42 protein-coding genes, 1 tRNA gene and 2 rRNA genes (2 of these 45 running past the window's edge) are annotated in these 45403 nt (G+C 70.0%); 22 read left to right on the forward strand and 23 right to left on the reverse strand.

Annotated features, from left to right (window positions below; translation table 11 throughout):
- Window positions 1-191, reverse strand: partial view of a pentapeptide repeat-containing protein gene (locus TSH58p_RS33910; protein WP_247895526.1) — the start only. The gene continues 2062 nt to the left of window position 1, outside the view; the window shows 191 of its 2253 coding nt (coding positions 1-191); it begins with the start codon at window positions 189-191; its stop codon lies off the left edge, out of view.
- Window positions 192-635: 444 nt separating this feature from the next.
- Between TSH58p_RS33910 and TSH58p_RS10105 the strand changes: the two genes are divergently transcribed.
- Together TSH58p_RS10105 and TSH58p_RS10110 are read left to right on the forward strand one after the other, a co-directional pair.
- Window positions 636-1742, forward strand: a complete 1107-nt coding sequence (locus TSH58p_RS10105) for a Do family serine endopeptidase (RefSeq protein WP_109072719.1) — start codon at window positions 636-638, stop codon at window positions 1740-1742.
- A gap of 34 nt (window positions 1743-1776) precedes the next feature.
- Window positions 1777-2514, forward strand: coding sequence for a hypothetical protein (locus tag TSH58p_RS10110; protein WP_247874307.1), 738 nt, complete (start codon window positions 1777-1779; stop codon window positions 2512-2514).
- A gap of 34 nt (window positions 2515-2548) precedes the next feature.
- On the opposite strand, the gene TSH58p_RS10115 is transcribed toward TSH58p_RS10110, so the two are convergent.
- Window positions 2549-2818: a DUF2934 domain-containing protein gene (locus tag TSH58p_RS10115; protein ID WP_109072721.1), complete on the reverse strand. Its 270-nt coding sequence runs from the start codon at window positions 2816-2818 to the stop codon at window positions 2549-2551.
- A gap of 77 nt (window positions 2819-2895) precedes the next feature.
- Window positions 2896-3561, reverse strand: coding sequence for an NnrU family protein (locus tag TSH58p_RS10120; RefSeq protein ID WP_109072722.1), 666 nt, complete (start codon window positions 3559-3561; stop codon window positions 2896-2898).
- 219 nt (window positions 3562-3780) lie between these two features.
- Between TSH58p_RS10120 and TSH58p_RS10125 the strand changes: the two genes are divergently transcribed.
- The 4 genes from TSH58p_RS10125 to TSH58p_RS33075 all read left to right on the forward strand — a co-directional run bounded on the left by TSH58p_RS10125 (window position 3781) and on the right by TSH58p_RS33075 (window position 7359).
- The gene (locus TSH58p_RS10125; protein ID WP_109469218.1) at window positions 3781-4317 is read left to right on the forward strand and encodes a hypothetical protein; all 537 of its coding nucleotides are present in this window, start codon (window positions 3781-3783) and stop codon (window positions 4315-4317) included.
- A gap of 189 nt (window positions 4318-4506) precedes the next feature.
- Window positions 4507-5007: a DUF4398 domain-containing protein gene (locus TSH58p_RS10130; RefSeq protein WP_247874256.1), complete on the forward strand. Its 501-nt coding sequence runs from the start codon at window positions 4507-4509 to the stop codon at window positions 5005-5007.
- Complete coding sequence (locus tag TSH58p_RS10135; RefSeq protein ID WP_109072151.1) at window positions 5007-5777, forward strand: OmpA family protein; 771 nt, start codon at window positions 5007-5009, stop codon at window positions 5775-5777. The genes TSH58p_RS10130 and TSH58p_RS10135 overlap by 1 nt, the downstream gene beginning before the upstream one ends.
- A gap of 304 nt (window positions 5778-6081) precedes the next feature.
- Window positions 6082-7359, forward strand: coding sequence for a methyl-accepting chemotaxis protein (locus tag TSH58p_RS33075; protein WP_247874257.1), 1278 nt, complete (start codon window positions 6082-6084; stop codon window positions 7357-7359).
- 21 nt (window positions 7360-7380) lie between these two features.
- On the opposite strand, the gene TSH58p_RS10145 is transcribed toward TSH58p_RS33075, so the two are convergent.
- Complete coding sequence (locus tag TSH58p_RS10145) at window positions 7381-8964, reverse strand: phospholipase D-like domain-containing protein (RefSeq protein ID WP_109072153.1); 1584 nt, start codon at window positions 8962-8964, stop codon at window positions 7381-7383.
- Between the two features lie 328 nt (window positions 8965-9292).
- Between TSH58p_RS10145 and TSH58p_RS10150 the strand changes: the two genes are divergently transcribed.
- A complete protein-coding gene (locus tag TSH58p_RS10150; protein WP_146205943.1) occupies window positions 9293-9730 on the forward strand; it encodes a hypothetical protein in 438 nt (145 codons plus the stop codon).
- A 73-nt stretch (window positions 9731-9803) separates the two neighbouring features.
- Here TSH58p_RS10150 and TSH58p_RS10155 read toward each other — a convergent pair whose 3' ends face one another.
- The 4 genes from TSH58p_RS10155 to TSH58p_RS10170 form a co-directional block, all read right to left on the reverse strand.
- Window positions 9804-12122 carry a sensor histidine kinase gene (locus tag TSH58p_RS10155; RefSeq protein ID WP_109072155.1) on the reverse strand — a complete coding sequence of 773 codons (2319 nt, stop codon included), beginning with the start codon at window positions 12120-12122 and terminating at the stop codon, window positions 9804-9806.
- Between the two features lie 133 nt (window positions 12123-12255).
- Window positions 12256-12969 (reverse strand): gamma-glutamyl-gamma-aminobutyrate hydrolase family protein, encoded by a 714-nt coding sequence (locus tag TSH58p_RS10160; RefSeq protein WP_109072156.1) that lies wholly within the window; start codon window positions 12967-12969, stop codon window positions 12256-12258.
- A 10-nt stretch (window positions 12970-12979) separates the two neighbouring features.
- On the reverse strand, window positions 12980-14002 hold the full coding sequence (locus TSH58p_RS10165; protein ID WP_109072157.1) for an amidoligase family protein: 1023 nt from the start codon (window positions 14000-14002) through the stop codon (window positions 12980-12982).
- Window positions 14003-14062: 60 nt separating this feature from the next.
- Window positions 14063-15739: an ATP-binding protein gene (locus TSH58p_RS10170; RefSeq protein ID WP_146205944.1), complete on the reverse strand. Its 1677-nt coding sequence runs from the start codon at window positions 15737-15739 to the stop codon at window positions 14063-14065.
- A gap of 285 nt (window positions 15740-16024) precedes the next feature.
- On the opposite strand from TSH58p_RS10170, the gene TSH58p_RS33080 reads away from it, so the two are divergent.
- Window positions 16025-16681 (forward strand): hypothetical protein, encoded by a 657-nt coding sequence (locus TSH58p_RS33080; protein WP_158282649.1) that lies wholly within the window; start codon window positions 16025-16027, stop codon window positions 16679-16681.
- Window positions 16682-17007: 326 nt separating this feature from the next.
- The gene (locus TSH58p_RS10185; protein WP_109072161.1) at window positions 17008-19980 is read left to right on the forward strand and encodes a PAS domain-containing protein; all 2973 of its coding nucleotides are present in this window, start codon (window positions 17008-17010) and stop codon (window positions 19978-19980) included.
- Between the two features lie 22 nt (window positions 19981-20002).
- On the opposite strand, the gene TSH58p_RS10190 is transcribed toward TSH58p_RS10185, so the two are convergent.
- Window positions 20003-20224, reverse strand: a complete 222-nt coding sequence (locus TSH58p_RS10190; protein ID WP_146205945.1) for a hypothetical protein — start codon at window positions 20222-20224, stop codon at window positions 20003-20005.
- Between the two features lie 289 nt (window positions 20225-20513).
- Here TSH58p_RS10190 and TSH58p_RS10195 point away from each other — a divergent pair, with 289 nt between their 5' ends.
- The 3 genes from TSH58p_RS10195 (at window position 20514) to TSH58p_RS10205 (ending at window position 23198) form a co-directional block, all read left to right on the forward strand.
- Entirely contained in the window at window positions 20514-21464 is a 951-nt protein-coding gene (locus TSH58p_RS10195; protein ID WP_109072163.1) for an ABC transporter substrate-binding protein, read from the forward strand.
- 147 nt (window positions 21465-21611) lie between these two features.
- Window positions 21612-22400, forward strand: a complete 789-nt coding sequence (locus tag TSH58p_RS10200) for an ABC transporter permease (protein ID WP_109072164.1) — start codon at window positions 21612-21614, stop codon at window positions 22398-22400.
- Window positions 22401-22409: 9 nt separating this feature from the next.
- Window positions 22410-23198, forward strand: coding sequence for an ABC transporter ATP-binding protein (locus TSH58p_RS10205; protein ID WP_109072165.1), 789 nt, complete (start codon window positions 22410-22412; stop codon window positions 23196-23198).
- A 106-nt stretch (window positions 23199-23304) separates the two neighbouring features.
- On the opposite strand, the gene TSH58p_RS10210 is transcribed toward TSH58p_RS10205, so the two are convergent.
- Window positions 23305-23706, reverse strand: a complete 402-nt coding sequence (locus TSH58p_RS10210) for a hypothetical protein (protein ID WP_109072166.1) — start codon at window positions 23704-23706, stop codon at window positions 23305-23307.
- 410 nt (window positions 23707-24116) lie between these two features.
- Between TSH58p_RS10210 and TSH58p_RS10215 the strand changes: the two genes are divergently transcribed.
- Window positions 24117-24344 carry a YMGG-like glycine zipper-containing protein gene (locus TSH58p_RS10215; protein ID WP_109072167.1) on the forward strand — a complete coding sequence of 76 codons (228 nt, stop codon included), beginning with the start codon at window positions 24117-24119 and terminating at the stop codon, window positions 24342-24344.
- A gap of 115 nt (window positions 24345-24459) precedes the next feature.
- Here TSH58p_RS10215 and TSH58p_RS10220 read toward each other — a convergent pair.
- Window positions 24460-24533: transfer RNA gene (locus TSH58p_RS10220), tRNA-Gly, on the reverse strand.
- A 35-nt stretch (window positions 24534-24568) separates the two neighbouring features.
- Window positions 24569-25228, reverse strand: coding sequence for a GNAT family N-acetyltransferase (locus TSH58p_RS10225; RefSeq protein WP_109072168.1), 660 nt, complete (start codon window positions 25226-25228; stop codon window positions 24569-24571).
- 418 nt (window positions 25229-25646) lie between these two features.
- Here TSH58p_RS10225 and apaG point away from each other — a divergent pair, with 418 nt between their 5' ends.
- Together apaG and folE are read left to right on the forward strand one after the other, a co-directional pair.
- The gene (gene apaG, locus TSH58p_RS10230) at window positions 25647-26039 is read left to right on the forward strand and encodes a Co2+/Mg2+ efflux protein ApaG (protein WP_014238636.1); all 393 of its coding nucleotides are present in this window, start codon (window positions 25647-25649) and stop codon (window positions 26037-26039) included.
- Between the two features lie 318 nt (window positions 26040-26357).
- Window positions 26358-26990, forward strand: a complete 633-nt coding sequence (gene folE / locus TSH58p_RS10235; protein ID WP_109072183.1) for a GTP cyclohydrolase I FolE — start codon at window positions 26358-26360, stop codon at window positions 26988-26990.
- A gap of 12 nt (window positions 26991-27002) precedes the next feature.
- Here folE and TSH58p_RS10240 read toward each other — a convergent pair whose 3' ends face one another.
- On the reverse strand, window positions 27003-27590 hold the full coding sequence (locus TSH58p_RS10240; RefSeq protein ID WP_109072169.1) for a response regulator: 588 nt from the start codon (window positions 27588-27590) through the stop codon (window positions 27003-27005).
- A gap of 236 nt (window positions 27591-27826) precedes the next feature.
- On the opposite strand from TSH58p_RS10240, the gene ybaK reads away from it, so the two are divergent.
- From ybaK to TSH58p_RS10255, 3 genes are all read left to right on the forward strand, one after another.
- Entirely contained in the window at window positions 27827-28309 is a 483-nt protein-coding gene (ybaK, locus tag TSH58p_RS10245) for a Cys-tRNA(Pro) deacylase (RefSeq protein WP_109072170.1), read from the forward strand.
- 136 nt (window positions 28310-28445) lie between these two features.
- Window positions 28446-29357 carry a DMT family transporter gene (locus TSH58p_RS10250; RefSeq protein ID WP_109072171.1) on the forward strand — a complete coding sequence of 304 codons (912 nt, stop codon included), beginning with the start codon at window positions 28446-28448 and terminating at the stop codon, window positions 29355-29357.
- 105 nt (window positions 29358-29462) lie between these two features.
- The gene (locus TSH58p_RS10255; protein WP_109072172.1) at window positions 29463-29978 is read left to right on the forward strand and encodes a MarR family winged helix-turn-helix transcriptional regulator; all 516 of its coding nucleotides are present in this window, start codon (window positions 29463-29465) and stop codon (window positions 29976-29978) included.
- Between the two features lie 38 nt (window positions 29979-30016).
- On the opposite strand, the gene TSH58p_RS10260 is transcribed toward TSH58p_RS10255, so the two are convergent.
- The 5 genes from TSH58p_RS10260 to TSH58p_RS10285 form a co-directional block, all read right to left on the reverse strand.
- Window positions 30017-30793, reverse strand: a complete 777-nt coding sequence (locus tag TSH58p_RS10260; protein ID WP_109072173.1) for an ABC transporter ATP-binding protein — start codon at window positions 30791-30793, stop codon at window positions 30017-30019.
- Window positions 30790-31686, reverse strand: a complete 897-nt coding sequence (locus TSH58p_RS10265; RefSeq protein ID WP_109072174.1) for an ABC transporter ATP-binding protein — start codon at window positions 31684-31686, stop codon at window positions 30790-30792. The genes TSH58p_RS10260 and TSH58p_RS10265 overlap by 4 nt, the downstream gene beginning before the upstream one ends.
- Window positions 31687-31697: 11 nt before the next feature.
- On the reverse strand, window positions 31698-32609 hold the full coding sequence (nikC, locus tag TSH58p_RS10270; RefSeq protein ID WP_199230221.1) for a nickel transporter permease: 912 nt from the start codon (window positions 32607-32609) through the stop codon (window positions 31698-31700).
- A gap of 8 nt (window positions 32610-32617) precedes the next feature.
- Window positions 32618-33637: an ABC transporter permease gene (locus TSH58p_RS10275; protein WP_109072176.1), complete on the reverse strand. Its 1020-nt coding sequence runs from the start codon at window positions 33635-33637 to the stop codon at window positions 32618-32620.
- Window positions 33638-33800: 163 nt separating this feature from the next.
- On the reverse strand, window positions 33801-35408 hold the full coding sequence (locus tag TSH58p_RS10285; protein ID WP_109072184.1) for an ABC transporter substrate-binding protein: 1608 nt from the start codon (window positions 35406-35408) through the stop codon (window positions 33801-33803).
- Window positions 35409-35636: 228 nt separating this feature from the next.
- On the opposite strand from TSH58p_RS10285, the gene TSH58p_RS33085 reads away from it, so the two are divergent.
- Window positions 35637-35795 (forward strand): hypothetical protein, encoded by a 159-nt coding sequence (locus TSH58p_RS33085; RefSeq protein WP_158282650.1) that lies wholly within the window; start codon window positions 35637-35639, stop codon window positions 35793-35795.
- A gap of 58 nt (window positions 35796-35853) precedes the next feature.
- A complete protein-coding gene (locus TSH58p_RS10290; protein WP_014239111.1) occupies window positions 35854-36075 on the forward strand; it encodes a hypothetical protein in 222 nt (73 codons plus the stop codon).
- A gap of 7 nt (window positions 36076-36082) precedes the next feature.
- Here TSH58p_RS10290 and TSH58p_RS10295 read toward each other — a convergent pair whose 3' ends face one another.
- Complete coding sequence (locus tag TSH58p_RS10295) at window positions 36083-37939, reverse strand: hypothetical protein (protein ID WP_162600032.1); 1857 nt, start codon at window positions 37937-37939, stop codon at window positions 36083-36085.
- A 45-nt stretch (window positions 37940-37984) separates the two neighbouring features.
- Between TSH58p_RS10295 and TSH58p_RS10300 the strand changes: the two genes are divergently transcribed.
- Complete coding sequence (locus TSH58p_RS10300) at window positions 37985-38392, forward strand: hypothetical protein (protein ID WP_109072179.1); 408 nt, start codon at window positions 37985-37987, stop codon at window positions 38390-38392.
- A gap of 67 nt (window positions 38393-38459) precedes the next feature.
- Here TSH58p_RS10300 and TSH58p_RS10305 read toward each other — a convergent pair whose 3' ends face one another.
- Together TSH58p_RS10305 and TSH58p_RS10310 are read right to left on the reverse strand one after the other, a co-directional pair.
- The gene (locus TSH58p_RS10305; protein ID WP_109072180.1) at window positions 38460-39299 is read right to left on the reverse strand and encodes an APH(6)-I family aminoglycoside O-phosphotransferase; all 840 of its coding nucleotides are present in this window, start codon (window positions 39297-39299) and stop codon (window positions 38460-38462) included.
- Window positions 39300-39323: 24 nt separating this feature from the next.
- A complete protein-coding gene (locus tag TSH58p_RS10310; protein WP_109072181.1) occupies window positions 39324-40886 on the reverse strand; it encodes an ATP-binding protein in 1563 nt (520 codons plus the stop codon).
- A gap of 219 nt (window positions 40887-41105) precedes the next feature.
- On the opposite strand from TSH58p_RS10310, the gene TSH58p_RS10315 reads away from it, so the two are divergent.
- Window positions 41106-42962, forward strand: coding sequence for a bifunctional diguanylate cyclase/phosphodiesterase (locus TSH58p_RS10315; protein ID WP_247895527.1), 1857 nt, complete (start codon window positions 41106-41108; stop codon window positions 42960-42962).
- A 152-nt stretch (window positions 42963-43114) separates the two neighbouring features.
- On the opposite strand, the gene rrf is transcribed toward TSH58p_RS10315, so the two are convergent.
- Window positions 43115-43230, reverse strand: a 5S ribosomal RNA gene (gene rrf / locus TSH58p_RS10320).
- A 130-nt stretch (window positions 43231-43360) separates the two neighbouring features.
- Window positions 43361-45403, reverse strand: a 23S ribosomal RNA gene (locus tag TSH58p_RS10325); it runs 717 nt beyond the window's last position.

A 45403-nucleotide genomic window follows, 5' to 3' on the forward strand; every position in this document is an offset into this window, starting at 1 on the left:
TCCACCCCGCGCAGCCGGTTGATCTGCTGCTCCAGCGCGCCGATCAGCCGGTGGAACTCGTCCACCGCGACCACGCGGGATCGTCGGTCGCGCATGCGCAGGAACGCGCGACCGCGCGCGGTCTGCGACAGCGCCTCCTCCATCTGGAGGTAATCATGCTCGGTCAGTTCCATCAGAGGAACGTCGCTCATCGTCGTCACCGTCGGCGGGCCGCTGTTGAGTATCCGCCATGGAGGAAAGCACGTCTTAGGAAAACTGAGGTTACACCAGACATGGCCTGGATTTCAGGCAAATCCCTTGCATTACGTCCTCGCAGATCCCGCTGAACAAAGTCTTAATGAAGTCATGGGCGATGCCGCGATGGCGCTCCCGTCGTCACGCAACCAGGCATGGAGGACACGCGTGGAGGCCAATCACAAGATGAGGGCGGAAACGCGGGCCATGCCGCGGCTTTGAGGATTCTCCCGTCACCGCCGCTGCCCTATACTCCGCAGCCCCGGGCGCGGCGCGCGGTGGGGCAAAGGGTGCGCAGGCTTGATCCGCCGGCGCCGTTCGCCCACATCAGCCCCGCCAGGCCCGGACGGGGCTGCCGCGGAAACGCGGATCGGAACAACAGGAACAGGGACAAGATGCCGATGAGGACGACGCTTCGGTTCGCGGCGCTTCGATTTGCGGGTGCGGCGTGCGTGGCCGGGCTTTTGGGGATCGGCGTTCCGGGCGCGGGTCTGGCTCCCGCCCCCGCGGCGGCGGCCCTGCCGGCCGGGGTCACCGGGGTGACGACCATCGCGCCGATGCTGGAGCAGGTGACCCCCGCCGTCGTCAACATCGCCGTCCTGTCGCGGGCCCCGCAGGCCGAGAACCCGCTGCTGCGCGACCCCTTCTTCCGCCGCTTCTTCAACGTCCCCGAGCAGCAGGCCCGCCCGCAGGTCAGCGCCGGGTCGGGCGTCATCGTGGACGCGCGGCGCGGTTACGTCATCACCAACGCCCATGTGGTGGAGAACGCGCAGGAAATCGCCGTCACCCTGAAGGACCGCCGCCGCCTGCGCGCCAAGCTGGTCGGGCGGGACGCGGCGACCGACATCGCGCTGCTGAAGATCGAGGCGGAGAAGCTGACCGCCCTGTCCTGGGGCGATTCGGACCAGCTGAAGGTCGGCGATTTCCTGGTCGCCATCGGCAACCCCTTCGGGCTGGGCCAGACGGTGACCTCCGGCATCGTCTCGGCGCTGGGGCGCAGCGGGCTGAAGATCGAGGGGTACGAGGACTTCATCCAGACCGACGCCTCCATCAACCCCGGCAACTCCGGCGGCGCGCTGGTGAACTTCAACGGGGAGCTGGTCGGCATCAACACCGCCATCATCGGCCCGGCCGGCGGGTCGGTCGGCATCGGCTTCGCCGTGCCGGTCAGCATCGTCCGCTCGGTGATGGAGCAGCTGGTCGAGTATGGCGAGGTGCGGCGCGGCCGGCTCGGCGTCGCCATCCAGGACCTGACGCCCGATCTGGCCGACAGCATGAACTTGGCCGGCGACGCCGGGGCGGTCATCGCCCAGGTCGAGCGCGGGTCGGCCGCCGAGCGCGCCGGCTTCCGCAGCGGCGACGTGGTGACCGCGGTGAACGGGCGCCCGGTGCGCAGCGCCACCGACTTCCGCAACCGCATGGGTCTGGTGCGGGCCGGCACGCCGCTTCAGGTCACCGTCCTGCGCGGCGGCAGCGAGCGGGTCCTCAACGTCCGCACGGGGAATTAGACCCGGCGAGCCAGACCATGATAACCAATCGCTGATGATCGGCCGCCCCTCCCCTCCCCGCCGGCAGGCTCCGCCCGCCCCCATGGTCAGCGCGGCCCAGCGCCAGCGCGAGGTCGCCCGCATGCTGATGCGGCTCGACGACATGCTGAAGAAATGCGCGGATCTGGCGGCGGCGGCGCGGGAGCGCGTGTCGGTCGGCGGGATGGGCCGCTACCGCAAATTCTCCCGGAAGGTGCGCGACTTCTTCTCGCTGGCGGCGGTGACCCAGGAACGGCTGGACGCCGCCCCGTCGGAGATGGAGGAGCTGATCGGCCCGATGACCACCGCGCTGGAGCGCCTGCACGCCCGCATGGTGATCCTGTTCGTGGAGGAGAGCCTCGGCTTCTTCAACACCTTCGCGCGGGTCAAGGCGCTGCCCATCGGCACGCACGAGACGGTGGGGGTGGAGTTCCGCGCGCTGATGGAGATCCGCAAGTTCCTCGACGACCCGCTCTATGACGGGGAGCGCGGGCAGGGCCTGCGCAAGCAGACCGACCGCGTCGCCGTCCTGATGCGCGCGGTGATGGACCGCTGCCCGCCCCTGCCCGACTTCGGCGACGAGCCGAGCATCGGGCCGCGGGGCACGGTGAACAAGCCGCTGCGTCCGCCGCGCGCCGCGCCGCCAACCGCCGCGGGCCGGGGGGCGGAGCCGCGCCCGCTGCCCCAGCCCAATTCCCAGCAGCCCGATCCCCGGCTGGAAGTCCGCCAGCTGTCGCTGGACGACGAGGACTGACGGTCAGCCGTCCACCCGATCAGCCTCCCCCCAATCAGCCTTCCGCCGGCGACGACTGGCGCTGGCGGCTGTGCGCGTCCACGCCGCGCAGATGCTCGGCGGCCTCGTGCAGGGCGCGCTCGCTGGCGCTGTCGGGCGTCTGCAACCCGGATTCCGGGCCGGGGACGGCGTCCTCCTCGGCGATCTCGCGGGCGGCCTGCTGCCAATGCTCGATGTGGCGCCCCTCGGGACGGCCCTCCCGTTCCCAGATGGCGTGGGCGCGCTCGCGGACGCGGGGGTCGTCGGGGCCGGTGTGATGCTCCATGGCGCTGTCCTTCCTGTGCGGTCTGTCCTCATGACCGTCAACAGGCGGAGCGGCACGGCGTGCCGCACACCTTCCCGCTACAGCCAATAGAGCGGGCTGACCCCGAACAGCCAGGGATGCACCGCGATCATCGCGGCGTAGGCGGCGAGCGCGCCCAGGACACGCCCCCAGCCGATCTCTCCGGGACGGACGCTCTGGCGCCCGGTCAGGATGGCGGCGAAGGGCAGCGCGGAGGTCTCCGCCCGGTAGGACCGCCCGGCAGCGCCGCGGCGCAGCAGCCAGTCGTTCTTGACCATGGCGAACAGGGCGATGGCCGCCATCGCGACGAACAGCACAACCCGCCGCCCGTCCCCGGTGGCTTGCAGATGCAGCAGCGCCCACAGCAGCAGCCCCATGGAGCCGGGGAAGCGGGTGATCCGGTAGATGCCCCGCGGCGGGTTGGGGGCGTCGGGCTCGCCGGCCTTGCTGGTGACGCGGGCGGCGATCAGCAGGAAGGACAGCGGCATCAGCGCGACGACCAGCGGCGCCGCCCAGCCGGCGGGAACGAACAGCGGCTCCCCACTCCCGGCCTCGCGGTAGGCCCAGACGAACAGGCCGAGCGCCAGCAGCGAGCCCAGCGAATGCAGGGCGACGAACCCGCCCCGCCCCAGCCGGGCGATCAGCCACGGCCGCACCCCCGGCCAGGACGGCACGGCGTGGGTGGCGAACAGGAACAGGGCGGCGAGGAGAAGGTCGGTGGTCATGGGGGCAGAGAAGACACCGCTTTGCCCGCCAGAGTCTTGATGAACGTCAAACATGAAGCGCCGACAGCAAACCGCGTCCGGGTGTGGCGCAGGCCACAGCGGGGATGGGCGGCGGGGCGTAGGGTCTGGTCATCGGACAGGCCGGGGCCAGACGCAGACGGAACCGGCAGCCAAATCCCCCAGAAGCCAACTCCCCCAGACACCGGAAGGAACCACACCATGCGCCGCACCACCCTGATCGCCGCCGCCGCCGTCCTGCTCTGCTCCACCGCCTCCTTTGGCCCGGCCTTCGCCGGCGACCTGATGACCGGCGGCATCCCGCTCGGCAACGCCAGCAACTTGGGGGTCATCTCCAACACCGCCGCGGGCATCCAGAACAAGGCGCAGCAACAGGTGATGGGTGTGCAGGCGGGCGGCGGGCTGGCCGGTCCCTTCGGCACCGCCTCCAACCTGGGCAACGTCTCCAACCTCGCCGCCGGCGTCGGCAACAAGGCCAAGCAGCAGGTTGTTGGCGTGCAGGCCGGCGGGATGGGCGGTGGTGTGAAGACGCCCTTCGCGCTGGGCGGCTTCAACAGCAACGCCGGCACCGTCAGCAACAGCGCGGTCGGCATCGGCAACACCGCGCAGCAGCAGGTCAAGGCCATGCAGTTCGGCGCGCCGGGCGCCCTGTTCAACCAGAACCTCGGCACCGTCTCCAACCTCTCCGCCGGCATCGGCAACAAGGCCCAGCAGCAGGTCATCGGCATCCAGAAGTAAACCCCTCCCCCTTCCCCTCCCATCCAGGCAGACCTTGCGGCCGGGGCACTCCCCCGGCCGTCTTTTTGCGCGCAAGCGGAGCGTTTCCCGGTGCGGATGTGCTGACAAGGAACCTTCCACCCGGCGGCGCGTTGGAGCGGCGATCACTCTCCCGCGGCCGTGCGCCGCGGTCATTCGGGAAGCCGCAGCATGAACCGCAACAGCATTTCGACCCTGGGATGGCCCAAGCTGAATTGGAGGGGCGCGGCCATCCTGTCGGCGTCGCTCGGGCTGGCCGCCTGCGCCGGCAGCGTGCCGCCGCCGACCGCCCAGCTCGGCGCGTCGGCGCAGGCCATCCAGCAGGCCGAACGGGCCGGCGCCCTCCAGCACGCCCCCGCGGAGTTCCAGTCCGCCCGCGAGAAGCTGGCCGCCGCCGACGCCGCCATGCGCGAGGACGAGCGGACCAGCGCCCGCCGCCTCGCCGAGCAGGCGCAGGCCGACGCCGAACTCGCCACCGTGCGCTCGCAGCGGGCGACGGCGCAGCAGGCCGCCAGCGCGGTCCGCACGCTCGCCAACCCCAACGCTGGTATTCCCGGCGCTTCGGTTCCGGGCCGGGCGCCCGCCACCTCCGCCGCCGCTCCCCTGGCCCCGCTGGCCATGAGCGGAACCTCGACCTGGAGCGCCCCGCGCACGCTGGAGGGCACGCCGTGATGCACACCACACACAAGAAGACCCGCAAGACGGGGAAAAGCCTGGCCCTGGCGTCGCTGGGCGTCGTCGCCCTGTCGCTCGGCGCCTGCGCCACCCCGGACGACACGCCGGCCCTGGCCCAGGCGCGCCAGTCCTACTCCAGCGCCGCCGCCAACCCGCAGCTGGCCAGCAACGCCACGCTTGAGCTGCGCCGCGCCGAAGAGGCGCTGCAGCGCGGCGAGCGGGCGCGCAGCGACGGCAACACCGCGGAGATGGACCATCAGGCCTATCTCGCCAACCGGCAGCTCCAGATCGCCCAGGACGTGGCGGCGATGAAGGGCGCGCAGCAGGTCGTCGCCAACGCCGAGACCTACCGCCTCCAGGACCAGATCCGCGCCCTCCAGGCGGAGCGGACGGAGCGCGGGCTGGTGATGTCGCTGGGCGACGTGCTGTTCGCCACCGGCAGCGCCCGGCTGACCTCCGGCGCCGACGCGCGGCTGGGGGAACTCGCCAACTTCCTCCAGCGCAACCCGGAACGGACCGTGCGGATCGAGGGCTACACCGACACCACCGGCTCGTCGGCCACGAACCTGCGCCTGTCCGAGGAGCGGGCCATGGCGGTGCGCGACGCGCTGACCGCGCGCGGCGTCAACCCCAGCCGCATCGCCGCCCAGGGCCTGGGGTCGGCCCAGCCGGTCGCCTCCAACAGCACGGAGTCGGGGCGCCAGCAGAACCGGCGGGTGGACATCGTGATCTCCGAGCCGGGCTCGGTGGCGGAGACGCGCTCCTGACGAGCCGTGCTGCGATTTGACGCAGAGCGCGCGTGACCAAGAACGGGCGGGCCGGAAACGGCTCGCCCGCTTCGATTCCGGCCCGATTTCCGGCCTGTTTTCCCGCTCCGACTTGCCCGTGCCGCACCGTCATTGCGCCCGGATCGCGCCTCTCCGGAAAAATTGTCGCGAATGCACGGCAAACTCGATGTTTCTTTACCTTGCACGGTGTGTGGTTTTACCATGCGCGAACAGGAAGGGCCGATGCGTCCTTTTGATTGCGTGGGGATTTTGCATGACCACTGAACAAGGTGAAGAGGGAGCGATGCTCAGCAGGGGTTTCTTGAAGGCGCAGGCTCTGCTTCTCCTCATCATCGGCCTTCCGGTGATCGTGGTGGTGGTTCTCCTCAACCCGCTGTGGAACGCCACGCTGCACCGGTTCGGCGTGCCGGAGGGGCCGGCGGCGGCGCTCGGCATGATCGTCACCATCATGGTGGTGATGGTCGTCCAGTATTGGGTGCTGGAAACACGGCGGACCATGGTCACGTCGCTGTTCAACTTCATCCCGCACGAACATCTGACCTTCGATGGCGAGACGCTGACGACGGACGAGGCCAACCGCCTGTTCGTCACCCTGCACCGGGATTCGGAGGAGTGGCGGCGCCTGCTGCGCGACAACGGCATGGACGGCCCGCTGGACGAGTTCGGCAGCCTGTGCGCCGCCCGGCTGGCCTTCGCGCGCCGCCCCCAGGGCATCCCGCCGGAGGCGGAGCGCGCCATCGCCGAGGTGCCGCAGGCGGTCGAGCTGGCCAAGGCCCGCGTCGGCGCGGCGCTCGATCAGGCCGAGCGGGAGGCGCAGGCCCTGCGCGCCCGCCTGTCCGACACGCAGGACGCGGTCGCCGCCCTGGTCGGCTTCATCCGCGACAGCGGGGTGCAGATCGCCGGCCGCCACGACGACGCCCAGCGCTGCGCCACGGAGAACCGCGCGCTTCTCACCAGCCTCCAGGAGCATCTGGACCGCCGCCGGGCGGAAGCGAACTCCGACCTGACGCGGTTCGAGCAGATCGTCGCGGAATCCCGCGCGCTGGAGGATTCGGTCAACGCCATCACCCGCATCATGTCCGCCACCAACATGCTGGCGCTGAACGCCGCCATCGAGGCGACGCGGGCCGGGGAATACGGCCACGGCTTCCGCGTGGTGGCGAACGAGGTGCGCGATCTGGCCCGCCAGTCGAACGAGGCCATCCAGGTCATCCAGAAGGGCATCGACCGCATGCAGCAGGCGATCGCCCAGCAGATCGCCGGACAGGACGCCCAGGCGAAGGTGGCCGCCGAGCACGCGCTGCTGTCCGATCTGGCCGACCGCCTGCAAAGCCTCAGCGCCGGCCAGCAGGACCTCGCCGGTCACGAGCGACGCTTGATGGGCGAGCTGGACCGGCTGGGCGATTCCCTGGCCGACACGCTCTCCGGTTTCGCCGGCGACCTGCGCGTGCCCGAGGGGCTGCGGCGGGAGCTGGACGCGATCAGCGGCGGGCTGGCGCGGCTGAACGGGCTGGAGGATGATCTGCGCGGTCTGTCCGGCATCCGCAAGCGCGCCGCCTGACAACCGGTTGCGGCAAGCCGCTCAGCGGTCGCCGCGCTCGGCTTCGACCATCGCCCGCGCGACCGCGTAGACCCCGGCGATCGCCCCGGCGGTGAACAGGGCCGCTCCCACCGCGCGGGTCAGGGAACGGGCCGGCGCCGGGGCCGGGGGCATGCGTTTCCACACGGCCCAGGCTTCCTCCGGACGGTCGGGATCGGCGATGCGCAGGGCGGCGAAGGCCTGCTCGGTCAGGCCGGGGTCGGTGTCGGGCAGCGGCGCCAGGCGGCGTCCGGACGGCTTGTTCAGCCGGTCGATGGCGGCCACCAGGCGGCCGGTGGCCCGGACGGCGGCGGTCATCTCCGACGGGTCCACGCCCATATGCTCGGCCAGCAGGCGGTTGCGGACGGCGCCGATGGCGTTGGCGGTGCTGCGGTCGCCCGGCTGGGCCTCCACCGCCAGATCGCATTCGGTGTCGTAACCCATGGAGCGGTTGTTCAGGTTGCTCGACCCGATGCGCAGCAGCCGGTCGTCGACCACCATCAGCTTGGAATGCACGACGATGCCGTTGCCGCCCTCGGTCAGCGGGGTCATGGCGCGCAGGCGTCCATAACGGTCGGCGGCGCGCAGTTCCTGAAGCACCACGCCGCGCGGCGTGTCCATGGCCATGCGGTCGAACCAGCTCGGGCTTTCCATGGGGACGACGACCACCACCTCCGGCCCGTCCGGCTCGCGCAGCCGCCGGGCCAGCGCCTCGGCCACCCGGAAGGAGGCGAAATACTGGTTCTCCAGATAGATGCTGTGACGCGCCTCGGCGATGGCGGCGAAGGTCAGCGCCTCGTTCTCGCGGACCGGGCGGCCGACGAGGCAGTCGGGAAGCGTGCGGGCGATGCCCACCGCCGCGTCGGTGATCAGCGGGTGCAGCCCCTCCGGCCAGGGATCGGCGCCAGCCGCGAGAAAACCCTCCGGCGGCGGGGGCGGCAGGGCTTGCCCCGTGGCATGGCTCCAGCGCTCGCGCGCCATCAGCCCCAGCGCGCGGGCGGCGGGTCCGTCCACCGCCATCATCACGTCGTGGCGCGGCGCGTGAAGCTCCCCGGTCGGCCAGCGGCGGCGCGGGTCGTTGTCCAGATGCTCCGGCGTGTCCCAGCGGTCGCCGGCCAGATCGATGCCGCCGCAGAAGGCCAGCGCGTCGTCGACCACCACCAGCTTCTGGTGCTGCGCCGCCCCCACCGGCAGGGCGTCGTCCAGTTCCAGCGTCAGCCGCGGGCCGGTGCGCCGGTTCAGCCGCTCCAGCGGCCCGTGCGGGTGCTCCAGCGAGATGGGGAACGGCATGTCCCACTTCAGCGCGTGGATCTGCAGCGACGGGCGATGGCGGATCAGGCGGGCGAGGAAGTCGCCCAGCGTTTCCGGGTCGTCAGGGTCGAGGCGCATCCGCGGATCGATGTCCCAACCGAGCAGGATCACCGACCGCCGCGCCCGCAGCAGGGCGGCGCGCACCGCCGCGAAGAAGGCGGCGCCGTCGACCAGCACGGCCACCCGGTCCGCCCGCTCGGTCCGCCAGCAGGTGGCGCCGGGGCGCAGGATGGGCCGCGCCCCGGCAAGGTCCGCCGCATCCCGATGATCGCTCATTCCTGCCTCGACGTGCCGTAACGGTGCTTGCGTCAACTCTTCTGGCGGCGGGCTGTTCCGCGGGGCGCCGGACTGCTCCGGAATCGCCCGGCATCCGCATCTGGATGGGGGCGGACGGAAAGCCCGGACGGTGGGCGGCTCGCCAAAAGATCGAAATGATCCATCCGGTTTTGTCGCAACGATGCGCCGGGCCTTCTGTTGGGGATGGACGAATGGGGGACGGGCGCGCCGCAGGGCGCCAGACAGAGCGCCAGACTGAATCCCCGCCCGAACCCCCGCCAGGAGGGCGCCCGGCCAAAGGGCGCCACCACCAGATGGAGAGATGAGGATGCGTACCCTTTTGATCGCCGCCGCGTCGGCCCTCGCCCTGATGGCCGGCTCCGCCGTCGCCCAGTCGGGCGGCACCGCCGTGAGCCCGACCGTTCCCAGCACCACCACGTCGCCGTCCACCGGCCTGAGCACCTCCGGTCCGGGCTCCACGCCGGGCAGCGTCACCTCGCCGGGCACCGCCGGCTCGTCCGGCACCATGAACACCATGCCGGGGACCCCCATGCCGGGCAGCGGCATGCCCGGCTCGTCGGGCAGCACCATGGGCAACGGAACCATGGGCAGCGGCTCGTCGGGTGGAACTTGGCAGGGCCAGACCACCGCGCCGTCGGGCCTGGGCAGCGCCACCAGCAGCAACCCGGCCCGCGACAACCAGACCGCGACCGGCACCCACTGCCCGCCGGGCACCCCGAACTGCGGCCCGGACGGCAGCCAGTAAGGACGGGCGGACTTGACGGGAAGGGGCGCGCCGGAACCTCCGGCGCGCCCGTTTCCGTTTCAAATCGGCCGTTTCAGGCGACCGGCTCCGGCCGGACCGCCGCCGGCCCGCCGGAGTCCACCGCGGGCGGGGCCTCGACGGGGAAGCGCAGGACGAAGCAGGTGCCCCCGGCCCCCTGGCCGCCCTCCCGGCTGTCCACCCGGATGCTGCCGCGCAGGCGGGTGGTCACGATGTTGTAGACGATGTGCAGGCCGAGCCCGCTGCCCCCCTCGCCGCGCCGCGTCGTGAAGAAGGGGTCGAAGACGCGTCCGAGATGGGCGGCGGGAATGCCGCAGCCGTCGTCGGAGAAGCGCAGCTCGACCTCCTGCGGGCCGGGGCGGGTCACGGCGACGGTCAGCGTGCCGGCCCGCCCGTCCGGATAGGCGTGGACCACCGCGTTCATCGTCAGGTTGGTCAGGACCTGGAACAGCGCGCCGGGATAGCTGTCCACCCACAGGCCCGCCGGGCAGTCCACCACGACGCGGTGGGGGGTCTGCTTCAGCCGCGGGCGCAGGCTGGTCAGCACGTCGTCCAGATAGGCGGCCAGATCGACGCGGCGCCGCTCCTCGCTGGTCTGGTCCACGGCGGTCTGCTTGAAGCTCTGGATCAGTTCGGCGGCGCGGTTCAGGTTGCTCTCGATCAGCCGGCAGGCCTCCCCCGCGGTGGCGAGATAGCCGGTGAAGTCGGCGCGGCGCAGCGTGTTGGCCTCGACTCCGCGGGCCACCTTGCGGGTCTGGTCGGCGAGGTGGGTGATGCCGGTCAGGGCGATGCCCACCGGCGTGTTCACCTCGTGCGCCACCCCCGCCACCATCCCGCCGAGCGAGGCCATCTTCTCCGCCTGGATCAGATGGGCCTGGGTGTCGCGCAGGTCGGCCAGGGCGCCCTCGGCGCGCTGCTTGGCGGCCTCCGTCTCCTCCTCCGACCGCTTGCGCAGGGTGATGTCGTTGACGGCGATGAGGATGGCCGGCTCGTCCACGTCGTGGATCCCCACCGCGGAGATCATCGCCCAGAAGGGCCGCCCCCCGGCGGTGCGCATCTCCATCTCCAGGTCGCTCGCCGCCCCCTGCTCGGCCACCAGACGGGACAGCCGGGCGGCGTCGGACGGGTGGACGAAGAAGCGCGCGTTGCGCGTCAGCGCCAGCCGCGACCCCTCGGTCCCGAACAGCGCCTCGGCCTGCGGGTTGGCGAACAGGACGGCGTCGTCCGACCGCCGCGCGATCACGATGGGAAAGGGCGAGGCCGCCAGGATCGCCCGCATCCGCTCCTCCCCAGCCTTCAGCGCCTCGGCGTAGGCGTGGGTCTCCACCAGCGCCGTGCCGAACCGCTCCACGCTGGTGGAGATGGCCTGAAGCTCCGCGAACAGGGCGGGCGGCAGGCGGACGGTCCGGCGCTCCCGCTGCACCATGGCCAGCGCCTGCGAGGCCCGGCGGATCGGGCGGACCACATGGACGCGCAGCAGCACGTAGAGCAGCGTCTGCACCGCCGAGGCGACACCCAGCCCGACCAGCACGATCCACAGGCCGCTGCGCGCCTGATCGGTCAGGGTGTCGGCGATGCGCCGCGTGTTGGTCGCGGCGGCGTCGGTCAGGCTGCCGCTGAGGTCGTTGAGCACGCCGTGGGCGATCTCCGTCTCCAGCCCCATCAGCCCCGCTTCCGACAGGATGGTCCGGCGCAGGGTGAACAGCTCGCCCAGCCCGTCCAGGTCGCGCGCGGTGCGGGCCAGGGGCGCCCTCTCCCCCGGCTCCAGCGGGATCAGCGCGTTCACCACCTCGGCGGCGTGTTCGTGGAAGCGGGCGACCTCGCCGGCAAGCTGCACCGTGTCCGTCGCGATCAGGCCCGCGGCCAGCGCCTCCAGCGCGCGGTGGTAGGGCTCCTGCACATCCAGGGGCGCGCCGGAGCGCAGCAGCCTCAGGAACGCCTCGTCCGCCTTGCGCTGCAGGGCGACCGCCTGGGCCGCCAGGGCGTCGATGGCGTCGGCCCGCTCCGCGGTGCGGCGCACCGCCTGGATCGCCGTTTCGAGCCGTTGCAGCAGCTCCGGGGCCGCCGCGTCCGCCGCGAAGCGCTGCGACACGCCCTCCACCTCGGCCAGGGCGCCGGCGCGCTCCTCCGGCGAGCGGGAGCGCAGGACGGCCTCGGCGAGCTGGCCCATGCGGGCGGCGAAGACGGCGTACTGGTGCTGGCGGGCAATCTGGGGAACGATGGCGCGGTCCGCCTCCTCCGCGAGGTCGAGCACCCGGACGAAGGCCCCGCCCACCCCGAGGGTCAGCCCGGCCATCAGAAACGCCGTGGCCAGCGCGGTGAGCATCGTCACCGTGTGCAGCCGAAGCCGCCGGCCCGCCTGTTTCTCCGTCACCCGCTGCTCCTCCGCCGTTGCGGCGGCCCGATCGCCAAGCCCGATCTTTTGGCCCGATCGTTAGGATAGCCGCTTCCGCCCGCGAGGGAAATGGTGGCACACCGAACAGTTAAGGAGGCCGCCCAAGGGACGGCTACAGGGTGGCGGCGTCCTCCAGGCTGGCGGTTCCCGCGGCGGTGGCGGCCAGGGTGCGGAACAGCGCCTGCTGGCGTTGGTCGGCGACCAGATATTCGGGGTGCCACTGCACGCCGATCAGGAAGGGGTGGTGGACGGCCTCGATCCCCTGGACGATCCCCACGGTCTCGCGCGCCACCACGCGCAGGCCGTCGCCCAGCCGGTCCACCGCCTGATGGTGCAACGCGTTGACCCGGCATTCGGCGATGCCGAGGATGCGGTAGAGATGGCTGCGCGGGTCGATGCGGATGCGCTTGCGCGGCAGCACGGTGCGCAGTCGCGGCGCCTCCTCGTACATCTCGTGGATGTCGGTGAGCAGCGAGCCGCCGCGGTGCACGTTGATCATCTGCGAGCCCCGGCAGATGCCCAGCACGGGAAGCCGCCGGGCCGCCGCGCCGTCCAGCGCGCACAGCTCCAGCCGGTCGCGCTCCGGGTCGATGCGCATCTTCGGGCGGGCCGTCTCGCCGTAGAGGGCGGCGTCGATGTCGTCGCCGCCGCCGACCACCAGCCCGTCCAGCCGCTCGATGGGAAAGGGGTCGCGCGCCGTGATGCGCACCGCCCGCGCCCCGGCGCGGCGCAGCGCCAGACGGTTCGCCCACCAGGCGATGCGGCTGCCATGCACCGACGCGGTGACTCCGATCAGGGGGCGACCCCGTGCGATGAAGGCGGCCATGTCGCCCCCGTCAGACGGCGAGCCGCCGGCCCGCCTCGGCGGCCCAGCCGTCCAGCGCCTGGCGCGCGGCGAAGGCGCGGAAGTCCGCCCCCAGCGCGTCGAGCCGGTCGCGGTCCGCCGCCAGCTCCTCCACCGCCACCCAGCGGTTCCAGTCCTGGGCCAGGCACCAGTCCGGATCGCCCAGCCGGGCGTTCGGCAGGCGGTAATGGAAGGTCGGGCGGGGCCGCACATGCGGGTCGCTCAGCTTGGCCGCCATCGTCTCCGGGGCGAGATGGGCGAACAGCGGGAAGAGGTCCAGTTCGCGGTTGCGGGTCGGGTTGGCCTCCAGATAGTCGCCGATCAGCCCGTCGAGGTCCGGACGGTAGGCGGGATCGACGACCTTCACCGCGTACTCCACCGGGAAGGCGGCGATGAAGCCGGTCAGGCGCCGGGTCGGGTCCACGCGGATCTCGCGGCGCAGCCAGGGGGCGAGCAGGAGGAAGGCCTTCAGATGGTCCAGCACATACTCCCCGTCGGTGCGCGCCACCTGCGGGTTCAGGTGCAGGCCGAAGGCGAACAGCGGGCTGGCGCCCGTGCCGGCGGCCCCCTGGGCGCTCAGGGCGGCGAACAGGGGCTCCAGCTCGGCCAGCCGGGCGATGGGAATGGGCGGGGCGGCGATCTCGAAGGGCATGACGAGGCTGCCGATGTTGCCCCACCAGGGCCGCAGCGCCTCCACCATGCCGTCAACCGCCTTGGCCACCGCCTTGCCGACCGTCTTGTCGACCGACATGTCCGCGGCTCCGGGCTCGCCGTCCTGCGCCTTGCCGGGATGGGCGGAGCGCATGTCCAGCTCCACCGAGAAGTCGCCAAGCCGCGTGCCGGTCACCCGGCAGCGGTGCGGGTCCTCCGGTTCCAGCGCGCCGCCGTACAGGCGGTGCACCACCGCCGCCGCGGAGGGGGCGTCGAGGTTGGCGAACTCGACCTCCACGCCGACCGTGCGCGGGGCGCCGTCCGTCGTGGTGGAATGGGGGGGCGTGCGGAATGTGGTGTCCATGGCGCCCGTTCAACACGGCGCCCGGCATGGCGGTTCCACCACCATGATCGCCGCCGGCTCTCAGCCGGGATCCCGACCCGTCGCCGCCCGCGGCAGATAGAGCGTCATGGTGGTGCCGGCGCCGACGGTGCTGGTCACCGTGACCGTCCCGCCCGATTGCCGGGCAAAGCCGAAGACCTGGCTGAGCCCCAGCCCGGTCCCCTTCCCGTCCGGCTTGGTCGTGAAGAAGGGCTCGAAGATTCGGCGCAGATGCTCCGGCGGGATGCCGGTTCCGGTGTCGCGGACGGCCAGCGCGACGAAATCGCCGGTCAGCCCGGTGTCGTCGCCCCGCCGGCCCGGCAGGCTCCGGTTTTCCGCCATGACGGTCAGCGTGCCGCCGTCCGGCATGGCGTCGCGCGCGTTCACCGCCAGATTGAGCAGCGCCACCTCCATGGCGTCCGGATCGGCGATGATCGGCCAGAGGCTGTCCGGAACGATCAGGGCGGTGTCCACCGCGCTGCCGGCGGAGCGCGCCAGCAGGGCCTCCAGCGCCGCCTTGCGGTCCTGCAGGCGGAAGGGCACCGGCTCGTAGACGCTGCGGCGGCCGAAGGCGGCCATCTGCCGCATCAGCGCCTGCCCGCGCGTCACCGCCCCCTCGATCTCGGGCAGCACGCGGGTGATGCGGTCCGGGTCGTTGGGGCGGCTGCGGATGACGGCGATGCCGCTCATCACGACGGTCAGCAGATTGGCGATGTCGTGGGCGACGCCGCCGGTCATGCGGCCCAGGGACTCCAGCCGCAGGCTTTCCTCCCGCGCCGCCTCCTGGCGGCGGCGCAGCCGCAATTCGCGGACGAGGAGCCAGAGGAAGGCGCCCGCCATCAGCAGGCTGGCCAGCGCCCCCGCCCCGGCCAGCCACAGCGCGTTGGAGACCGGCGCCCGATAGGCGTCCCGCGGCATCGCGAAATGGACCGACCATCCATAGTCGTGAAGCTTGCGGAAGGCGACCACGGTCGGCGCGCCCTCCAGGCTCACCCCGTCGTAAACGCCGCTTCCGGCGGTGCGGCGGGCGTGGAGCGCGGTTTCGCTGGCGTGGCGTCCGATCAGGTTCGGGGCGCCGCCGGCCCGCGCCACCAGACGCCCTTCGGCGTCGATGACGGCGGCGATCCAGCCCGGCGGCAGGCTGTTGCCGAACAGCAGGCTCTGGAATCCCTCCGGCATAACCACCGCCGACAGGACGGCGACCGTCACGCCGTTGCGCGTCACCGGAACGCGGATGGGGAAGGCGTGGACGCCGCGCGGGCCGCGCAGGATCGTGCCGACCACCGGCTTGCCCGTCTCCACCACGCGCCGGTGGCTGTCCATGTCCAGCACCCTGCCCCGGACGCCGCCCACCAGGAAGGGGGCGTCGACCAGCCGGTTCCCCTCGACATCGCTGAGGACGATGGTCGACCACAGGGGAAGCGCGCCCTGCACCCGTTCGGCGTATTCGAAGAAGGCCACGGCATCGACCTCGCGGCCCGCGGCCAGACCGTCCAGCAGGGGCGACGCCGCCACCGCCTTCAGCGCGTCCATCTGCGCGGACAGCTCGCGGTCCACCAGGGCCGACATGCGGTCCACCAGGGAGACGGCGTTGGACTCCATCGCGCTTTGCTGCCCCCGCAGCCAGGCGCCGCCGAAAGCCGCCGACAGGGCAACCAGCGGCAGCAACGCGGCCAGCACCAGAAGGACCAGCGGACGATGGTGGGACTTCGACGGCAAGTGGATCTTCCGGATCGGCGGGGCGTGCACTGTAGCACGCCCGTCCTCCGCTGAAAGCGGGTGATCCGGCCCGGGAGCGCCACACACCCCAATTTACCACAGGTTGCGCAACCAGCGACGACGATCCCAGGGAAATTCCCCACGGAACGGCCGCGCGGAATTATTTGCAGGACGCCGCGCAGGAGTCGCCACCGGCGCGCGTCGAATCCGGCATCCGCAACCCATCCCGTCAAGGCCGAACTCCGTCCGCGCGGCGGAGAACGGCACAGGACGAAGGAGACCGCCATGTCCATCTCAAGCGTGACGTCATCGGCCGCGTCCGGCATCGCCCAGCAGCGGGCCGCCGGACCGGGCAAGGACATCCGCGACGGCATGCATCAGTTGAAGGACGCCGTCAAATCCGGCGACCTCGATTCGATCCAGAGCGCCTATGACTCGCTGTCCAAGCTGCAAAGCCGGAGCGGTTCGGCGTCCGACGCCAACTCTCCCCTCAACAAGATGCTGACCGCCGTGGGCGAGGCGCTGGAGACGGGCGACGTCTCGCAGGTCCAGCAGGCCTTCGCGGCGAACGGTCCGAAGGGAGCCCAGGGACCGGGCGGCCCCGGCGGCGCGGGTGGCCCGCCTCCCGGTCCGCCGCCGGGCGGCGCCGGCGGTCCGCCGGACGAGATGAAGGACGCCATGGGCAGCCTGTCGCAGGCGCTGCAATCCGGCGACCTGTCGGGCGCGCAGGAGTCCGTCTCGTCCCTGCTCTCCTTCCTGCAGGAGAATGCGGACGACAGCGCCACGTCGTCCACATCCTCGTCCTCGTCGGTGGCCGACCTGTTCAAGACGGCCCTGCAAAGCATGAGCGGCGCGCTTCAGTCGGGCGACCTGTCGGGCGCGCAGAAGGCCTTCTCCTCGCTGGCTCCCCGCGGTTCGCAAGGCGTGGACACGCTGGTCTGATCCGCGGCGACGCAACCGGGTGCCTTTCCCCCGAAGGCATCCGGCGCCGCCCCCACCCGCCCGCCGATCGAAAGAGGTGGTGATTAACCCGTTCGATGAAGTGAAATCCTAAAATTTTAGGAGAAATACAGAAGTAAATCCCAACTTCATCACTCCACCTACCCCTTTATTTCCAGCAAAAATCCCGCAGGTTGCCGATCTCAAAGAAAATAAATCCCGCCCATTAACTGCGATTTAACCATGCAAAGGTTATTCGGAACACAGGCGAAACGATAGCGGACTTTTGGTTCCGGCCGCTTTCCCGCCCGATGGGAGCCTGTGACACGATGACCTTGCTGGCCCGCCTTTTCCTGCTGGTGCTTCTGGCCGTCCTGCCGGCCCTGGGCATCCAGGCCTACAGCGTGTTCCAGTTCCGTGCGGAGCGCGCCGAGGAAGTCGCGGCACAGGCCGAGCGGCTGCTGCATCTGGTCGAGGGGGAGCAGGCGCGGATCGTCGACGGCGCGCGGCTGATGGTCACCTCCATCGCGGAATCCGCCACCCTGCGGTCCGGCGACTTCGCCCAGTGCCAGGCCCATCTGATCCGGCTCGCCCAACGCGCCCCCGAATACCGCAACCTGTCCGTCCTCGACCGCGACGGCGCCGTCCTGTGCAGCGCCACGCCCGACGGCGCGCCCGCCGCCGCCGGCCTTCCCAACGCCCAGCGCCCCTATGTCCGCCGCGCGCTGGAGGAGGGGCGGTTCATCGTCGGCGAATGGACGACTCCCGGTCCGGCGGCGGAACCCGGCACCGCCATGCTGCCCTTCGCGGTGCCCTTCCGCGACGAGGCCGGCGCCGTCGCCGGGGTGGTGACGCTCGGCCTCGACCTGCCCTGGCTGGCCACCAACTTCGCGGCGCGCCCCCTGCCCGAGAACGCCAGCCTGCTGGTCACCGACCGCAACGGCACCATCCTGGTCAAGCTGCCCAACGGCATCGCCCAGCGCGGCGAGCGCGTGCCGCAACCCTATCTGAACCTGCTGGGCGAAACGCGCGGCGGAGTCACCACCCTGCCCGGGATGGACGGGGTGGCGCGGGTGCTGGCCTATTCGCCGTCCCGCCAGGGCACGCGCGACCTGTTCATCAGCGTCGGGCTCGACCACACCGCCGTGGCCGGCACCATCGACCGCGCCACCCGCCAGGGCCTGCTGATGACGCTGACCGGGCTGCTGGTCGCCATCCTGGCCGCCTGGATCGGCGGCACCCTGTTCATCCGCCGCCCGGTCGAAGCGCTGATCCGCGCCACCCAGGGGTGGAGCGCCGGCAACTCCAGCGCGCGGGCCGGTCTGGTGGACCGCAAGTCGGAGATCGGCCAGCTCGGCCGCGCCTTCGACGCCATGGCCGAGACGCTGGAGGCCCGCGAGCGCGCGCTGCGCGGCTCGGAGGAGCATCTGCGCGCCGTGCTGGACGCGCTGCCGACCTTCGTCGGCGTGCTGAGCCCGGCGGGCGACGTGCTCCAGGTCAACCAGACCGCCGTCCAGGCGTCCGGCCTGCCGGTCGAGCAGATCGTCGGCCACCCCTTCCACGAGGCCTGCCGGCGCGCCTTCGCCGGCGCCGCGGGCGAGCGCCTGCGCGACGCGGTGGAACGCGCCGCCCACGGCGACTCCACACGCTTCGACGCGCCGGTGCGCATCGCCGGGGATCGCGCGGCGATCATGGAGATGCGGGTCACCCCGATGCACGGAAGCGACGGGCGGATCACCCACCTGATCGTCTCGGGCATCGACATCACCGAGCGCAAGTCCACCGAGGAGGCGCTGCGCGTCGCCAACGAGCGCTTCCGCACGGCGCTGCGCAACTCCGGCGTCGTGGTGTTCAACCAGGATTGCGCCCTGCGCTACACCTGGATGCACAACCCGGCCCTCGGCTTCACGGCGGAGCGCGTCGTCGGCAAGACCGACGTCGAAGTGTTCGAGGACGCCGCCGACGCCGAAGCCCTGACCGCCATCAAGCGCCGGGCGCTGGAGACCGGCGAGGGCGTCCGCGAGGAGGTCCGCATCCGCCTCGCCGGGCAGGACCATTTCTACGACATGACCATCGACCCGCTGCGCGGCCCGGACGGCACGCTGGCCGGCATCACCTGCGCCGCCGTGGATGTGACCGGCCGCAAGCAGGCCGAGGCCGACCTGCGCCGCGCGCGGGAGGAGGCGGAGCACGCCGCCGTCGGCAAGTCCAAGTTCCTGGCCGTCGCCAGCCACGACCTGCGCCAGCCCGTGCAGTCGCTCTACCTCTTCGCCGCCGCCCTGGGCGACCGTCTGCAGGGCCACCCCAGCCTGCCGCTGCTCGACAACATGCGTCAGGCGCTGGACACGCTGAAGGGTCTGCTGGACGGTCTGCTCGACATGTCGCGGCTGGAATCCGGCAAGATCGCCGCCAACCCGGTGGAGGTCCGGCTGGGGCAGGTCCTGGGCCGTCTGGTTGCCGAATACGCGCCGCGCGCCGCCCAGAAGGGGCTGGAACTGCGCGCCGTCCCGACGCGGGCCTGGGTGCGCACCGATCCGTCGCATCTGGAGCGCATCCTGCGCAACCTGATCGAGAACGCGCTGCGCTACACCCGCCAGGGCCGCATCCTGATCGGCTGCCGCCGCAGCGGTCCCGACCGGCTGCGCGTCGAGGTGTGGGACAGCGGCGTCGGCATCCCCGCCGACCGGCTGGAGGACATTTTCGAGGAGTTCACCCAGATCCAGGGCAGCGGCGACCGCGGCCTGGGCCTCGGCCTCGCCATCGTCAAGCGCCTGTCGAAACTGCTCGACCACCGCGTGCGCGTGCGCTCGAAGGAGGGGATCGGCTCCGTCTTCTCGGTGGAGATGCCGCGCGTCGTCGTGGAGAAGCCCCGTGCCGCCGCCGCCCCGCCCGCCATGGACCTCTTCCGGCAGGCCGCCAACGACTGCGCGACCAAGGGCATGGTGCTGGTCATCGACGACGAGGCGATCATCCTGCTCGGCCTGAAGGCGATGCTGGAGGGCTGGGGCTACAGCGTGCTGACCGCGCGCTCGGGGGATCAGGCGCTGGAACGGCTGCGCGCCGACGGGCGCCGCCCGCAGATCGTGCTGGCCGACTACCAGCTCCAGCAGGGGCGGACCGGTCCGGAAGCGCTGGCCGCGGTGCAGGGGCTGGTCGGCAAGGACGTGCCGGGCATCATCCTGACCGGCGACACCGCCCCGGAACGGCTGGACGAGGCCCGCCGCAAGGGCTTCAGCATCCTGCACAAGCCGGTCTTCCCCAACGACCTGCGCAAGATGATGGCGAACGCCGGGGCCGCGTGAACGGAGGGAAAGCGCGGCGGCGTCAGCGCCGACGGACGATCCGCCGCCACAGCGGCAGCGGGCGCTCCTCGGCGGCCTTCTCGTCCAGCCACTGGTCGGCCAGCTCGCGCACCTGCCAGCCGCCCAGGTAACGATCGCAGTCGATGGCGCTGTACAGACGCACCTTGTCCCGGCCGAGTCGTTCGAAATAGTCCAGCGTCCGCTGGCGGTCCGTCGCGTTCATCGGCGGGTTCATCGGGTCCATGGAGCGCATCCTGTCCGGCCTCCCCTCTGTGGTGCCCAAAAGAACGGCATACACCCGTCGCGGTTTGTTCAGTTGGTATATGGATTGGGCACGCAAGCATCCCAATAAGCCTTTGGTTGCAATGGCTTCCATTCGCACCATCCGACGAAGGTCAGGTCTGCGGCCAAGGCGGTGCCCATCCCTTCCCACCCACCCCGCCGGCGTGCACAATGCGGCACACGGATGCGTGGGCGGCGGGCCGCCGCCCGGCGCGATCAAAAGACACCTTCAGAACCGGGAGCGGGGGATCATGAGGAAGACGTCGTGGATGGCCGGAGCCCTGGCGGCGGCCGTCGCCGGGCTGTGCGCGGTTTCGGCCTCGGCGCAGACCAAGGTGACCGTGGCGATGAGCGGCTGGACCGGCTTCGCGCCGATCACGCTGGCCAAGGAAACCGGCATCTTCAAGAAGAACGGCATCGAGGTCGAGATCAAGAAGATGCCGACCTCCAACCGCCACCAGGCGATGGCGGCGGGCGAGGTGCAGGCGATCACCACCACGGTGGACACGCACCTGCTCTACGCCTCCTCCGGCGTGGACGTGACCCAGGTGCTGGTGCTCGACAGCTCGCACGGCGGCGACGGCATCGTCGTGCGCGACGCGGTCAACAGCCTCGCCGACCTGAAGGGCAAGCAGGTGGCCGTGCAGTATGGCGGCGTGCCGCAGTTCTGGCTGGCCTATGTGCTGAAGAAGAACGGCCTGTCGATCGGCGAGGTGCAGACCGTCAACCTCCAGCCGTCCGACGCCGCCAACGCCTTCGTCGCCGGCCAGTTCGACGCCGCCGTGACCTATGAGCCGTACCTGTCCAAGGTGCGCGAGGCCAACGGCAAGATCATCGTCACGTCGGACCAGACGCCGGGCGTCATCATCGACACGCTGGCCTTCCAGCCCGACTACATCCAGAAGAACCCGAAGGTCGTGAAGGCCTTCGTCGACAGCTGGTTCGAGGCGCTGGACGCGATCAAGCAGGACGAGAAGAAGGCCTTCGAGATCATGGCCCGCGACGTCAACCAGACGCCGGAACAGTTCGCCAGCTCCGCCAAGACCGTGCTCTGGTACGACAAGGCCGGCAACGTCGAGTATCTGACCAAGACGATGCCGACCTTCATCAAGGAGGTCCAGGACGTGATGCTGGAGGCCAAGCTGATCCGCAAGGCCCCGCCGAGCCTGGACAGCATGACCGACACGTCCTTCGTGAAGTAAGACGGTACGTTTCTGCTGCCGTTGCCCCCACCCTAACCCTCCCCCGCTGGGCGGGGGAGGGGACAAAACTCCCTCCCCTGCGACAGCGGGGGAGGGCCGGGGTGGGGGCAAGCGCCTCCAACACACCGACAACGGTCCACCAATCCCATGTCCCCCCTCTTCACTCCGCTGAAGCCGGTCGCTCCGGCGCTGCGCACGGTGCTGGGCATCGCCTGTTTCGTGCTGTTCTTCCTGGGCTGGGGCATCGCCACCTACGGCGGCTTCGTGAAGCCGCTGTTCCTGGCCTCGCCCGGCGACACGCTGACGGCGGGCATCGCGCTGTTCCGGGAGTTCGGCTTCGCCGAGGACATCGCCGTCACGGTCTGGCGCGTCTTCGCCGGCTTCGTCATGGCCGCCGCGCTGGCGGTGCCGCTGGGCATCCTGATGGGGGCCTTCAAGCCGGTGGAGGCCTTCTTCGAGGCCTTCGTGTCCTTCGCCCGCTACCTGCCGGCCTCGGCCTTCATCCCGCTGCTGATCCTGTGGGCGGGCGTGGGCGAGCTGCAGAAGATCCTGGTCATCTTCATCGGCTCGGTCTTCCAGCTCGTCATCATGGTGACGGTCATCGTGTCGGGCATCCGCACCGATCTGGTGGAGGCCGCCTACACGCTGGGCGCCAAGCGCGACGGCGTGGTGCTGCGCGTCCTGCTGCCCGCCGCCTCACCGCAGATCTTCGAGGCGCTGCGCCTCGTGCTCGGCTGGGCCTGGACCTACGTGATCGTCGCGGAGTTGGTGGGCGCGTCGCGCGGCATCGGCCACATGATCATCGACGCCCAGCGCTTTCTCGACACCGGCCAGATGATCTTCGGCATCTTCGTCATCGGCGTGATCGGCCTGATCACCGACCTGCTGTTCCGGGCGCTCAACGCCCGTCTCTTCCCGTGGGCCAAAGGACGATAAGCGCCGGCCATGAGCAAGCTGTCCATCCGCAACGTCGAGAAGACCTTCCCCAGCCGCAACAACACGGCGCCCACCCGCGCGCTGGTGCCGACGAGCCTGGAGGTCGCCGACAACGACTTCATCACCATCCTGGGACCGTCGGGCTGCGGCAAGTCCACGCTGCTGCGGATCGTCGCCGGTCTGGAAACCCCCACCGCCGGCGAGGTGCTGCTGGAGGGCAAGGCGGTGTCCGGCCCCGGCCCCGACCGCGGCATGGTCTTCCAGTCCTACACCCTGTTCCCCTGGCTGACCGTGCGCGACAACGTCTGCTTCGGCCTGCGCGAGCGCGGCCTGCCGCGGGCGGAGCAGTTGGCGATCGCCGACCGCTTCCTGGCCCAGGTCGGGCTGAAGGGCTTCGAGAACCACCACCCCGCCCAGCTGTCCGGCGGCATGCAGCAGCGCACCGCGCTGGCCCGGGCGCTGGCCAACGACCCGAAGATGCTGCTGCTCGACGAGCCGTTCGGCGCGCTGGACCACCAGACGCGCGAGCTGATGCAGGAACTGCTGCTGGGCATCTGGGAGGCCGACCGCAAGACGGTGATGTTCGTCACCCACGACATCGACGAGGCCATCTTCATGGCCAGCCGCGTGGTGGTGATGTCGGCCCGCCCCGGCCGCATCAAGTGCGACATCCCCATCGATCTGCCGCACCCCCGCTCCTACAAGGTCAAGACCACCCCGGAGTTCGCCGCCTACAAGGAGCGGTTGACCGAGGAGATTCGCGTCGAGACCATCAAGGCCGTGACCATGGAGCGTTGACACGCCTCCCTTCCGGACCGGAACATGGGAAAGAGCGGCGCTTGCGGGCGCCGCTCTTTCCTTTTTCGCACCGCTTTTCCTTTTTACCGCTCCTTTTACGGCCGGATCAGGACTGGCGGCCTGTGTTCATGACCAGATCGGACAGGGCGACCCCGGCGCGCTCGGCATCCGACGCGAGCGAGCGCGGGCAACTCCAGTGCAGCCGTCCCTCGATTTCAAGCATCCGGCCCTGGCGCTTCACCACCCACACGCCGGTCGTCGCCATGTGGATGACTCGGGCCAGCGGCTCTTCATCGAAAGCCGGGCGGGTCCGGGCCGTGGATTGGGCAACCGCCGGCACCGCTGCCGGAACGGCGGGATGAATCGCCGCATCCGAACGCTCGAAGGCCGGCGCGCAAGGATGGACACGGACCGGCTGCAGCGGGTGCCGTTCGCGGCGATCACTCGGACGGCTCGCCGGGAGGACGGCAAGGGCCTGCGGCCTGGAAAGATGCAGCATGGTGGGCATCCTGGGACGTTTCCGATGAGCCTGCGCCTACCGTGCGACGCAGGTCGTTAGGACACTGAACCTTCCATGCAACCTTGATGATGTAAAGGGGAAACGCTCCCAATTCAGTGCAACGTTTCGACGCGGCATGATGGTAAACAAACAATAACCAGAATTTCATTATAGTTTTCCCTTGGTGCCGACGCGCCGTTTCCATCGGCTTTGCTGAGCGGCTCTGAGCGCCCATCTTAGGGAAAGGAACGGGAAAGCCATCTCACCCTCTTAGGGATGAGCAGAATGGCTTTCTGCCCCGGAATAGTCACACGCAGACGCGTGTTCATTCCGTAAGCATGCGTCGCAAGCGCAGGCTTGGCCGCCGGCCTCTCGGGCTGGTGGCGCCCAAGAATGCAGGGAAGAAAACGGGTAGGATCATGGTGAAGAAACTGGCAGTGATCGTGGTTGGCGGCCTTGTCCTGGCGGGCTGCTCGAACCTCAGCCACCGCGAACAGCGCACGCTGTCGGGTGGCGCCATCGGTGCCGCGGGCGGTGCCGCGGTCGGCGCCCTCACGGGGGGCAGCGCCGTGATGGGCGGCGTGATTGGTGGCGCCGCCGGTGCCGCGGTGGGCGCCCTGACCTCCAACAACGGCAAGCACCGGTAAACACCGGCTTCAGAAAAGGGAACAAGGCCGCCGGACCAGTGTCCGCGGCCATCCCGAACGCCTGTGCGCCCTGAACGTCAGGGCTTCAGCAGGTTCCTAATTTTCAAGGAGATGTTGGAGCGGGTGAAGGGAATCGAACCCTCGTCGTAAGCTTGGGAAGCTTCTGCTCTACCATTGAGCTACACCCGCGCGCCGCATGTTTATAGGCGACGCTTTCGCCGCTTTCAAGCGGTTCGAGCATGCCACAGGCGGGATTCGGCAAGTTCCCGCGGGGAGGCAGCGAAAACCGACACCAGAGGCGAGATCAGTCGCGGAAACAAGGCGGTGCCGCCGGCCGCCGGCCGCGCGTCCTCGTTCGCGGGCACTCCATAGCCCTCGTCCGCCGCCGGGGCGGTCACCATGCCGGCGGCACCGGCCAAGGCGCCGGGAACCAGCTCCAGCCCCAGGAAGCGGTCGAGATCCACCGGACCCGGCAGCGACATGTCCAGCGTCAGCTCCCGCGTGAAGCCGAACCGCGCGTAATAGGGCGCATCACCGACCAGGATCACCGCCCGGTGGCCCAGCGCCGCCGCCTTGTTCAGGCTCATCCGGATCAGCTTGCTGCCGAGCCCGCCGCCCTGCAGCCGGTCCGACACGGCGATCGGGCCGAGCAGAAGCGCCGGCACGGTGCCGCCGATGGTCACCGGCCAGTAGCGGATCGTGCCCTCCAGGATCTCGTTCCCCAGCTCGTCATGCTCGATGGCGACGAAACCGAGTTCCGGGATCGGGGCGACGCCCTCCCGCAGCTTGTAGGCGGTCTTCTTGAAACGATCCGGGCCGAAGGACCGGTCGAGCAGGGCTTCGATCGCCGCGTCGTGCCGCGGCTCTTCCAGGGAGATCATCATGTCAGGGGGCTTCCCGGCAGAAGGACTGTGGTCGGAGGCGGATCGCGCCGCCGCGCCGGGGGAGCGCCGGATCAGTGCCGGCGGAGACCCGAAGCGTCCGCACGCGACCCAAGGACGGCCGCAACCGCGCGCAGCGCGGCGTGGCGTCGTCGTCGGATGCTGATGCTGTGCGGACGAGACATGGGCAAGGCTCTTCGGCCGTTGCAGGGACCTCGCATATATCACCAGCGGACAGGGGGTTCAAGCGATCGTGAAAGGGCCGGAACCGGCCCGTTGCGCATGGCTTCCCGGTGTGTCCTGCATGCATCGCCACGGCCCCCCCTCCCGACGCTTCGGGGCGTCCGGAGGGGGAATCATCCGCTCCACCACTGGACAGGCGCTTTCCCCCGCCACTATTCTCTGGGCCGGGAGTGCCGCCATGTACACGAAAGTCACCCGCGCGATCCGCGTCACCGTCCAGCCGGTCTTTCTCGACGAGCAGTCCATGCCCGCCGAAAGCCGCTATGTCTGGGCCTATCACGTCCGGATCGAGAACGAAGGCCAGGAAACCGTCCGGCTGCGCACACGCTATTGGCACATCACCGACGCGCTGGGGCGCGTCCAGGAGGTCCGCGGGCCGGGGGTGGTGGGCGAACAGCCGGTGCTGGAGCCCGGGGGAAGCTTCGAATACACCAGCGGAACGCCGCTTCCCACGCCATCCGGCATCATGGTCGGCTCCTACCGGTTCGAGACGGGCGGCGGCGAGGCCTTCGACGTGGCGGTTCCCGCCTTCTCGCTGGACAGCCCGCACCAGCCCCGCCAGCTGAACTGACGCCATCCGCGCGGCGGCGGCCGTCGGGAGGCCGTCCGGCGCGTGCAGCCAATCGCCGCAGGGCGGGCCGAATGGCCGAATACGGCGCCTTGATTGTGGGGCGTGCGATCCCACTTGCGCCATACTCCTCCCCGCTGCCTGCCGAACTTTTTCGAAAATCCCGGTGATCCAGGCAAGCGGCGGGCCGTATCCATACCTGACCAGCCGGCTCCGGCATTGGATGCCATGGCGCCGGCCCTCGTGTGACCCGGACCTGTTGGACCAGGAATTGAAAGGCTTCGTCCCGTGACGGCTCCCAAGACCCCGCAAGCCGACAACATTCTTCGCGGCCCCGGCCACCCGGCCGACACCAACCACGGCACGACCGCGCGCCCCACCCGCGCCGAAGCCGAGGAGGCCGTCCGCACGCTGATCCGCTGGGCCGGCGACGACCCGTCGCGCGAGGGTCTGGTCGGCACGCCCGACCGGGTGGTCCGCTCCTACGAGGAGTTCTTTGCCGGCTACGCCGTCGATCCCGAGGACATCCTCAAGCGCACCTTCGAGGAGACCGACGGCTACGACGAGATGGTCGTCCTGCGCGACATCCGGCTGGAGTCCTACTGCGAGCACCACATGGTGCCGATCATCGGCAAGGCCCACGTCGCCTATCTGCCCCGCAACCGCGTGGTCGGCATCTCCAAGCTGGCGCGGCTCGTCGAGGCCTACGCCAAGCGCCTGCAAATCCAGGAGAAGATGACGGCGCAGATCGCCAACGCCATCGATCAGGTGCTCCAGCCCGAAGGCGTCGCCGTGGTGATCGAGGCGCAGCACCAGTGCATGACCACCCGCGGTGTGCACAAGACCGGAGTCACCATGGTGACCAGCCGGATGCTGGGCGCCTTCCGCAGCGACCCGTCGACCCGGCGCGAGTTCCTGTCGATGATCGGCAACCCCGGCTCGCGCGCGGAGTGAGCCAAGCCCGCGCTAATCGGCGCGGATGCCGTGCTGACGCAGCAGGCTGTAGAGCGTCGGGCGGCTGACCCCCAGAAGGCGCGCCGTCGCCGACAGGTTGCCGCCGGAGCGGGCCAGCGAATCGAGCAGGGCGCGCCGTTCCGTCTCGTCGCGCAGGACGCGCAGGGTCGGCGGCGCGTCCCCGATGGCCAGCCGGCGCCCTTCCAGCTCCAGGTCGGCGCGCTGGAAGGCGCGCTGCACCACCCCGGCCAGCTCCTGCGCGTCGATCGGCTTGCCGCACACCTCGTGGGCGCCGCGGGCCACCGCGCGCACCGCCAGCACCCGCTGGTCGCGCGGGGCGAGCGCGATGACCTTGATAGACGGCGCCTCGCCCAGGATCAGCGACAGGGCGTCCAGACCGTCGCCGCCTCCGTTCGGCGATTCGGTCAGCTGGGCCAGATCGACCGACAAGGCCACCACCGGCGGCCGGTGCGCCCGCACCGCCTCCAGCGCGTCCGTCACGCCGCCCGCGGCGACGATCCGGCACACCGGCAGCGCATCCTGAACCCGGCCTTCCAGGGTCGGATCGTCATCGACGACGAGCAGCGTGCGTGGGACCATGATTCTCCAACTCTCCGACCGGGACGCGGGCCGGCGGTCAGAATCGCGGCAGGCGGCCCGTCTGTCCAAGGCGCGTTGGCATGAACACAGGCGCAATTTGGGCAAAATTGCGTCGTCGAAAGGGGTGCACCGCGGCACGGCGCCCCTCCCCCCGCCACCCTCTCCCCCTCGCCGCAGCGCTCTGCTAAGGTCCCGGCACGCAAGGGCGAATCCGCGCCCGGGAGAGCAGGATCATCATGGCGGCGAAGGTCACACCGGCGGTGAACGCGGCGAAGGCGGCGGGGATTGCCCACCGCCTGATGGAGTATGAGTACGACCCCTCGGCGGACGCCATCGGCCTGCACGCCGCGGCCGCCATGGGGCTGGACCCGGCGGTGGTCTACAAGACGCTGATCGTCCAGCTGGAACCGAAGGCGCTGGCCTGCGTCGTCATCCCCGTCGCGGCGAAGCTCGACCTGAAGGCGCTGGCCGCCGCCGCCGGGGCGAAAAAGGCCGATCTCGCCGACCCCGCCCTGGCGGAGCGCACCACCGGCTACATGGTCGGCGGCATCAGCCCGCTCGGCCAGCGCAAGGCCCTGCCCACCTTCATCGATTCCAGCGCCGAGAGCCTGCCGGAGATCGTCGTCAACGGCGGGCGCCGCGGTCTGCAGATCGCCCTGGCCCCGGCGGATCTGGCCCGCGCCACCAAGGCCGTGGTGCGGCGGATCGTGGTGCAGTAGGCGGCCGGCCACACCACACCCCCGCCCCACTCTCCCGCCATGCCACCGCCGCACTATCGCCGCGGCCGGGTTCCGGATAGGGTGCGGGCACGATGCCCCACCCCGCGCCCCACCCCGCCCTTTCGAAGCTCCCGCCATGCTGACCGCCAACCTCGCCGCCCTGGGGGCCGCGCTCTGCTGGGCGGCCAGCGGTCTGATCGCCATCGGCCCGGTGCGGGCCATCGGCTCGGTCGCCTTCAACCGCCTGCGCATGAGCATCGTCTTCGTCGGCACGGCGCTGGCCACGACGCTGCTCGGTGGCTGGCAGACGCTCGACCTGCAGGGCGCCGCGATCCTGGCGCTGTCCGGCGCGGTCGGCATCGTGATGGGCGACACCGCGCTGTTCTGGGCGCTGGGGCGCATCGGGCCGCGCCGCAACTCGGTGATCTACGCCACCAACGCGCCGATCACCGCGCTCCTCGCCTGGGCCGTGCTGGGGGAGGCGCTGGGGCCGTGGACGGCGATCGGCATCGCGCTGGTCACCGCCGGGGTGATGCTGGCGATCTTCTTCCGCGCCAGCCCCGCCGCCACCGGCAACGGCGGCGTTCCTCATGATTGGGAATCCGTCCGCGGGCGCCTGCTGACCGGCGTCTGCGCCTGCCTGATCGCGGCCGTCTGCCAAGCCGCCGGATCGGTCATCGCCCGTCCGGTGATGGCGGCGGGCGCCGACCCCATCGCGGCGGCGGCGGTGCGCGTCGGCATGTCGGGGCTGCTGCTGTTCGCGGGCGGGCTGCTGCCCGGCCAGCGCTTCGGCTTCGGCCCCGGCCTGACGCCGCGCATCTTCGCCCAGGTGGTGGTGAACGGCTTCATCGGGCTGGGGCTGGGGATGACGCTTCTGCTGATCGGGCTGGCCCACGGCAACGCCGGCGTGGTCGCCACCCTGTCGGCCACCAGCCCGGTGCTGATCCTGCCGATGCTGTGGGTCTTGACCCGCCAGCGTCCGGGAGCCGGCGCCTGGGCGGGCGCCATCGTCGCGGTGCTGGGCGTGGCGCTGATCGTCAACCGCTGAAGCGGTTTGAAAATTTTTATCTGAAACGGTTGCGTCCGCCAATTTCCGGGGCAGGATGGAGAAACCGGCACCCGGTTCCCGCATTCCGATAAGGCGCGACACCCCATGGCCTCCCCCCGCCGCAAGCGTTCCGGCGCCGATTCCGCCGCGCCGCTGCTGCATCTGACCCGCTTCCTGCCCTACCGCCTGTCGGTGCTGTCCAACACGGTCAGCCACACGGTGGCGAAGCTGTACGAGAAGCGATTCGGCATCACCATCCCGGAATGGCGGGTCATCGCCGTGCTGGGCGGCGGCGAGACGCTGAGCGCGGGGGAGATCGCCCAGCGCACCGCCATGGACAAGGTGCAGGTCAGCCGGGCGATCAGCCGGATGCTCGATTCGGCGCTGATCCTGCGCGAATCGGGCGCCACCGACCGCCGCAAGGCGCAGCTGACCCTGACGGCCAAGGCGCTGGCGATCTACACGGAGATCGTCCCCCTCGCCCTGGCCTACGAGCGGGAGCTGACCGGCGCCCTGACGGAGGAGGAGATGGGCCAGCTCGACGGCCTGCTGGCCAAGCTCCAGGCCCGGGCCGATGCGCTGGCCGCCCGGCCCGCCCCGCAAGCCCCGGATGCGGACTGACCCCGGACGCCAACTGACCCCGGACGCGGACCGACCGCCTACGCGAAGTCCTTGAAGCTGTCCGCCGCCGCGCGGTCGTAGCCCTGGCTGGCGCGCAGGAGCTGCCGCGTGTAGTCCTCCCGCGCCGCCCCCCGGCGCAGGGAGTCGACGTCCATCTCCTCGACGATGCGGCCCCGGTTCATCACGGCCAGCCGGTCGCACATGGTGGCGACCACCGCCAGATTGTGGCTGACCAGCACGTAGGTCAGCGCGTGCTCCGCCCGCAGCCGCTTCAGAAGGTTCAGGATTTCCGCCTGCACCGACACGTCGAGCGCCGAGGTCGGCTCGTCCAGCAGCAGCACCCGCGGCTCCAGCACCAGGGCGCGGGCGATGGCGACGCGCTGGCGCTGCCCGCCGGAGAGCTGGTGCGGGTAGCGGAAGCGGAACTGCGGCCCCAGCCCGACGTCGCGCAGCACGCGGTCGATCCGCGCGTCGGCGTCGCGCAAGCCGTGGATGGCGATCGGCTCGGCCAGGATGCGGTCGATGGTCTGGCGCGGGTGCAGCGAGCCGTAGGGGTCCTGGAAGACCATCTGGCAGGACTTGAAGAAGCCCTTCTCACGGCGGCGGCTTTGCGCGGCGCCGGCCACGGCGATGGACCCGGTCCAGTCGTGGTTCAGCCCGACGACGGCGCGCAGCACGGTGGACTTGCCCGACCCCGACTCGCCGACCAGCCCGAAGCTCTCGCCCTCCCGCACGGCGAAGGACACCCCCTGGACGGCGGCCACGGCGTCGGCGCCATGGCCGAAGGTGACGCGCAGATCCTTCACGTCGATCATTGCCCGCCCTCCGCCCCATGTCCCCTCTCCCCCCTGGGGGGAGAAAGGGAAATACCCTCCAGCCAGGACGGGTCGCGCGCCAGCACCGGCAGCTCCGCCCGCGTGTCGTCCAAGCGCGGCAGGCTGTCGAGCAGGCCGCGGGTGTAGGGGTGTTTCGCCGCGTGAAGCTCCGACGCGCAGCAGGTCTCGACCACCCGGCCGGCGTACATGATCAGGATGCGGTCGCAGAAGGACGCCACGAGGTTCAGGTCGTGGCTGACGAAGATCATCCCCATGCCGCGACGGGAGCACAGCTCGTCCATGATCGCCAGCACCTGCATCTGCACCGTCACGTCGAGCGCCGAGGTCGGTTCGTCGGCGATCAGAAGGTCGGGGTTGGGGATCAGCATCATGGCGATCATGATGCGCTGGCCCATGCCGCCCGACACCTCGTGCGGGTAGAGGCCGTAGACGCGCTCCGGGTTGCGGATGCGCACGGCCTCCAGCATCTCCAGCGCGCGCCGCTTCGCCTCCGCCTTGCCGGCGCTGGAATGGACGCGGTAGGCCTCGGCGATCTGGGCGCCGATGGTCATCACCGGGTTCAGCGAGAATTTCGGGTCCTGCATGACCATGGAGATGCGGCGCCCGCGGATGCCGCGCAGCCGCTTCTCCGGCAGGGTCAGCAGGTCCTCGCCCTGGAAGCTCAGCCGGTCGGCGGTGACGATGCCGGGCGGCGGGACCAGCCGCAGGATGGCCCGCCCGGTCATCGATTTGCCGGAGCCCGACTCGCCGACGATGCCCAGCTTTTCCCGCCCGACGGTGAAGGAGACGCCGCGCACCGCCTGCGTCACGCCCGTCCGGGTGGGGAAGGAGATGCGGAGGTTCTCGACCTCCAGCAAAGGTGTCTCGCTCATTGGCGCTTGGGTCATTGGCCTTTCGGGTCCAGAACGTCGCGCAGGCCGTCGCCCAGCAGGTTGAAGCCCAGGCTGACCACGAAGATGGCGATGCCGGGCATGGTGGCGACCCACCACTGCTCCAGCACATATTGCCGCCCGGTGGCGATCATCGCGCCCCATTCCGGCGCCGGCGGCTGCGCGCCGAGGCCGAGGAAGCCCAGCCCAGCCGCCGTCAGGATGATCCCCGCCATGTCCAGCGTCACCCGCACGATCAGCGAGGAGGCGCAGAGCGGCACGACATGGCCGAGGATGATCCGCGGCGTCGAGGCGCCCTGGAGCCGCGCCGCGCTGATGAAATCGCTCTTGCGGATGGTGATCGTCTCCGCCCGCGCGATGCGGGCGTAGGGCGGCCAGCTGGTGATCGCGATGGCGATGATGGCGTTCTCGATGCCCGGCCCCAGCGCCGAGACGAAGGCCAGCGCCAGGATCAGCTTCGGGAAGGCCAGGAAGATGTCGGTGAGGCGCATCAGAACCGCGTCCACCCAACCGCCGAGATAGCCCGCCACCGTCCCGATCAGCAGCCCGGCCACCGGCGCCGTCACCGCGACCAGCGCCACGATCATCAGGGTCAGGCGGGAGCCGTGGAGGATGCGCGACAGGATGTCCCTCCCGAAGGCGTCGGTGCCCAGCCAGTGCGCCGCGCTGGGCGGCAGCAGCCGCTGCGACAGGTCCTGCGTGTAGGGATCGTAGGGGGCGAGCAGCGGGGCCAGCGCCGCCATCAGCACCAGCAGCAGCACGATGCCGAGCCCGATCATCGCCAGCCGGTTGCGCGAGAAGGCCAGCCAGCCGAGATAGACCCGGCCCAGCCGGGCCTGCCCGCGGGACTGCGGCGTCTCCGCCGTCAGCCACGCCCGCAGTCCACTTTCCGTAACGTGCGTCATCGTGCCCCTCATCTCGCACGGGGGTCCAGCAGGCGATAGAGCAGGTCGGACAGCAGGTTCAGGCCGATGAAGACCGCCCCCACCACCAGCGTGCCGCCCAGCACCGCGTTCATGTCCGCCGACAGCAGCGAGTTGGTGATGTAGAGCCCCAGCCCCGGCCAGGCGAACACCGTCTCGGTCAGCACCGACCCTTCCAGCAGCGAGGCGTAGGACAGCGCCACCACCGTGGTCAGCGGCACCGCGATGTTGCCCAGCGCGTGGCGCCAGATCACCCGCGCCTCCGACATGCCCTTGACGCGGGCCGTCGTGATGTATTCCTGGCGGAGCTGATCCAGCATGAAGCTGCGCGTCATGCGCGCGATGTAGGCCACGCTGTAGAGGCCGAGGATGCCCGCCGGCAGCACCAGATGGTGCAGCGCGTTCCAGAACACGTCGGTCTCGCCGGCCAGCAGGGCGTCCACGGTGATGACTCCGGTCACCGGATCGACCAGCCCTTCGTAGAAGACGTCCACCCGCCCCGGCCCCGGCGCGAGGTCCAGCCGCGCGTAGAAGACCAGCAGCGCCATCAGCCCCAGCCAGAAGATCGGGATGGAATGGCCGATCAGCCCGATCACCCGGATCAGATGGTCCGGCCAGCGCCCGCGATGGACGGCGGCCATCACCCCCGCCGGGATGCCCAGCAGAACGCCGACGACCAGCGCGGCGGTGGCCAGCTCCAGCGTCGCCGGGAAGACGCGCAGGATGTCCTCCAGCACCGGGCGGGAGGTCAGCACCGAGGTGCCGAAATCGCCCTGGATCACGTCGCCGACGTAGCGCAGGAACTGCTGCCACAGCGGCAGGTCAAGCCCCAGCTCCTGCCGGACGCGGGCGTAGGTGTCGGCGGACACGCGGTCGCCGACCACGGCGATCACCGGGTCGATGGGCACCACGCGCCCGATCAGGAAGGTGACGAGCAGGAGGCCGAGGACGGTCAGCGCCACCGAGACGAGCAACCCCGCCCCGCGAATCGCATGACGCCGCCCCGGCATCCCCGGTCGTTTCAAGATAGCGGCCAAGTTTCACCCAAGCTTGAAAGCAAAAACCCTCTCCCCGCTTTCGGCGGACCAAAGGTGCGCCTGTCGCGTCAGCGCAAACGTCGTTTGCGCGTGAGCGGAGGGGAGAGGGGAAGACGTATCGGGACGAAGGCCCGCCTTACTTCTTGCTGACCTTCCAGTAGTAGTTGCTGTCGAAGCTCGGCCCCCAGACCAGCCCCTCGACGTTGCTGCGCTCCGCGATCACCTCGGTCTGCTGGAACATGATGACGAAGGGCGAGGTCTCCAGGACTTCGCGCTGAAGCTCCTGGTACATCGCCGCGCGCTTGGCGGTGTCGCGCTCCTCGACCGCGGCGGCGGTCTTCTTGGTCAGCTCGGGAATGTCCCAGGCGTTGCGCCAGGACAGCGGCTTGGCCTTCGCGTCGTCGGCGTTGTCCGGGTTGGCGGCGAAGGTGTCGGCGTTGGTGTTCGGGTCCTGGTAGTCGGCGCCCCACTGGTACAGCAGCGCCTCGTGGTTGCGGGCGCGGTACTTGGTGACCACCTGCTTGCCGTCCGCCGGCAGCAGCTTGACCGTGATGCCCGCCGCCGCCGCGCTGCCCTGGATGGCCTGGGCCATGTCCATGCTGGGCGAGGTGTTGCGGACGTCCATCGTCACCGTGATGCCGTCCGGATAGCCAGCCTGCTTGAGCAGTTCCTTCGCCTTCGCCGGATCGTACGTGTACGGGTTCTCCTCCAGCGCGCCGAGGAAGCCCTTGGGCAGGAAAGCCTGATGGACGGTGCCGAGACCGTTCATGATGGTCTTCGCCATGCCGTCGTAATCCACGGCGTACTTGAAGGCCTTGCGCACGTCGGGCTTGGCCAGCACCTCGTTCTTCTGGTTCAGACCGAAATAATAGAGCGTGCCCTTGGGCGCCTGGACGATGCGGATCTTGTCGTTGCCGCGCAGCGGCTCGAACTGCTCCGGCTTCAGGTTGCGGGCCACGTCGACGTCGCCCTTCTCCAGCAGCAGGCGCTGGGTCGCCGGCTCGGCGATGTGGCGGATCAGCACGCGCTTCACGGCCGGGGCGCCGCCCCAGTAATTGGCGTTGGCCTCCAGCGACAGAAGCTCGCTGGCCTTCCACTGGCGCAGGACGAAGGGGCCGGACCCGGCGGAGTTGGCCTTCAGGAAGGCGGCGCCGAAGTCACCGTTGACCTCCTTGCTCTTGACCAGCTTGGAATCGACCACGCCGGAGACGTCGGCGGTCAGACAATAGAGCACGAAGGTCGGGGCGTAGGTCTTGTCCGTCTCGAAGACCAGGGTGCGCGGGTTGGTCGCGCGGACCTTCTGATCGACGTTCTCCGGCGTCAGGCCGAACTGGGTCAGGATGAAGGCCGGCCCCTTGTTCATCTTCACGGCGCGCTGGAGCGAGTAGGCCACGTCCTCCGCCGTCAGCGGGTTGCCGGAGTGGAACTTGATCCCGTCGCGGATGGTGAAGGTGAAGGTCTTGCCGTCGTCGGAGACGGTCCAGCTTTCCGCCACCTGCCCGTAAATCTTGCTGACGTCGTTGACGTCGAAGCGGATCAGCCGGTCATAGACCTGAGCGCCGTATTCGGCCCCCGACAGCTCGAAGATCTCGCCGGGATCGAGCGTCACGATGTCGTCGAACTGCCAGGCCATGACCAGCGTGTCCTTCGGCGTGTCGGCCAGGACCGGCGTGGCCGCGGGACCGAAGGAAAGACCGGCGGACAGAAGGGCGGCGCCGGCCAGACGGCGCGCAAGCGTGTTCATGGTTCCCATACTCCCTGCGTGATCCCGGAACGACCCCGGACGGGGCGAATTCTCTTTGGAATTCTTAGCGGTTAACGGCCGGATGATCCGGCGGCGCGGGTTCGCCTGTCAAGCGGGCGGCGGTCATAGCGGCCCCCGTGATCGAACGCGAATGCCTTAACCCGGTCCGCAACAGGCTTGCCGATCCCACCCTTCCGTCCACATCACTGGCAAAGCGATGGAGGACCCATGGACCAGGACCGCGAGAACGGCCAGTCGCGCGTGCCCAAGCCGCCGAGCCGCGACGAGGTGGAGAAGATCAGCGACGCGCAACTCTACATCACCGACGACTGGACCGGCGACGGGGGGAAACCGGCGGACCGGACGCCACCGGACAGTGGACATTGAGTCCGGCACCGTCCCCGCGTAGCTTCGGCCACCAGCAACCACGCGCGCGGGGACGATCATGATCGGGAACGACGGAAAACCGGTGTCGAAGGAGGGGCTGCGCCAGCACCTCGCCGCCTACAACACGCAGTCGCGCGGCTCGAAGGAGTTCGCGGCGATCCCGCGCGCGCTGGTCACCGTCTGCGACAACCTGAAGGCCGGCAAGACCACCTACGTGAAGTGCCTGGACGGCCAGTTGCAGCTGTCCCGGCGCAAGGACAACAGCGTCCAGGCGGCATAGCGCCCCGTCACCCCTCGCCCTTCACCGGAAAATCGAACCAGGGCAGGCGCAGGAACTCATGCTCCCGCAGCCGCGGTGCCCGCCCGCGCCGCGCCCGGTCGTGGAGGACGGCGTAGGGCGCCGCCTGATCCAGCGTCCAGGCCGCCTCGCCCCGGTCGAAGAACCAGCCGATGAAAGCGCACACGAGGCCGAGAAACTCCCGCCCCGCCGCGGTCGGAGCGACGCCGAGGAAGCTGACGATGATGTCGTCGAACGGCCCGCGGGCGCGACGGTCGCGCATGATCGTCAGGTCCCAGCCCGCCCCGTCGCGCAGGTCCGGTGGAAGCGGCGCCGTGCCGCGGGCGTCGATGTCGGTGATGAAGACCGGCGCTCCGGTCCGCTCCAGCAGATCCAGGGCCACGAAGAAGCGCGCGCAGGCGTAATAGGTCGTCTCCGCCCCCGGCGCGTGCAGGGACAGGTCGATGCGTTCCAGCGACCAGGACAGACGCCCCGGCTGGGCGGCGCAGCGGCGGTCCAGGTCGGCGCGGTCCTCCGCGCCGGGGTTCACGATGTGGACATGCACGCGGTTGCCCGGCGCGTCCTTCAGGGCGTGGGAGAGGAACCAGCCGCCGAAGCGCCGCCAATAGCCGGAATCGACGCTGACCAGCAGGATCGCGCCGCCGCCTGCCGCGGGTGGAACCGGCATCGACCGTTCCCCCGCCTCCGCGATGCGCGGTCGATATCCGGCCAGCGCGTCGAGGAAGACCCGGCGTGCATCGACTTGCCGCCACTTCGCCGCCTGCGGGTCGGCGCGGATGGCCTCCTCCGACCAGCCGCGCAGATACCGCCGGGCGAGGCGCGAGGCGGTCACCAGCCGCCCCCGGCGGTAAAGGCCGTGGGCGATGCAGGCCGCCGCCGCGCCATCCGTCGGTGCACGCCGCTGCCGGTCCCGCGCCCGCCGGGCGATCCGCTCCAGCCGCGCGTCGTCCAGCATGCCGCGGTGGATGGTCAGCACGGCGGTGCGGAACAGCGCGGCCTCCACCACCTCGCCCGCCCCGCGCTCCAGCGCCGCCAGGAACAGGTCGAGCGCGCGGGCGAGCGGTTCGGCCCAACTCGCCTCCGGGCGGTCGGCGCGGGGGAATTCCGGCAGGGCGCCGCTGGCCTGCAAGGTCGCCATGGCGAGGTTGCTCAGCACCGCACCGTCCCCCGGACGCAGCCGCGCCGCCCGGCCATAGCCCGCCACCGCCCCATCGGCCTCCCCCGCCGCCAGCCTTGCCCGCCCCACGGCCGCCCAGGCGTCGGCGCTGTCCGGGGCCAAGGCCAACGCGTGGGCCAGCCAGCGCTCCGCCGCCCCACGGATCGCCCCCGGCTCCGGCCCGCCGGCCAGCAGCCGCCCCGCCGCCAGCGCCGCCGCCCCATAGCCCGGATCGATCCGCAGGGCGGCGCGGAAGCATCCGAGCGCCTCCCCGATCCGGCCGGGATCCTCTTGGGCCAGATCGCCCAGCGCCAGCCCCCGGTTGAAGGCCGCCTTGGCCCGCGCCGGCTCCAGCGCCAGGGCGCGCGCGTGCTGCCCGGCCGCCCGAACCGCGTCCCCGGCGGTGCGGCGCAGGCTGCCCAGATTGTCGTGATAGTCCGCCGCCTCCGGGTCCAGAGCGATGGCCTGGGCGATCAGGGATACCGCGTCCCCGCCCCGCCCGGTCTGACCAAACAGCACGCCCAGCAGATGCAGCGCGTCGGCCTGCCGCGGGTCGGCGTCGAGAATCGCCCGGTAGACCCCGGCGGCCTCGCCCATCCGTCCGGCCCGGTGATGGCCGATGGCGATGGCGTAGGCTTCGGACAGGCTGACCATGACGACTCCGGGAACGTTCAGGAGGGCTTGCGACAACGCGCCCGTTTGCCGGGGCGCGCCGTCCCTCTACCATCGCGGGCCATGAGAACCGATCCCGACGGCCTTCCCCATCATGACGACCGCCGCGCCCTGGCGGAAGCCCTGCGCGCCGCTCTGACGCAGCGCTTCCCGGACGCCGATGGCGATCTGGCCGCGGCCATCGGGGCCATGGCGGCCAGCCGCTTCTTCGGGGTGCGCTTCCGCGTCGAGGGCAACGCCGCCCGCGCCTGGGTCGCCCGCCGCCCCAACCCCGACGTCTTCGAGGTGTGGGACCCCGCCACCGGCGCCTGGGATTTCGTGGAACGCCTGCCCGACCCGTCGCTCCACCAGCCGACGCCGGAGGGCACCGCGCGCATCGCCGCCAAGGCGCAGGCGGCCATGGCCGCGGTCGCCGCCGCCGGGCGTCTGGCCCACGCCCTCGCCGCCGGGATCGAGCCGGACGATGAGTGACCAGGACGAGTGACCAGAGCGACGGAACGGTTTCCCAAGTCTCCAGCCGGCCAGCCGCCGGAGCCCGCTACCCGAGCAGGCGGCGCGCCATCGCGTTGATCGTGAGATCGATCGCGGCGCCCTCATCGTCGCCATCCTCGATGAACCAAGCCGCCGACAGACCCGTCCACGCGACGATCCAGCGAAGCAGCCGCCCGGCCTCGATCCCCGTCGCCTCGATCACGACACCCAACCGGGCCTCCAGCCGGCCGGGCATGGTGGCGAGCGGCCGGCTGGGATCGCTGAGGTCCGGATTCGTGAAGATGTTGGCGTAATCGAAGGCCTGCTCGCCGAGCAGCCCATGGGGATCGATCGCCAGCCACCCCCGCTCGCCGAAATCGAGCACGTTCTCGTGGTGCAGGTCGCCATGGAGCGGGCCGACGGCCCGGGGAGCGGCAATGAGTTGGCGCGCAATGTCCGCGGCGGGCGCCAGCGCCGCCTGTTCCGTGGCGAGCTGGAAGAGCGGCTGGAACCAGATTTCCAATGGGTGCAATTCCGGAAGCGGGCCGGGCCGCGGCGCATGCAGGCGGGCCACGGTGTCGCACAGGATGCGGCAGGCGTTCTCATCCCGGCCCGACCAGGCCATCCGGGCGAGATCGTCGGCACCTTCCGCCGCCCGCTCCATGAGCAGGGCGTCCGTGGACGAGGCGAAGACCCTGGCGGCCCCCTGCCCATTCCACCACGTCATGAGCCGGTAGCCCGACCGCTCATCGGGGGTCCGGGCGACCTTCAGCATCGCCGGTGCCCCCTCGTGCCGGACCGGAAGCACCCAACTGGAACGGGTGGTCCGCAGAGGGGCGTCCGGGAGCAGGCCCCACAGCTCCACGAACCTTCCGACCTCCGGGGGGATGACGGCATGCGCGCCCATGGGAATCCTCCTGGAAACGGCGCCTCAGGCGGTGGCGAACAGCCCGCCGTCCTCTGGCCCCTCTACCCCGTCGTCGGCGTTCGGATCGCCCAGCGCGGTTTCCCAGCCCAGCGCCGGCAGGGCGATGCTGCGGGTGTTGCCCAGCCCGCTGCGCGTGGCGACGAAGCCGCGCTGCTCCATGTAGGTCAGCAGGCGCCGCGCCCGCCCGCGCGACCGGCTGCCGCAGGCGCGGGCCACGTCGGCGTCGGACGGGCACGGCAGATGGTCCAGCGCCGCGCGGGCCAGCAGCAGGAAGACGACCTGGATGTCCTCCGGCAGGGTCGCCGCGACCTGGGTCGCCTTCTCCCAGGCGGGATTCTCTTGGGTGCCGTCCCCCGCCCCGGCGCGGGCCGCCGCCAGCTTGCGCCGGAAGGCCGGCAACTCCAGCAGTTCACCCCGCACCCCCTGCGTCCGGCAGCGCACCAGGAAGTCCTGATACAGCACGGCGATGGAGCGGTAGGGCGCCTCCGGATCGGCCAGCACGTCGCGCAGGATCGCCTCATAGGCGGCTTTGCGCTCCGCCGCCTGCTCCGGCGTTTCCGGCTCCTCCAGGGGCAGCGCGGGGGCGGCGTCCTCGGTCTCCGGCTCCACCGGCAGGGGGCGTGGGCGGGAGAGCTGGGCCAGCAGGTCGGCGCTGGCGCTGGTCGAGGGGCGGCGCACCGGCAGGCGCGGCGGCTCCGGCTCGCCCGGCTTGAAGATCAGCTCCCGCGCGTCCTCCAGCGGGGTGTCGGGCAGCGGCATCAGCTTCGGGCTGCCGGCGCGGCCCTGCGTCTCGACGGCACCGATGCGCAGCGGCAGCGGACGGCGCGAGATGGCCGGACCGAGCGCGATGAAATGCCCGCGCTCCAGGTCGCGGAACATCTCCGCGGTGCGGCGCTCCATGCCCAGCAGGTCGGCGGCGCGGGCCATGTCGATGTCGAGGAAGGTGCGGCCCATCAGGAAGTTCGACGCCTCCGCCGCCACGTTCTTGGCGAGCTTGGCAAGGCGCTGCGTCGCGATCACCCCGGCCAGACCGCGCTTGCGGCCGCGGCACATCAGGTTGGTCATGGCGCCCAGCGAGACCTTGCGCGCCTCGTCCGACACCTCGCCGGCGGCGGAGGGGGCGAAGAGCTGCGCCTCGTCCACCACCACCAGCATGGGGTACCAATGGTCGCGGTCGGCGTCGAACAGCCCGCCCAGGAAGGCCGCGGCGTGGCGCATCTGCATGTCCGCGTCCAGCCCCTCCAGGTTCAGAACGACGGAGACGCGGTGCTGGCGCACGCGGGCGGCGACGCTCTGCAGGGCGGCCTCGCTGTGCTCGTCAGCGTTCACCACGATGTGGCCGAAGCGCTCCGCCAGGGTCACGAAGTCGCCCTCGGGGTCGATCACCGCCTGCTGCACCCAGCGCGCGCTCTGCTCGATCAGGCGGCGCAGCAGGTGCGACTTGCCGGAGCCGGAATTGCCCTGCACCAGCAGGCGGGTCGCCAGCAGCTCCTCAAGGTCCAGCATCGCCGGCGCCCCCGTCGCGCCAGCCGTCATGGCCGTCCCCATGTCGATGCCGACCTTCATGCCCCGCCGCCTCCAGATCCATCATCGTCCGCGTTGAAGCGCACCCCTATAGCGCAAAGCGGGGCCGGGGTGCGAAGGGCATTTTGGATCGCCCGCCCCAGGCAAAGCTTGGATGTGTCACGAAACCGAAAAGATCATCCGCTACAACATGGGCTTGCCCGCGACGAACATGGACAGCCGGCGGTGGACGAAGCCATGGCCTCGGTGCCAGCAGAAGAGATGGACGATCGCTGCGGCCCCCCGGCGGGGAGCGCCCGCAAGGCCGCGTTGCCGGCGCAATGGACCGACCTGCTGGCCGGGCTGTCGGTCGCCTTCCAGCCCATCGTGCAGATGCGCACCGGGCGCTGCCACGGGATGGAGGCGCTGCTGCGCGGCCTGGAGCGCAGCCCCTTCGCCAGCCCCAACGACCTGCTGGACGCCGCCTGCATGCAGGGCCTGCTGGCCGAGGTGGAGTGCGCCCTGCACGCCAAGGCGGCGGCGGCCTTCCGCGCGCTGGACAACTGGCCGAACGCCAAGCTGTTCCTGAACATCGACGCGCGGGTGGTCGGGGTCGCCGGCTCGCCCTGGCTGGCCCCCTTCGCGCTGGCCCCCTTCGCGCAGGACGGCGGCACGGCCGACCCCCGCCTGACCGTCAGCCTGGAGATTTCCGAGCGGCGGGAGCTTCGCCCCGACCACAGCATCGAGCAGGCCATCGACCGCTACCGGCAGGCGGGCATCGGGGTGGCGCTGGACGATTTCGGCGTCGGCTTCGCCGGGCTGCGGCTGCTCTACGAATCCAAGCCCGACTATCTCAAGATCGACCGCTATTTCATCGCCGGGATCGACCAGGACACGCGCAAGCGGGCCATCGCCCACGCGCTGGTCGGCTACGCCCACGCGCTCGGCATCCTCATCATCGCCGAGGGGGTGGAGACGGAGAAGGAATTCTACACCTGCCGCGATCTCGGCTGCGACTTCGCCCAGGGCTACCTGATCGCCCGGCCGAGCCTGGAGCTGCGCGCCGTGCCCGAGCGCTACGGCATCGTCGAGGAGTTGAACCGGCGGGACCGGCGCAAGCCGAACGAAGCCCGCCTGCGCCTGTCCGAGGTGATCGAGCGCCAGCCGCCGCTGGCCGTCACCTCCCCCAAGACGGAGCTTCTCGAGTATTTCCGCGGCGACAACAGCCCGTCCATCGCCCCCATCGTCGACCGCCAGCAGCGCCCGCTGGGGCTGATCCGCGAGCGCGACCTGAAGCGCTTCGTCTACTCCCGCTTCGGCAGCGAGCTTCTGCGCAACAGGGGGTTGGGCGACACGCTGCTGGATCTGGTGGTCAAGAGCCCGGTCTGCGACATCTCCACCCCGCTCGACCAGGTGATCGAAGCCTTCTCGGCGGAAGAGGCGAGCGACGGCATCATCATCATCGAGGGCGGCGAATACGCCGGCTTCCTGTCCAGCGGCGCGCTGATCCGTCTGGTGCACGAGCGCAACCTCGCCATGGCCGCGGACCAGAACCCGCTGACCCGCCTGCCCGGCAACGCCGCCATCGTGCGCCACATCGAGCGCGCCCTTCAGGAGCAGGACCGCCGGCACGTCCTGGCCTATCTGGACTTCGACAACTTCAAGCCCTTCAACGACCGTTTCGGCTTCCGCCAGGGCGACCGCGCCATCCTGATGTTCAGCGAGCGGCTGAAGGCCTGGGCCTCGGGCAACGGCGGCTTCGCCGGCCACATCGGCGGCGACGATTTCTTCGTCGCCCTCAGCGGCGCCGGGGAAGAGGATGCGCTGGCCCGCGTGGCGGACCTCGTCGCGCAGTTCCGCTCCGACGCGGAGAGCCTCTACGACGCGGAGGCGCGGGAGGCCGGCTGCTTCGAGGGCAAGGACCGTTACGGCGCGGTGCGGCGTTTCCCGCTGCTGTCAGCCAGCGGCGTCGCCGTGGTGGTGGCGCCCGGGCCGCATCGCCTGACCCCCGACGCGATCAACACCGCCATCGCCGGCCACAAGGCCATCGCCAAGGAAAGCCCCGACAAGCTCTGCACCGTCCACCTCCCCCCCTCACCAACCCTTCGTCCCCTCCCCTGCGGAGCGGGGGAGGGTTAGGGTGGGGGCCCGCGTCGACACCCCAAGCACAACGAAAAGCCGGCGCTTCCCACAGGGAAAAGCGCCGGCTTTGTCGTTCATGAAGCCGATTGTCAAGTGTGTTTGAAGCCTTGTCCGTCCACGTCCTGGCTGGTTTGGCGTGTGCCGTGGTGACCTGGCGGCGACCTACTCTCCCACGTCTTAAGACGCAGTACCATCGGCGCTGAGGCGTTTCACGGCCGAGTTCGGAATGGGATCGGGTGTTGGGAGCCTCGCCATGACCACCAGGTCACCAAGGCACACGCGAACCATCCGGACAGGGACGGCAGAGGTGTCAATGATCGAGGACGTTCTTGCATTCTTGCGGTGTTGGCTCGTGCGCCCAGGGCTTGCCGCTGCGCGCGGGCCGCCTGCTGGGAAGGATCAAGCCGATCGAGCGATTAGTAAGGCTCAGCTTCAGGCGTTGCCGCCCGTCCACATGCCTCCTATCGACGTGATGGTCTGTCACGGCTCTCAAGGGAGTTCTGGTTTAGAGGTGGGTTTCCCGCTTAGATGCTTTCAGCGGTTATCCCGTCCATACTTAGCTACCCGGCCATGCCACTGGCGTGACAACCGGTGCACCAGAGGTATGTCCATCCCGGTCCTCTCGTACTAGGGACAGATCCTCGCAAAACTCCGACACCCACGGCAGATAGGGACCGAACTGTCTCACGACGTTCTAAACCCAGCTCACGTACCACTTTAATCGGCGAACAGCCGAACCCTTGGGACCTGCTCCAGCCCCAGGATGTGATGAGCCGACATCGAGGTGCCAAACGACTCCGTCGATATGGACTCTTGGGAGTCATCAGCCTGTTATCCCCGGCGTACCTTTTATCCGTTGAGCGATGGCCCGTCCACATGGAACCACCGGATCACTATGGCCGACTTTCGTCTCTGCTCGACTTGTCTGTCTTGCAGTCAGGCGGGCTTATGCCATTGCACTCGTCGAGCGATTTCCGACCGCTCTGAGCCCACCATCGCGCGCCTCCGTTACACTTTGGGAGGCGACCGCCCCAGTCAAACTACCCGCCATGCAGGGTCCCGGCTCCGGATCAACGGAGCGCGGTTAGATGCCAGAGACCTCAAGGGTGGTATTTCAAGGTTGGCTCCGCCCGAGCTGGCGCCCGGGTTTCCTAGCCTCCCACCTATCCTACACATGAGATCCCTAGCACCACTGCAAAGCTGTAGTAAAGGTGCACGGGGTCTTTCCGTCTGACCGCGGGTACTCCGCATCTTCACGGAGAGTTCAATTTCGCTGAGTTGGTGTTGGAGACAGCGGGGAAGTCGTTACGCCATTCGTGCAGGTCGGAACTTACCCGACAAGGAATTTCGCTACCTTAGGACCGTTATAGTTACGGCCGCCGTTTACCGGGGCTTCAATTCGGAGCGTGAACCCCTCCTCTTAACCTTCCGGCACCGGGCAGGCGTCAGACCCTATACGTCGCCTTGTACGGCTTCGCAGAGCCCTGTGTTTTTAGTAAACAGTCGCCACCCCCTGGTCTGTGCCCCCCGCCCGCGCTTGCGCACGAACGGGGCCCTCTTCTTCCGAAGTTACGAGGGCAATTTGCCGAGTTCCTTCAACACCATTCTCTCAAGCGCCTGGGTATACTCTACCAGTCCACCTGTGTCGGTTTGGGGTACGGTCTGATGCGGGGGCTGTTTCCTGGAACGGGTCCCCAGCCGGGCCAATCCGATAAGGCCCGACACGCTTTCCCATTCGTCACACACCCGCTGGCCCACGAATATTAACGTGGTTCCCATCGACTACGCCTTTCGGCCTCGCCTTAGGGGCCGGCTCACCCTGCGTGGATTAACCTTGCGCAGGAACCCTTGGACTTTCGGCGACAGTGTTTCTCACACTGTTTGTCGCTACTCATGTCAGCATTCTCACTTCCGATACCTCCAGGCGGCCTCACGGACACCCTTCGCAGGCTTACGGAACGCTCCGCTACCACGTGATCTGAGATCACATCCGCAGCTTCGGTACACGGCTTGAGCCCCGATACATTTTCGGCGCAGGCCGGCTTAACTAGACCAGTGAGCTATTACGCTTTCTTTAAAGGATGGCTGCTTCTAAGCCAACCTCCTGGTTGTCATGGCCTTCCCACATCCTTTCCCACTTAGCCGTGATTTGGGGACCTTAGCTGGCGGTCTGGGCTGTTTCCCTCTCGACGATGGACCTTAGCACCCACCGTCTGTCTGCCGGGCTGTGCTCCACGGTATTCGGAGTTTGGTTAGGTTTGGTAAGCCGCGAGGCCCCCTAGCCCATCCAGTGCTCTACCCCCGTGGGCAATCGCCCGACGCGCTACCTAAATAGCTTTCGCGGAGAACCAGCTATTTCCCGGTTTGATTGGCCTTTCACCCCTAGCCACAGGTCATCTCCGACTTTTTCAACAGGCGTGAGTTCGGTCCTCCAGTGC

Source organism: Azospirillum sp. TSH58, assembly GCF_003119115.1.
Lineage (GTDB): Bacteria > Pseudomonadota > Alphaproteobacteria > Azospirillales > Azospirillaceae > Azospirillum.

Bases quoted from the DNA above. Each gene is read 5' to 3' on its own strand.
- TSH58p_RS10105 (WP_109072719.1), top strand. From the start codon at position 636: ATGAGGACGACGCTTCGGTTCGCGGCGCTTCGATTTGCGGGTGCGGCG.
- TSH58p_RS10110 (WP_247874307.1), top strand. From the start codon at position 1,777: ATGATCGGCCGCCCCTCCCCTCCCCGCCGGCAGGCTCCGCCCGCCCCC.
- TSH58p_RS10115 (WP_109072721.1), bottom strand. From the start codon at position 2,818: ATGGAGCATCACACCGGCCCCGACGACCCCCGCGTCCGCGAGCGCGCC.
- TSH58p_RS10120 (WP_109072722.1), bottom strand. From the start codon at position 3,561: ATGACCACCGACCTTCTCCTCGCCGCCCTGTTCCTGTTCGCCACCCAC.
- TSH58p_RS10125 (WP_109469218.1), top strand. From the start codon at position 3,781: ATGCGCCGCACCACCCTGATCGCCGCCGCCGCCGTCCTGCTCTGCTCC.
- TSH58p_RS10130 (WP_247874256.1), top strand. From the start codon at position 4,507: ATGAACCGCAACAGCATTTCGACCCTGGGATGGCCCAAGCTGAATTGG.
- TSH58p_RS10135 (WP_109072151.1), top strand. From the start codon at position 5,007: ATGCACACCACACACAAGAAGACCCGCAAGACGGGGAAAAGCCTGGCC.
- TSH58p_RS33075 (WP_247874257.1), top strand. From the start codon at position 6,082: ATGCTCAGCAGGGGTTTCTTGAAGGCGCAGGCTCTGCTTCTCCTCATC.
- TSH58p_RS10145 (WP_109072153.1), bottom strand. From the start codon at position 8,964: ATGAGCGATCATCGGGATGCGGCGGACCTTGCCGGGGCGCGGCCCATC.
- TSH58p_RS10150 (WP_146205943.1), top strand. From the start codon at position 9,293: ATGCGTACCCTTTTGATCGCCGCCGCGTCGGCCCTCGCCCTGATGGCC.
- TSH58p_RS10160 (WP_109072156.1), bottom strand. From the start codon at position 12,969: ATGGCCGCCTTCATCGCACGGGGTCGCCCCCTGATCGGAGTCACCGCG.
- TSH58p_RS10165 (WP_109072157.1), bottom strand. From the start codon at position 14,002: ATGGACACCACATTCCGCACGCCCCCCCATTCCACCACGACGGACGGC.
- TSH58p_RS33080 (WP_158282649.1), top strand. From the start codon at position 16,025: ATGTCCATCTCAAGCGTGACGTCATCGGCCGCGTCCGGCATCGCCCAG.
- TSH58p_RS10185 (WP_109072161.1), top strand. From the start codon at position 17,008: ATGACCTTGCTGGCCCGCCTTTTCCTGCTGGTGCTTCTGGCCGTCCTG.
- TSH58p_RS10190 (WP_146205945.1), bottom strand. From the start codon at position 20,224: ATGGACCCGATGAACCCGCCGATGAACGCGACGGACCGCCAGCGGACG.
- TSH58p_RS10195 (WP_109072163.1), top strand. From the start codon at position 20,514: ATGAGGAAGACGTCGTGGATGGCCGGAGCCCTGGCGGCGGCCGTCGCC.
- TSH58p_RS10200 (WP_109072164.1), top strand. From the start codon at position 21,612: ATGTCCCCCCTCTTCACTCCGCTGAAGCCGGTCGCTCCGGCGCTGCGC.
- TSH58p_RS10205 (WP_109072165.1), top strand. From the start codon at position 22,410: ATGAGCAAGCTGTCCATCCGCAACGTCGAGAAGACCTTCCCCAGCCGC.
- TSH58p_RS10210 (WP_109072166.1), bottom strand. From the start codon at position 23,706: ATGCCCACCATGCTGCATCTTTCCAGGCCGCAGGCCCTTGCCGTCCTC.
- TSH58p_RS10215 (WP_109072167.1), top strand. From the start codon at position 24,117: ATGGTGAAGAAACTGGCAGTGATCGTGGTTGGCGGCCTTGTCCTGGCG.
- TSH58p_RS10225 (WP_109072168.1), bottom strand. From the start codon at position 25,228: ATGATGATCTCCCTGGAAGAGCCGCGGCACGACGCGGCGATCGAAGCC.
- apaG (WP_014238636.1), top strand. From the start codon at position 25,647: ATGTACACGAAAGTCACCCGCGCGATCCGCGTCACCGTCCAGCCGGTC.
- TSH58p_RS10240 (WP_109072169.1), bottom strand. From the start codon at position 27,590: ATGGTCCCACGCACGCTGCTCGTCGTCGATGACGATCCGACCCTGGAA.
- ybaK (WP_109072170.1), top strand. From the start codon at position 27,827: ATGGCGGCGAAGGTCACACCGGCGGTGAACGCGGCGAAGGCGGCGGGG.
- TSH58p_RS10250 (WP_109072171.1), top strand. From the start codon at position 28,446: ATGCTGACCGCCAACCTCGCCGCCCTGGGGGCCGCGCTCTGCTGGGCG.
- TSH58p_RS10255 (WP_109072172.1), top strand. From the start codon at position 29,463: ATGGCCTCCCCCCGCCGCAAGCGTTCCGGCGCCGATTCCGCCGCGCCG.
- TSH58p_RS10260 (WP_109072173.1), bottom strand. From the start codon at position 30,793: ATGATCGACGTGAAGGATCTGCGCGTCACCTTCGGCCATGGCGCCGAC.
- TSH58p_RS10265 (WP_109072174.1), bottom strand. From the start codon at position 31,686: ATGAGCGAGACACCTTTGCTGGAGGTCGAGAACCTCCGCATCTCCTTC.
- nikC (WP_199230221.1), bottom strand. From the start codon at position 32,609: ATGACGCACGTTACGGAAAGTGGACTGCGGGCGTGGCTGACGGCGGAG.
- TSH58p_RS10275 (WP_109072176.1), bottom strand. From the start codon at position 33,637: ATGCCGGGGCGGCGTCATGCGATTCGCGGGGCGGGGTTGCTCGTCTCG.
- TSH58p_RS10285 (WP_109072184.1), bottom strand. From the start codon at position 35,408: ATGAACACGCTTGCGCGCCGTCTGGCCGGCGCCGCCCTTCTGTCCGCC.
- TSH58p_RS33085 (WP_158282650.1), top strand. From the start codon at position 35,637: ATGGACCAGGACCGCGAGAACGGCCAGTCGCGCGTGCCCAAGCCGCCG.
- TSH58p_RS10290 (WP_014239111.1), top strand. From the start codon at position 35,854: ATGATCGGGAACGACGGAAAACCGGTGTCGAAGGAGGGGCTGCGCCAG.
- TSH58p_RS10300 (WP_109072179.1), top strand. From the start codon at position 37,985: ATGAGAACCGATCCCGACGGCCTTCCCCATCATGACGACCGCCGCGCC.
- TSH58p_RS10305 (WP_109072180.1), bottom strand. From the start codon at position 39,299: ATGGGCGCGCATGCCGTCATCCCCCCGGAGGTCGGAAGGTTCGTGGAG.
- TSH58p_RS10310 (WP_109072181.1), bottom strand. From the start codon at position 40,886: ATGAAGGTCGGCATCGACATGGGGACGGCCATGACGGCTGGCGCGACG.
- TSH58p_RS10315 (WP_247895527.1), top strand. From the start codon at position 41,106: ATGGACGATCGCTGCGGCCCCCCGGCGGGGAGCGCCCGCAAGGCCGCG.